This is a genomic window from Salegentibacter salarius, assembly GCF_900168265.1.
Taxonomy (GTDB): Bacteria; Bacteroidota; Bacteroidia; order Flavobacteriales; family Flavobacteriaceae; genus Salegentibacter; species Salegentibacter salarius.
The window spans coordinates 1-57,671 of record NZ_FVZF01000021.1 but is presented as its reverse complement, the minus strand read 5'-3'; the positions used below and the strand labels follow the sequence as shown (position 1 = coordinate 57,671).

At 37.5% G+C, this 57,671-nt stretch carries 47 protein-coding genes and 1 tRNA gene (1 of these 48 running past the window's edge); 17 read left to right on the top strand and 31 right to left on the bottom strand.

Going from position 1 to position 57,671, the window contains the following annotated elements; genetic code table 11:
* Positions 1-2,033 carry the 3' portion of a hypothetical protein gene (locus B5440_RS11770; RefSeq protein WP_070054007.1) on the top strand. 421 nt of this gene lie to the left of the window's left edge, so only the last 2,033 of its 2,454 coding nucleotides appear in the window; the start codon falls outside the window, past its left edge; the stop codon is at positions 2,031-2,033.
* Here the strand turns inward: B5440_RS11770 and lipB are convergent.
* Complete coding sequence (gene lipB, locus B5440_RS11765; RefSeq protein WP_070054006.1) at positions 2,030-2,728, bottom strand: lipoyl(octanoyl) transferase LipB; 699 nt, start codon at positions 2,726-2,728, stop codon at positions 2,030-2,032. The two genes, B5440_RS11770 and lipB, sit on opposite strands and share 4 nt — an antisense overlap.
* The gene (locus B5440_RS11760; RefSeq protein ID WP_075327910.1) at positions 2,725-2,889 is read right to left on the bottom strand and encodes a YqaE/Pmp3 family membrane protein; all 165 of its coding nucleotides are present in this window, start codon (positions 2,887-2,889) and stop codon (positions 2,725-2,727) included. Before B5440_RS11760 ends, lipB begins: the two co-directional genes overlap by 4 nt.
* Before the next feature lie 195 nt (positions 2,890-3,084).
* Between B5440_RS11760 and lysS the strand changes: the two genes are divergently transcribed.
* Both lysS and B5440_RS11750 read left to right on the top strand, forming a co-directional pair.
* Positions 3,085-4,776 carry a lysine--tRNA ligase gene (gene lysS / locus B5440_RS11755; protein WP_070054005.1) on the top strand — a complete coding sequence of 564 codons (1,692 nt, stop codon included), beginning with the start codon at positions 3,085-3,087 and terminating at the stop codon, positions 4,774-4,776.
* Between the two features lie 187 nt (positions 4,777-4,963).
* Positions 4,964-7,453, top strand: a complete 2,490-nt coding sequence (locus B5440_RS11750) for a zinc-dependent metalloprotease (protein WP_070054004.1) — start codon at positions 4,964-4,966, stop codon at positions 7,451-7,453.
* A 296-nt stretch (positions 7,454-7,749) separates the two neighbouring features.
* Here the strand turns inward: B5440_RS11750 and B5440_RS11745 are convergent, their stop codons facing one another.
* From B5440_RS11745 to xrtF, 16 genes are all read right to left on the bottom strand, one after another.
* Positions 7,750-8,970, bottom strand: coding sequence for a permease (locus tag B5440_RS11745; RefSeq protein ID WP_070054003.1), 1,221 nt, complete (start codon positions 8,968-8,970; stop codon positions 7,750-7,752).
* Positions 8,971-8,997: 27 nt separating this feature from the next.
* Positions 8,998-11,694 (bottom strand): heavy metal translocating P-type ATPase, encoded by a 2,697-nt coding sequence (locus tag B5440_RS11740; RefSeq protein ID WP_070054002.1) that lies wholly within the window; start codon positions 11,692-11,694, stop codon positions 8,998-9,000.
* 155 nt (positions 11,695-11,849) lie between these two features.
* The gene (locus B5440_RS11735; RefSeq protein ID WP_037316809.1) at positions 11,850-12,170 is read right to left on the bottom strand and encodes a four-helix bundle copper-binding protein; all 321 of its coding nucleotides are present in this window, start codon (positions 12,168-12,170) and stop codon (positions 11,850-11,852) included.
* Between the two features lie 341 nt (positions 12,171-12,511).
* Positions 12,512-13,078 carry a helix-turn-helix transcriptional regulator gene (locus B5440_RS11730; protein ID WP_232756004.1) on the bottom strand — a complete coding sequence of 189 codons (567 nt, stop codon included), beginning with the start codon at positions 13,076-13,078 and terminating at the stop codon, positions 12,512-12,514.
* A gap of 87 nt (positions 13,079-13,165) precedes the next feature.
* Positions 13,166-13,732, bottom strand: a complete 567-nt coding sequence (locus B5440_RS11725) for a DUF3347 domain-containing protein (protein WP_141728121.1) — start codon at positions 13,730-13,732, stop codon at positions 13,166-13,168.
* 43 nt (positions 13,733-13,775) lie between these two features.
* Complete coding sequence (locus B5440_RS11720; protein ID WP_057482700.1) at positions 13,776-14,321, bottom strand: ion channel; 546 nt, start codon at positions 14,319-14,321, stop codon at positions 13,776-13,778.
* 104 nt (positions 14,322-14,425) lie between these two features.
* Positions 14,426-14,959 carry a hypothetical protein gene (locus tag B5440_RS11715; protein WP_070053999.1) on the bottom strand — a complete coding sequence of 178 codons (534 nt, stop codon included), beginning with the start codon at positions 14,957-14,959 and terminating at the stop codon, positions 14,426-14,428.
* An 80-nt stretch (positions 14,960-15,039) separates the two neighbouring features.
* On the bottom strand, positions 15,040-15,534 hold the full coding sequence (locus B5440_RS11710) for a DUF305 domain-containing protein (RefSeq protein WP_070054016.1): 495 nt from the start codon (positions 15,532-15,534) through the stop codon (positions 15,040-15,042).
* Between the two features lie 29 nt (positions 15,535-15,563).
* A complete protein-coding gene (locus B5440_RS11705) occupies positions 15,564-16,112 on the bottom strand; it encodes a DUF3347 domain-containing protein (protein ID WP_070053998.1) in 549 nt (182 codons plus the stop codon).
* A gap of 77 nt (positions 16,113-16,189) precedes the next feature.
* Positions 16,190-17,902, bottom strand: a complete 1,713-nt coding sequence (locus B5440_RS11700; RefSeq protein ID WP_070053997.1) for an efflux RND transporter periplasmic adaptor subunit — start codon at positions 17,900-17,902, stop codon at positions 16,190-16,192.
* Positions 17,903-17,986: 84 nt separating this feature from the next.
* Complete coding sequence (locus B5440_RS11695) at positions 17,987-19,264, bottom strand: TolC family protein (protein WP_079711134.1); 1,278 nt, start codon at positions 19,262-19,264, stop codon at positions 17,987-17,989.
* A gap of 4 nt (positions 19,265-19,268) precedes the next feature.
* Positions 19,269-19,622 (bottom strand): four helix bundle protein, encoded by a 354-nt coding sequence (locus B5440_RS11690; protein WP_070053996.1) that lies wholly within the window; start codon positions 19,620-19,622, stop codon positions 19,269-19,271.
* A 51-nt stretch (positions 19,623-19,673) separates the two neighbouring features.
* Positions 19,674-23,429, bottom strand: a complete 3,756-nt coding sequence (locus B5440_RS11685) for an efflux RND transporter permease subunit (protein ID WP_070053995.1) — start codon at positions 23,427-23,429, stop codon at positions 19,674-19,676.
* A gap of 104 nt (positions 23,430-23,533) precedes the next feature.
* Positions 23,534-23,926, bottom strand: coding sequence for an HYC_CC_PP family protein (locus tag B5440_RS11680; protein WP_070053994.1), 393 nt, complete (start codon positions 23,924-23,926; stop codon positions 23,534-23,536).
* Between the two features lie 66 nt (positions 23,927-23,992).
* Complete coding sequence (locus tag B5440_RS11675) at positions 23,993-24,436, bottom strand: exosortase F system-associated membrane protein (RefSeq protein WP_070053993.1); 444 nt, start codon at positions 24,434-24,436, stop codon at positions 23,993-23,995.
* Positions 24,433-24,978 carry an exosortase family protein XrtF gene (xrtF, locus tag B5440_RS11670; protein WP_070053992.1) on the bottom strand — a complete coding sequence of 182 codons (546 nt, stop codon included), beginning with the start codon at positions 24,976-24,978 and terminating at the stop codon, positions 24,433-24,435. The genes B5440_RS11675 and xrtF overlap by 4 nt, the downstream gene beginning before the upstream one ends.
* Before the next feature lie 87 nt (positions 24,979-25,065).
* Here xrtF and B5440_RS11665 point away from each other — a divergent pair, with 87 nt between their 5' ends.
* Positions 25,066-25,524, top strand: coding sequence for a GAF domain-containing protein (locus B5440_RS11665; RefSeq protein WP_070053991.1), 459 nt, complete (start codon positions 25,066-25,068; stop codon positions 25,522-25,524).
* A 4-nt stretch (positions 25,525-25,528) separates the two neighbouring features.
* Here the strand turns inward: B5440_RS11665 and B5440_RS11660 are convergent, their stop codons facing one another.
* Entirely contained in the window at positions 25,529-25,891 is a 363-nt protein-coding gene (locus tag B5440_RS11660; RefSeq protein ID WP_070053990.1) for a hypothetical protein, read from the bottom strand.
* Between the two features lie 189 nt (positions 25,892-26,080).
* Complete coding sequence (locus B5440_RS11655) at positions 26,081-27,334, bottom strand: ABC transporter permease (protein WP_070053989.1); 1,254 nt, start codon at positions 27,332-27,334, stop codon at positions 26,081-26,083.
* Between the two features lie 242 nt (positions 27,335-27,576).
* On the opposite strand from B5440_RS11655, the gene purH reads away from it, so the two are divergent.
* The 5 genes from purH to rodA all read left to right on the top strand — a co-directional run bounded on the left by purH (position 27,577) and on the right by rodA (position 34,625).
* Positions 27,577-29,109, top strand: a complete 1,533-nt coding sequence (gene purH / locus B5440_RS11650) for a bifunctional phosphoribosylaminoimidazolecarboxamide formyltransferase/IMP cyclohydrolase (RefSeq protein WP_070053988.1) — start codon at positions 27,577-27,579, stop codon at positions 29,107-29,109.
* A 38-nt stretch (positions 29,110-29,147) separates the two neighbouring features.
* Positions 29,148-30,176 (top strand): rod shape-determining protein, encoded by a 1,029-nt coding sequence (locus B5440_RS11645; RefSeq protein ID WP_057482684.1) that lies wholly within the window; start codon positions 29,148-29,150, stop codon positions 30,174-30,176.
* Positions 30,177-30,188: 12 nt separating this feature from the next.
* Positions 30,189-31,016, top strand: coding sequence for a rod shape-determining protein MreC (gene mreC / locus B5440_RS11640; protein WP_070053987.1), 828 nt, complete (start codon positions 30,189-30,191; stop codon positions 31,014-31,016).
* 492 nt (positions 31,017-31,508) lie between these two features.
* Positions 31,509-33,377 (top strand): penicillin-binding protein 2, encoded by a 1,869-nt coding sequence (mrdA, locus tag B5440_RS11630; protein ID WP_070053986.1) that lies wholly within the window; start codon positions 31,509-31,511, stop codon positions 33,375-33,377.
* Positions 33,378-34,625: a rod shape-determining protein RodA gene (gene rodA / locus B5440_RS11625; RefSeq protein WP_070053985.1), complete on the top strand. Its 1,248-nt coding sequence runs from the start codon at positions 33,378-33,380 to the stop codon at positions 34,623-34,625. It begins immediately after the preceding gene.
* 222 nt (positions 34,626-34,847) lie between these two features.
* Here the strand turns inward: rodA and B5440_RS11620 are convergent, their stop codons facing one another.
* A complete protein-coding gene (locus tag B5440_RS11620; RefSeq protein WP_070054014.1) occupies positions 34,848-36,983 on the bottom strand; it encodes a carboxy terminal-processing peptidase in 2,136 nt (711 codons plus the stop codon).
* 144 nt (positions 36,984-37,127) lie between these two features.
* On the opposite strand from B5440_RS11620, the gene surE reads away from it, so the two are divergent.
* The 5 genes from surE to B5440_RS11595 all read left to right on the top strand — a co-directional run bounded on the left by surE (position 37,128) and on the right by B5440_RS11595 (position 42,028).
* Positions 37,128-37,910 (top strand): 5'/3'-nucleotidase SurE, encoded by a 783-nt coding sequence (gene surE / locus B5440_RS11615; protein WP_070053984.1) that lies wholly within the window; start codon positions 37,128-37,130, stop codon positions 37,908-37,910.
* Positions 37,903-38,184 (top strand): hypothetical protein, encoded by a 282-nt coding sequence (locus B5440_RS11610; RefSeq protein WP_070053983.1) that lies wholly within the window; start codon positions 37,903-37,905, stop codon positions 38,182-38,184. The genes surE and B5440_RS11610 overlap by 8 nt, the downstream gene beginning before the upstream one ends.
* Positions 38,185-38,274: 90 nt before the next feature.
* On the top strand, positions 38,275-39,390 hold the full coding sequence (gene lpxB, locus B5440_RS11605; protein WP_070053982.1) for a lipid-A-disaccharide synthase: 1,116 nt from the start codon (positions 38,275-38,277) through the stop codon (positions 39,388-39,390).
* A 3-nt stretch (positions 39,391-39,393) separates the two neighbouring features.
* Complete coding sequence (locus B5440_RS11600; protein ID WP_070053981.1) at positions 39,394-39,933, top strand: C40 family peptidase; 540 nt, start codon at positions 39,394-39,396, stop codon at positions 39,931-39,933.
* Positions 39,934-39,982: 49 nt separating this feature from the next.
* Positions 39,983-42,028, top strand: coding sequence for a ComEC/Rec2 family competence protein (locus B5440_RS11595; protein ID WP_070053980.1), 2,046 nt, complete (start codon positions 39,983-39,985; stop codon positions 42,026-42,028).
* A gap of 47 nt (positions 42,029-42,075) precedes the next feature.
* Here B5440_RS11595 and B5440_RS11590 read toward each other — a convergent pair whose 3' ends face one another.
* The 3 genes from B5440_RS11590 to B5440_RS11580 form a co-directional block, all read right to left on the bottom strand.
* Positions 42,076-42,615, bottom strand: coding sequence for a thioredoxin family protein (locus B5440_RS11590; protein ID WP_070053979.1), 540 nt, complete (start codon positions 42,613-42,615; stop codon positions 42,076-42,078).
* A 75-nt stretch (positions 42,616-42,690) separates the two neighbouring features.
* Positions 42,691-44,607 (bottom strand): peptide MFS transporter, encoded by a 1,917-nt coding sequence (locus B5440_RS11585; protein WP_070053978.1) that lies wholly within the window; start codon positions 44,605-44,607, stop codon positions 42,691-42,693.
* A 5-nt stretch (positions 44,608-44,612) separates the two neighbouring features.
* Entirely contained in the window at positions 44,613-46,784 is a 2,172-nt protein-coding gene (locus B5440_RS11580) for a S9 family peptidase (RefSeq protein ID WP_070054013.1), read from the bottom strand.
* Positions 46,785-46,965: 181 nt separating this feature from the next.
* Between B5440_RS11580 and B5440_RS11575 the strand changes: the two genes are divergently transcribed.
* Both B5440_RS11575 and B5440_RS11570 read left to right on the top strand, forming a co-directional pair.
* Complete coding sequence (locus tag B5440_RS11575; protein WP_070053977.1) at positions 46,966-48,285, top strand: hydroxymethylglutaryl-CoA reductase, degradative; 1,320 nt, start codon at positions 46,966-46,968, stop codon at positions 48,283-48,285.
* Positions 48,282-49,202, top strand: coding sequence for a GYDIA family GHMP kinase (locus tag B5440_RS11570; RefSeq protein ID WP_070053976.1), 921 nt, complete (start codon positions 48,282-48,284; stop codon positions 49,200-49,202). Before B5440_RS11575 ends, B5440_RS11570 begins: the two co-directional genes overlap by 4 nt.
* 225 nt (positions 49,203-49,427) lie before the next feature.
* Here B5440_RS11570 and B5440_RS11565 read toward each other — a convergent pair whose 3' ends face one another.
* The 6 genes from B5440_RS11565 to B5440_RS11535 all read right to left on the bottom strand — a co-directional run bounded on the left by B5440_RS11565 (position 49,428) and on the right by B5440_RS11535 (position 57,073).
* A complete protein-coding gene (locus tag B5440_RS11565) occupies positions 49,428-51,548 on the bottom strand; it encodes a peptidylprolyl isomerase (protein ID WP_070053975.1) in 2,121 nt (706 codons plus the stop codon).
* 95 nt (positions 51,549-51,643) lie between these two features.
* Positions 51,644-52,933: a hemolysin family protein gene (locus tag B5440_RS11560; RefSeq protein WP_070053974.1), complete on the bottom strand. Its 1,290-nt coding sequence runs from the start codon at positions 52,931-52,933 to the stop codon at positions 51,644-51,646.
* A gap of 189 nt (positions 52,934-53,122) precedes the next feature.
* Entirely contained in the window at positions 53,123-53,695 is a 573-nt protein-coding gene (lptC, locus tag B5440_RS11550) for an LPS export ABC transporter periplasmic protein LptC (protein WP_070053972.1), read from the bottom strand.
* Between the two features lies 1 nt (position 53,696).
* Positions 53,697-55,070 (bottom strand): hypothetical protein, encoded by a 1,374-nt coding sequence (locus tag B5440_RS11545; RefSeq protein WP_070053971.1) that lies wholly within the window; start codon positions 55,068-55,070, stop codon positions 53,697-53,699.
* Positions 55,071-55,091: 21 nt separating this feature from the next.
* Positions 55,092-56,345, bottom strand: a complete 1,254-nt coding sequence (locus B5440_RS11540; protein ID WP_070053970.1) for a BamG family beta-barrel-assembly machinery protein — start codon at positions 56,343-56,345, stop codon at positions 55,092-55,094.
* Positions 56,342-57,073, bottom strand: a complete 732-nt coding sequence (locus B5440_RS11535) for a type III pantothenate kinase (protein WP_070053969.1) — start codon at positions 57,071-57,073, stop codon at positions 56,342-56,344. Before B5440_RS11535 ends, B5440_RS11540 begins: the two co-directional genes overlap by 4 nt.
* Positions 57,074-57,181: 108 nt before the next feature.
* Between B5440_RS11535 and B5440_RS11530 the strand changes: the two genes are divergently transcribed.
* A tRNA-Phe gene (locus B5440_RS11530) sits at positions 57,182-57,254 on the top strand.
* A 101-nt stretch (positions 57,255-57,355) separates the two neighbouring features.
* Here the strand turns inward: B5440_RS11530 and B5440_RS11525 are convergent.
* On the bottom strand, positions 57,356-57,671 hold a 316-nt coding region (locus B5440_RS11525; RefSeq protein ID WP_234996383.1), incomplete at its 5' end, for a transposase.

The window sequence follows — 57,671 nt, the reverse complement described above, 5'->3', positions numbered from 1 at the left end:
AAGAAAATACGCCATTTATCATCTCAAGTTCCGAAACTCAGTTGCGGCAAATCTTGAAAAAAGAGAATCTTCTTAAAAACGAAAGTTTTGAGAAAGCTTACAAAGCGATTGCGCCCAATAAAACTTCACTGATTTTAAATCACAACAAACTTGAGAATTTTCAGCAAAGTGTATTTCCTAATTTAGATTTGGAAAATGTAAAAAATTACGCGGGTTGGAGCGCGGTAGACTTGGATTTCACAAAAAACGGAGTTACCTTTAATGGTCTCACCATCCAGGATAATAAAAAAAATCATCATAAAATTCTTGCAAATACCGGGACAGTCGATATAGAGTTCGCCAAAATTGTTCCGGAAAATTCAGATGGATTTTTTGCTTTGGGCTTTCAAGATCCGGAAACCTTTCTTCAAAATTTAAAAGAATTCAGACAAGATTCCATTGAAAGACCTGAAGATAGAATCATATTAAACACACAAGAGGCCGGAATTATTCTAGCTGAAGAAAATTCCTTATTCGCAATAAAAACACTGATAACTACAGAAGCTACCGACTTAATTGCCGGTTTTGCCAATTTAGAAGAAAACTATCGTGACTATCCTATATATAAGGTATCGCAAACTGATATTTTTAATAAGCTTTTTAATCCTTTCTTTAGTCCAAAGGCTACTGATTTCGCTGCTGCAGTTGATCAATATCTCGTATTTGCCGACAACATACCGCAACTTCGCGATTTAATTGCCGATTATGTAAATAAAAACACCCTGGCAAATGAAGCTTACTATAAAGACAGCGAGAAAAACCTGGCGCAAGAATCTTCTATACTTATTGCCGGAAAAACAGCACAATTAAAAAATAAATTGGCCGAGGCCGTTTCTAAAGAATTTAGTGCTGAAATGAAGAATCTAAATTTAGGCAAACATAAACTGGCAATCCTGCAATTGGTAGAGGAAGACGATTTTGCCCATATCCACGGTAGTTTTGAATCGCAGAACGAGCAAAACACTTCAAATAATAAAACCGAAGAAATGCTTTCGGTAAGCCTGGAAGCCGAATTACTTACAGAACCGGTTTTGGTGAAAAATCACCTGAATAACCAAATGGATATCGCGGTTCAGGATATAAATAACACCCTTTACCTTATCTCTAATAAAGGGACGATTTTCTGGAAGAAAAAGCTTAAAGGTCAAATCTTAGGAAAAATTCAACAGGTAGATCTTTTTAAAAACGGGAAATTTCAGCTTGCTTTTGCCACACCTTACTCCATAGAAGTTTTAGATAGAAATGGGAATACCGTAAAACCCTTTCCTCTTAAATTTAAAGATGAAATCACACAGCCTCTATCGTTATTTGATTACGACAACAACCGGAAATACCGCTTTTTGATCACTCAAAACGACGAAGTTTTTATGTATGATAAAAACGGAAAAAGTGTAAAAGGATTTGATTTCAGGAAAACCAATTCCGAAATTCTACAAGCTCCAAAACATTTGAGAATCCAGAATAAAGATTATATAATTTTTCCTGAAAAATCTGGCAAGCTAAATATTCTAAGTCGGCAGGGAGAGCATCGGATAAAGGTAAAAGAAAGTATAGATTTTTCTAAAAATGAATGGTACGAGTTTGAAAATAATTTTGTTTCAACCAATACTGAAGGAAAACTTGTAAAAGTGACGCAAAATGGATCAGTCAATATAGAAAAGACCGATTTTAGCGAAAATCACAGTATAACTGCAAGACCTAATTTACTGGTTAGTCTTTCAGAAAATATTTTAAAGATAAAAGGAAAAGAATTAAGCCTGGATTACGGACTTTACACCGAACCGGAAATCTTTTATGTAAATGATAAATACTACATCAGTTTAACCGATCTACAAACACAAAAAGTATTTGTATTTGATAGCAATGCAGAACTTCTTCCCGGTTTCCCGGTTTACGGAACTTCAGAAATTAATTTAAACAATGCAGATATAGATCAACGTCCTGAATTTGTCGTAAAAGGAGGTGATAAAGAGGTTTTGATGTATAAGCTCTAATTGAATTCTGCTTCAAACAATTCAGCAAAATGTTTTAAAACCTTCTCCTGAACTTCAGCTAAAGGAATTTCCTTCTTCCCGAGTTCTACGTTTAAGGAAGTAACCGCTTTACCCTCTATTCCGCAGGGAATAATATGGTCAAAATAGCCAAGATCAGAATTTACATTTAAAGCAAAACCATGCATAGTTACCCAGCGACTGGCACGAACGCCCATTGCACAAATCTTTCTGGCAAAAGGTGTTCCCACATCAAGCCAAACACCCGTTTCGCCTTTGCTTCGTTCTGCTTTCAGACCATAATCGGCAAGCGTAAGAATTATAGTTTCTTCAAGAAACCGGAGATATTTATGAATATCGGTAAAAAAATTATCCAGGTCTAGAATTGGATATCCTACCAATTGCCCCGGCCCGTGATAGGTAATATCACCGCCGCGATTAATTTTATAATAGGTTGCCTGCTTTTTCTCTAAATCGGCTTCAGAAATAAGCAAATTCTTTATATCGCCGCTTTTACCCAAAGTATAAACGTGCGGATGTTCTACCATTAAAAGGTAATTGGGAGTGGTTTCACTTAAATCCTGCCTTCTGTTCTTAATCTTAATATCCAGAATTTCTTTAAAAAGATTTTCCTGGTAATCCCAGGTTTCTTTATAATCTTTATATCCTAAATTCTGTAAATCTATCTTCTTGTTCATACACCTTTTCTTGGATTATTCAGAATAATTAGTGCCGCGATCACGCCCGGGATCCATCCCAAAATAGTAAGGATCAAAACGATTAAAATAGAACCACAACCACGATCGTAAACCGCTAGCGGAGGAAATAAAACAGAAAGAATAACACGCCAAACACTCATTTATCTAAAGCTATTACCAATTTATACCGCAAAGATAAGATTATAAATAGAGAAAACTTATTACATAAACAAGTGCATTTTTATATTCCAAATATTATCAAAATTCAGGTTTATATCGCATTGGTTGGTAGCCACATAGTCACTATATTTGCACTCGTTTTGCGAAAGCAAGCATTAATACATCAAATTACGAGTATGCAATTATCTGAACAGGAAATAGTAAGAAGAGAGAAGCTTTCTGCACTGAGAAAAGCAGGTATTAACCCTTATCCGGCAGATTTGTTCCCGGTAAAGGACACCAGCAAGGGAATAAAAGAGAATTTTGAAGATGGAAAAAAAGTGGTGCTGGCTGGTAGGTTAATGTCCCGCCGTATCCAGGGGAAAGCCTCTTTTGCCGAAATACAGGATTCTAAAGGAAAGCTACAGGTTTATTTTAACCGTGATGAAATTTGTACCGGGGAAGAGAAAAGCAAGTACAATGATGTATATAAAAAGTTGCTGGATATTGGCGATTTTATAGGAATTGAAGGCGAACTTTTTAAAACCCAGGTTGGGGAAATGACTGTGATGGTGAAAGATTTCACTTTACTGAGCAAATCCATTCGTCCTTTACCGCTTCCTAAAACCGATAAAGAAGGAAATACCTACGATGGCTTTACCGATCCCGAACATCGTTATCGCCAGCGTTACGCCGATTTGGCTGTAAATCCGAAAGTAAAAGAGATCTTCGTAAAGCGTACAAAATTGTTCAACGCAATGCGAAACTTCTTTAATGAAAGGGAATATTTTGAAGTTGAAACTCCAATTTTACAATCTATTCCCGGTGGTGCTGCTGCAAGACCGTTTGTTACTCATCATAACGCATTAGACATTCCGCTTTATTTAAGAATTGCTAATGAATTATACCTGAAAAGACTGATCGTTGGCGGATTTGATGGTGTTTATGAATTTTCTAAAAACTTCAGAAATGAAGGAATGGACAGAACCCATAATCCTGAATTTACAGCGATGGAAATCTATGTAGCCTACAAAGACTACAACTGGATGATGGATTTCACCGAAAAGTTGCTGGAACATTGTGCTCTGGAGGTAAACAAGACTACCGAAGCTGTTTTTGGAGAAAATAAGATCGACTTTAAAGCGCCTTACAAACGCGTTACAATGACCGATTCTATCAAGGAATTTACCGGGTTTGATATTACCGGAAAATCTGAAGCTGAAATTAGAAAAGCAGCGGAAGATATGGGAATTGAAGTTGACGAAACTATGGGAAAAGGAAAGCTCATCGATGAGATTTTTGGTGAAAAGTGTGAAGGAAATTACATCCAACCAACCTTTATTACCGATTATCCCAAGGAAATGAGTCCGCTTTGTAAAGAACACCGTGAAAACCCCGAACTAACCGAGCGTTTTGAACTGATGGTTTGCGGAAAAGAAATCGCTAATGCATATTCAGAATTAAATGATCCTATAGACCAGCGTGAGCGTTTTGAAGAACAATTAAAACTGGCTAAAAAAGGAGATGATGAAGCAACCGAATTTATAGACCAGGATTTCTTAAGAGCCCTGGAATATGGAATGCCTCCAACATCTGGACTGGGAATAGGAATGGATCGATTAATTATGTTCTTAACCAACAATCAATCCATCCAGGAAGTTTTATTCTTCCCGCAAATGAAGCCGGAAAGAAAAGCTGTTGAACTTAGCGAAGATGAAAAAGCGGTATTTCAGCTATTAAAAAGTGATGAAATTCAGGAACTGGATACGATAAAAACCAAGTCTGGTTTAAGTAATAAAAAGTGGGACAAAACCCTGAAATCACTGAGAAAACATAAAATGATAGATGTTTTTAAAGATGACGAAACTATGAAGATAAAAGCGGTTTAAAATTCAGAAAAGTTTTTACAGATCAGATAAACAATAGTTAAAATAAGACTTTTTAACTTTACTTTTTAAACCTTTTTAAGATAAATCAGTCAAAAGATCACCAAATGGTGGTCTTTTTTCGTTTTTTAGCTTTCGCTAAAGAAAATTTATCACTTCAAATTAATCACACAAACCAAAATTTAACTTTATGACCAAACGATTTACGAATAAGCTATTTTTAATAGCCTTATCGGTTTCGGTTTCCAGTTGTGCGGTTTTTCAGCCTAATAAATCTTCGGCTGATGCCTCCAAAAAAGAAGCCTCAAAAAAGAATGGTGACCTGGAACCTTACACCAAAGTAATTACTAAAGATGCTAAAAGCGACGAAGGTTTATTCACCGTTCACCGCGTAGACGATAAATATTTTTACGAGATCCCAGATAGTCTGTTTAACCGTGAAATGCTTACCGTAACAAGAATTGCAAAAACCGCCACTGGAATTGGTTTTGGCGGTGGAAAACAAAACACGCAGGTACACCGCTGGCAGAAAAAAGACGGTCACGTTCTTTTAAGAGTTGTTTCTCACGAAATATATGCGGCTGATTCCCTACCTGTTCACGAAGCAGTAGTTAATTCTAACTTTGAACCAGTTTTACAACGTTTTCCGGTCAAAACAATAGGAAAAGATACCGTTAACAAAACAACTGTAATCGAGGTAACAGATCTTTACACAAAAGATGTAAAGGCATTAGGACTAAGAGAAGGTTCAAGAAAACAATATAAAGTTTCGCGTTTAGACGATAGCCGTTCTTACATAGATACTATTCGCAGCTATCCTGAAAATATTGAGGTGAGGCACGTAAAAACTTATAGTGCAGGCGCCCCTCCTTCTAATGAGAGCACCGGGTCTATTTCTTTAGAATTTAGTAATTCTATGATCCTGCTTCCTAAAGAACCCATGAAACGTCGTTATTTCGATCAGCGTGTAGGTTGGTTTGCCCGAGGACAAACAGATTATGGGCTTGATGCTCAAAAAAGTAAAGAAGTAAAATATCTTGACCGTTGGAGACTTGAGGTAAAAGAAGAAGACAAAGAGAAGTTTAAAAACGGGGAATTAGTTGAGCCGAAAGAACAAATTGTTTATTACGTAGATCGCGCCACTCCTAAACAATGGGTTCCTTATATTAAACAGGGAATTGAAGATTGGCAGGTTGCTTTTGAAGCTGCCGGATTCAAAAATGCGATTATCGCTAAAGATCCACCAACAAAAGAAGAAGACCCAGATTGGAGCCCCGAAGATGTTCGCTACTCTGTAGTGCGTTACCTGGCTTCCCCAATTCCAAACGCCAATGGCCCTCACGTTAGTGATCCGCGTTCTGGAGAAATATTAGAATCAGATATCAACTGGTATCACAATGTAATGACCTTGCTTAGAAACTGGTTCTTTGTTCAAACTGCGGCAATTAACGAAGACGCTCGTAGTGTTGAATTTGAAGATGAAGTAATGGGACGTTTAATTCGTTTTGTTTCTTCTCACGAAGTTGGGCATACTTTAGGTCTTCCGCATAATATGGGAAGTAGTGTTGCTTATGCGGTTGAAGATCTACGTGATCCTGAATTCACTGCTGAATATGGTACTGCACCATCCATTATGGATTATGCGCGTTTTAATTATATCGCACAGCCAGAAGATGGTGATGTTGCACTAATGCCAGATATTGGACCTTACGATAAGTATGCAATAAAATGGGGTTATCGCCCAATTCTTGATAAATCTGCTGAAGAGGAAAAAGAAATTCTTGATGAATGGATTCTTGAGAAAGCTGGAGATCCTTTATATCGCTTCGGAAGCCAGCAAAGTGGTGGAGTTATAGACCCTAGTTCTCAAACCGAAGATCTTGGAGACGATGCTGTTTTAGCCAGTGAATACGGAATTAAAAACCTTAAGCGCATTATGCCGAAATTGATCGAGTGGACTGCTGAAGACGGCAAAAACTACGAGGATCTTGACGATATGTACGGCCAGGTTTTAAGTCAGTTTAATCGATATATGGGACACGTAACCGCAAATATTGGGGGTATTTATGAACATTATAAAACTTACGACCAGGAAGGTGCGGTTTATACTCACGTTTCAAAAGAAAAGCAGAAGGAAGCGATGAACTTTTTACAGGAACAGCTTTTTGAAACCCCGGAATGGATGATAGACCAGGAAATTTTCAATAAGATCCAGTTTGATGGTCAGGTAGAGCGTATTAGAAATATGCAGGAACGCACGCTTAACAACCTACTTGATTTTGGTAGAATGGCTCGTTTAATGGAGAACGAAGAAGTAAACGGTGATGAAGCTTATGGTTTAATTGATATGATGAGCGATGTGAGAACCGGAATTTGGAGTGAAGTTTATTCAGGACAAAATATTGATCGTTACCGCAGAAATCTTCAGCGTGCTTACATAGAGCGTATGGAGCATTTAATGACGGAAGAGCAAAGCGAAATTCCATCTCGCTACAGAAGCTGGATAACCCGAAGTGACATAGATGTTGCGCAAAGTGATATTCGCCCTGTGGTAAGAGGAGAGCTTAAAACACTTCAAAATCAAATTAGAAGAGCTTCTAATCGTGGAGATCGTTTAACGAGATACCACCTTCAGGATGCTTTAGAAAGAATAGATTTAATTTTAAACCCCATCAAATAATCCTAACATTTTTTTGATTTGTTAGTTTTGGAACCACCGTCCCTACGCGGTGGTTTTTTTATATTTTATTTTAAACCTTTTTAAAAATTTAAAGTCTTACTATAAAAGCCCCACTTTAATTGCTATGAAAAAGATTTTTTAGTAGTTAGGAAATGCTAAAAATCAAAGAGGGACTTTTTAGGTTGATTAGTTGAGTTTGTTTGAATTTTAAAATGAGAGCAGTATTAGGAGAACCGAAAATCTAAATTTTATATCTGAGCCTAATAAAATTTATCTTCTTCCCTGCTCTCTTTTTATTACAGAAAAAACTTCGCCACTAAACCTCCGGCAAGCCACAGGTAACATACAAAAGCTATATATTTTAAGCTAGTTTCCAACAACTGGCTTTTAGGTGCCATTTCCTTCATATGCATTACATCTTTCCGCTTATAAAATCCAAGATAAATTAGTACTCCAGAAATTGCTAGAAAAGCCATATTCAGCCAAAAAGTATAATCTATTTTAAAATGATCGGTATTAGTGATTTTTACTGAATTTGGGTCTGGCAGTAAATTAAACAGGTTAAAACCGTAATGCAACAGTAGAGATGTACCAATAAGGGCGGTAAAGAGAAGGAAAAGTATAAATAAAGACATTTTCCAGCCGTAATATTTCGCGTTGATCCGTAACACCGGAAACACTACCAGATCACTAAAAATAAAGGCCATAACCCCCGCAAAGCTCACTCCTTTCCCAAATAGAAGTGCTGCTAACGGAATATTCCCCATAGAACCTATAAACGTTAAAAATGCAGCAATTGGCCCTACTATGATATGTTCAAGAATTGTAAAAAAGCTAAAATCTGTATTTCCACCTCCTGTATTTATAAATAAAGTTTGAAAAAAGGAATCTGGAACAAAAGCAGCTACAACCCCGGCAATAGTAAAACCTAAAGTCACATCTTTCCAAACCATTTTCCACTCCATCGCATATTGTTTAGATACTTTAGCCCAGCTGGTTTCCGACTTCATTTTTTTCTTCCAGGATTTTTCTGAATCCTCATCGTCATCATCGTTTTCATCAAGGCGCTTTCTGGCCTTTTTGATCATTTCTTTAGGATTAATAATTCTAATGAGTAACCAACTTATTAGAATTAGCAATATTCCTCCTACGTATTCTCCCACAACAAATTGCCAACCTAAGAAGATGGCAATCAAAATTCCTAATTCTATAACGAGATTAGTTGAAGCAAGTAAAAAAGCGATAGAGGAAGCAAAACTGGCGCCTTTTTTAAACAAACTTTTGGTAGAAGCCAGGGCTGAAAAACTACAGGAACTACTAATAAATCCGAAAAAAGTTCCCAATAAAAGGCTCTTAGATTCGTCTTTACCCATAGTGCGCTGCATCCTTTTTTCGGTTACAAATATTTGTATTCCACTACTTATAATATATCCTAAGATAAAAGCCCACAAAGCCATCCAGAAAAAGCCGGCGCTGGTGTAGGCTGCTTCTCCCCATTTGCTTAAAAAATCCTGCATTTCCTTAAATTTTTGAGTGATTTAAAGTTAATCCAATTTTGTATTTCTTAATCTCAGTGCATTCGCAATCACAGAAACCGAACTAAAACTCATAGCTAAAGCTGCGATCATGGGTGAAAGTAAAAGTCCGAAAACCGGGTATAAAACTCCAGCGGCAACAGGTACTCCAAGAGTATTGTATATCAAAGCAAAGAACAAATTCTGCTTAATATTACGCATCACTTTTTTACTCAAAGTCTTTGCTTTTCTAACTGCCTTTAGATCGCCTTTCACCAAAGTGATCTCGGCACTTTCTATAGCTACATCGGTTCCTGTTCCCATAGCAATTCCAATATTAGCCTGGGCCAGAGCAGGAGCGTCGTTAATTCCATCACCTGCCATTGCCACTTTTTTTCCTTCCTGCTGAAGTTTTTTCACTTCACTCTGTTTATCTTCGGGAAGCATTCCTGCTTTGAAGCCAGTTAAGCCCAGTTCTTCTGCGACAGATCTTGCGGTTTTCTCATTATCACCGGTAAACATATAAACCTCAACCCCATCATCCATTAGAGATTTCAAGGCTTCCCTACTGGTTTTCTTAATAGGATCTGTAATTGTAAAATAACCTATTACTTTTCCATTCCGTGATATATAGGAAACGGTTTTACCTTTTTCCTGCTCTGCGGTTACTTTCTTATTTATTTCTGAAGGAATCTCAACATTTTCAGCCTGCATTAGCTTCTCATTCCCAATAGCTATTTTTTGATCGTCTACCATTCCGGTCACCCCTTTTCCGGTAACGGAATTAAAATCTGAAGCTTCTTTATATTTCAGCTCTTTTTCCTTTGCAAAATCAACCGTGGCTTTTGCCAGAGGATGCTCACTCTGGGAATTTACCGCAGCGATAAGTTTTATAATTTCTTCCTCATTTTCTTCTGAAATCACCTCAACTTTTTCCACTTTAGGTTTACCCTCGGTGATGGTTCCGGTTTTATCAATAATCAACGTATCAATATCATCCATCTCCTCCAGGGCACGGGCATTTTTGATCAAAACTCCGTTTTGGGCTCCTTTTCCTACGCCCACCATTACCGACATTGGTGTGGCCAGGCCAAGTGCACACGGACAGGCAATAATCAATACCGCAATGGCATTTACCAGAGCATATACATATTGAGGCTGGGGACCAAAAATAGCCCAGATCACAAACGTAAGGACTGAAATACCAACCACGATAGGCACGAAATAAGCCGAAATCCTATCGGCCAGTTTTTGAATAGGCGCCTGAGACCTGCTGGCGTCATTGACCATTTTAATGATTTGAGAAAGCAGGGTTTCATCTCCCACTTTTTCGGCTTTCATCGTAAAACTTCGGTTTCCATTAATGGTTCCCGAACTCACCTTATCTCCCTCTACTTTATCTACCGGAATAGGTTCTCCCGTAATCATAGACTCGTCTATACTGGAGTTTCCCTTTTCAATAACTCCGTCTACAGGAATTTTATCACCGGGTTTTACTCTTAGAATATCGCCCATATGAATTTCTTCTATAGAAACTTCTTTTTCTTCGCCATCAACTACTTTAATCGCTTTATTTGGAGCTAGTTTCAGTAATTCTTTTATTGCAGAATTTGTTTTGCTATGGGCGCGGGCTTCCAGAACCTGCCCAAGTAAAACAAGCGTTAGAATAACCGTGGCGGCTTCAAAATAAACGTGCACCGTTCCACTTTCAGTTTTAAACTGCGGCGGGAAAAAATCTGGAAATATCAATCCAAAAACGCTAAAGATCCAGGCCACTCCTGCTCCAATCCCTATAAGCGTAAACATATTTAGATTCCAGGTTTTTACAGAACGCCATGCACGTTCAAAAAACATCCAGGTAGCGTAAAAAACAACTGGCAGGGAAAGCCCAAACTGAATCCAGTTCCAATATTTTTGAGCTAAAATTTCATAAAGTGGATTGCCCGAAATCATTTCAGACATCGCGATAATAAAAATAGGCAGCGTAAACGCCACGGCTATTTTAAACTTCTTAAGCAGTTTTTTGTAAGATTTACTTTCTGAAGATTCTTCAGGTTCTTTAGGTACCAGGTCCATTCCACATTTGGGGCAGGAACCGGGACCGTCCTGCTCTACTTCTGGATGCATTGGGCAGGTATAGGTAGTAGCTTGTGGTTTTAGGCTGGCTTCTTCTACCAAATCCATTCCGCAAACAGGGCAATCACCGGGCTTATCGTAAGTTTTATCGCCTTCACAATGCATAGGGCAATAGAAAACGCCCGTGCCTTCGCCTTTAGGTTTTTTCTTTTTTGGTTTTACTTCTTCTCCGGGTTCGTGAATTTGATAATGCCCACCATCATCCTGTAAGGCCTGCTGTAGTTTCTTTAAAGGAATATTCTCTTTAGAAAAAACTTTAACTTCAGCCTTTTCCAGATCTACTTTTGCTCTTTTTACTCCTTCAACTTTATTTAATGTCGCTTCCACGTGAGCGCTACATCCTTTGCAGGTCATTCCACTTACCGAATAAGTTTGAGGAACCTCATCTGCTAAATAAATTTCGTAATTGCTATCTTCAAGTGCAGCCTGGAACTTTTCAAGTTCAATATGCTTTTCCATCTCGATCTCAGCACTAGCTTTTTCGAGATCTACCTTAGCATTGGTAACGCCTTCCACGTTCTTTAAGGAATTTTCAACGTGGGCTCTGCATCCCATGCAGGTCATCCCGGAAATTTGATAGTTATGTTTCATAAATATTATTGAAGAAAAAAGACTGTTTGAATTTTTAGTTTTAATTACGTCATGCTGAACTTGTTTCAGTATCTAGGTGGCAAGAAATTAGAACCTGAAACAAGTTCAGGTTGACGTCTAATAGGAAAAATTCAAACAGTCTTAAAAATTAAGTTCTATGCTAAATAAGCTTCGCAAGCCTTCACGCATTCACGACAAGCTTTTGCGCATTCCTGGCAATGATCATGCTCGTGTTGTCCACATTCATCTGCACATGCATTACAAACTTCGATACAATATTTTACGAGTCCGTCTACGTTTTTATAGTCGGTAGCCAAAACCTGGTTAAGGGTGCTACAAACCTCTGCACAAACCTTATCGGTTCTAATGCAATCTTTCATCATTTTCACATTGTCTTCATCCAGACAGGCATCTGCACAATAATTACAATGGTTAATGCAATTCCCCAATGCTTTCAGCATTTTTTCATTTCTCATAATATTGGTTTTTATTGGTTTACTACGAAATTAACTACTAAAAACCGAAATGAGTTTTAAAATTATGGTAAGAAATTATAAGAAAATGGGAAAAAATGTTGATAATAAATTGTGAACTTCGGAGAAGCTCAAAAAGCATTATTATTTGAAAATCCAATTTGATTTCGAGCCAAGCCCCTGAGCATTTAATCTCGATTATCGAGTAAAAGGCCACTAATTCACGAATTAATTAGAAATCCTGATGAAAAAATGATTAACCGCCCATAAAAAAAGTTTTTTCATTATGAATGAATCAAACTTAATTTTTAGAAAACATTCGTGTATTCGTGGCAAAAATCCTCCTATAGTTTATCCAGTGACTTACGGTCCTGATGTTGTGATTTAAATTGAGAAGGATTCATCCCTGTTTCTTTCTTAAAGAAGGTGGAAAGATAAGCGGCACTGCCAAAGCCCATTTTATCGGCAATTTCTGAAATATTCAACTCCCCGTATTCCAAAAGCTCTTTAATGCGTTCTGCTTTTATTTTATTCTGAAAACTTTGAATACTGTGTCCCTCTGCTTTGGAGAAAATGTTGGTGAGATGACTGTAATCGTAATGCACTTCTTCACTTAGAACTTCAGAAAGCTTTTTGTTCCCCGAATCTTTATGTTCGTAAACCAATTCTATAATCAAAGATTTTATATCGGTTACAATTTTGTTATTTCTTTCGGCTACAATTTCAAAACCGTTCGCATTGAGTTCCTCTTCCAGACTTTGGAATTGAGCTTCAGAAAGTTCGTTTTTAAATTCAATCCTGCCCAAACTGATATTAATATAATTAAGGTTTTGCTGTTGCAAAGTCTTCTCAACACTCATGAGGCAACGGTCACAAACCATATTCTTTATATGCAGGATGTTTTCTTTCAAAATAGTTATGATTAATAAGAAATAAGGTCGGCTAAATTTTCGGATTGGAGAATCAAAAATGTTTAACCGACCTTAAAAATGATTTAATTATTCAATGGTTGCTTCTACCCTACCGCATTTCAGCATTTTATTTCCGTAGTAAGGATTAAAAATATCTTTTGAATTTGAATACCAATAGTCTCCTTTTCCTTCAAAAGCCATTGGGCAATATTGCTTATAAATTGCTCCAGATTCCAAAGCATTCATTAACACAGGCTCCATTGCTTCTGTAAGTTTAGAAAAAGCCTCACGTTGTTTATTCACATCGTCGCTTTCTGCAATGGTATTCGCAATAGCCGCTATACCTTCGTTCTCGCCTGCTTTTTCTGCGAGTTTTGCAGCTTTTTCACCGGCTGCTTCGGCATCGGTATTTACAAAGGCATCCTTGATCTCTACATACAAGGTATAGATTTCTGCGGTGTTTTCATCTTTAAATTCGGCTTGCATTTTTTCGCCTTTATAAGTTTCTGCTTTAGCCTGCTCATCTGGCTGGTGCATCTCATTCTGCATAGGCTCTGGTGCATCCACTTTATTTTCCTCATTCTTACAGGAAAATATTACCATACTTCCAGCGATAAGGCTAAGCATTGTAAGGCTTCTAAGATTTTTTTTCATTTTTTTGATTTTTAATATATAATTTAATTTGAGGTTTAAAAGTTTAATCCTTAATGTTAATTCGGTTAATATTTGCCGTCCCAAAGACCAGCACAAAGAAATAGAGAATTGTTTCCAAAATTACTAAGAATTTGGCCGATAACGACAAAGGCACAAAATCACCATAACCAACAGTAGAAAACGAGATTAGGGAGTAATAGAAAAACTCAAAGAATAAGAATATTGAGGGTTCTCCAAAAATCAAATTCGTTTTAAAGTTGGCTGCTTCGTTTAGATAAAGCGCATAATAATCTGAAGCAAAAGAAAGCACAATAAGGCTTATTATTAGCGTAAAAAGGCTTAAAACGTGCTCTAAATAGTGACTATCTCCTAATATCTTACTTAACTGTGTGAAAGTAATTCTTACTATTAAAAATGCCTTGGTAATCGCAATAGCAATGATGAGCCATTTCCAGGCTTCATTATCTAATGATTTTGGCAGAAATAATACATAAAGAAAAGCAAGAACTACTACAATTCCCAGGGTCCAACCTGCTTTAGAAAACAGTTGACCATAAAACTTCTTATCAGCTTCTTTTTTATCACTCATTTATCTCTTATTTCTATTTTTTTCTAAAAACTCAATGAGTTCTTCATTTTGCTTAATTTTTCTTTTTGTGCTTTTAAATTTCTCCATTATTGAAACCCCAACTTTTACATTTTATCCTGGTGGGCTTTCATTTTCGCTTTCATCTTTTCCATAAGTTCAGGATTTTCGTGAAGGAACTGGATCATTTGATCCATCATTTTATCTGCCATCTGAGGATTAGATTTCATTTTTTGATGCATTTCCTGCATCATTGCCATTCTCATTTCAGGATTATTCATCATTTTATTTTTCATTTTTTTCTGCATCTTCTGTTGCATTTTGGGAGCCTTCTCCATTTTTTCCTGCTTCATTTTCTGCATTTGCTCCTTCATTTCAGGATTATTCTTCATTATTTCCTGAATTTTTCCATTCTCCATCATTTGCATATGGTCTTTTAGCAACCACATATCTGCCGGCGGATTCGCATGAGCTACTTCCATAAACTCCATGAACTTAGACTGGTCGTTCACAATTTCCCTGTAAACGTTATTTCTAAAATCATTTTCTGTCAGCGCCTCTGCTGCAGTTTTGTTGGTTCCACAACTACTTAATAATAATCCAAAAATGGACACAAACGTAATTCTCAATACAGTATTCATAATTTCTAATTTTTGATTTCTTAATTATTTAAAAACACTCTCAAAGCGGTTAAAAGCTCTGAAAATCTGACTTATGCTATCTACTCCTTTTCATTCTCCAATCGGTATATTATCTTTTTCATTTGCGCAATCTCCCTTTTCTGAGCTTCTATGATCTCTTCAGCTAACTTTTTAGTTTCGGGGTCTTTTAAATCTGCACGTTTACTGGTTAAAATCGCGATGGAGTGGTGAGGGATCATCGCTTTCATATATAAAATATCTCCAATGATTGGTCGTTGTGCTCTTACCAATCCTAAGGCCGAAACGAACAAGACAAGACTTCCCAGGTAAATGGCAATATTCTTTTTCTTGTTTTTATACATTTTAAGCATAAGCGAAAGCATAATTACTGCCATTGCCGAAATTCCCAGGCAAGTCATATAAAATCGTGTTAGGCTAAAATAAACGTGATCAAACTCGTAAGTATTAAAATACATGGTGATATACATCGCCAAAAAGGAGAGACCGAGCATTAGAAAAAATCTACTATAATTACTGCCACTTTTTTTGTGTTGTTTTTTATCTTCTTGATTCATCATATTTTAGTTTTTGGTTAGTTTAGTTTTTACTTTTTAATTGTCTTTTTTACGGCACCACAATTGGGCATTTTATCACCGAAATATGGATTGTTTATTTCCTCGATATCAGCATACCAATAAGCCCCTTTATTGTCAAAAGCCATAGGGCAGAACTTTTTATAAATAGTCCCTCCGGAAAGTGCATCTTCAAACATAGGCCCCGCCTTATCTGTAAATGCTGAGAATAATTCCCTTTGTTTTTCCAGCTCGCCGGTTTCAGATAACTGTTTCGCAATAGCTTTTAGCTCTGCTTGTTCTTCTGAAAAAGAGGCTACCATACTTTGAGCCACATCCTGTACCTGGTCTGCATCAGCATTGGTCAATGCCATTTTTATCTCCAGGTAATTATGCCATATTTTTCCCGTCATCCCATCTATAAAATCCTGATCGGCGATATCTGCGGTTTCTTTTTCCGCTTTTTTAACCTCTTCTGGGGTGTTTATTTCAACCGATTGTTTCCCTTTGTTATCTACACAGGAAAATAGGCCGATAGCCAGTAAGAGTACAACTCCAAAATTTAAAATTCTACTTTTCATTTTCGATTAGGTTTATAGTTAATATCTAATTTACAGGTATATAGCACAAATTCTTAATATAAAATCTAAAAGTATTCTTATAATTTTCTTTGAGTATCTCCGCAGTTCATCATCACCTCTCCGAAATAGGGATTTCTAATTTCTTCTGAAAGACTTAACCAATCGGCTCCTTCATTGTTGTTTACCATAGGGCAATGTTGAATATAAAGCGGTTTTTCCAGCGTTTCCATATTGGAAGCAAAAGCAATTATGTTTTCTGAAAGCACGATAAAGTGATCTCGTTGGTTTTCTATATCGTCATTTTCTGAGATCGCCTGAAGCATGCTTCTAATCTTTTTTAGATGCTCAGTTTCCATTGCTCCAAGATTAGTTTCTTTGAGGCTATTGACCTTCTGAAGCATTTTGGTTGCAGCAGCTTTAGTCTCTTCAACTTTTGTGTTTACAAAGGCATCTTTTAAATCAAAATAAGCTGATAACACAGGCTTAAAATCTTTTTGAAAGCCATCGGGTAAATTCATTTGCATTTCCCTAGAATCCTCTTTCTCTTTACCCTGGTTCATCATAGACTTTTTGCCTTGCAATTGCGCCGCGGCATCTACAGTAAATGTCCCGTGAGCTACGATCTCTTCGCCAGCTTCAAGACCAGATAAAACTTCGTAGGTATCACCTAAAGTGGCGCCTAGTTCTATTTCCCGCATTTCAAAAACAGGCTTATCACGGCTGGTCTTCACATACACCAGCGAACGTTCTCCGGTCCATAAAACCGCAGTTTTTGGGATGCTTAAAGTAGACTCCTGTTCCTGCCCTGCACTTCTTTGTAGCTTTGCTTTAACAAACATTCCGGGTTTTAAATTTTCATTCTTATTATCTAAAACTGCCCTAAGTCTAAGCGTTCTACTAGCCGTATTCAATATTGGATCTATAAAAGAAATGGTAGCTTCCAGTTCCTTATCGGGATAGGCATTGGTGGTTACCATGATCTTTTGACCTTCCTCTAAACCGGAAATCTGATTCTCATACGCATCAAAAACCGCCCAAACCGAATTCAAATTGGCCAACTCAAACATAGGCTGTCCCTGTTTAACATAATCTCCCTCCTGTACCAATTTTTCAGTCACCGTTCCCGATACTGTTGCGAAAACCGGAAAATTCTCCTTTACCCGGCCGGCTTCTTCAATAGAATTTATTTGCGCGTCTGATAATTTCCATAATTTCAGTTTGTTTCTTACAGCATTATAAAGCGCGGGTTGACTTTCCTTCATTTTTGCGGCTGTAAGCAATTCCTGCTGTGCGGCAACAAGTTCTGGGGAATAAATAGTTGCCAAAAGCTGGCCTCTATTAACACTTTCGCCGGTGAAACTAACATTGAGACTTTCTATTCTTCCAGCGAAATAGGCTACCTGCACCGCATTAGCTTCTTCATTTACCTGGATCTTACCTGATAGAGTAAGAGTATTTTCAACTTCTCCCCCTCCACCAACAATAATGGTTTGGATATTGGCCAGAGCCATAGCATTGTTGGTCATTTGAAACTCATCTGCCCCAAGGCCATCGGCATTAGCATCTGCAGGAATAAGTTCCATCCCACAAATAGGGCAGTCACCGGGTTCGGGTTGCATAATCTGTGGATGCATAGAACAGGTCCACATTTGAGTTTCTCCTTCATGCTCGTGCTCGTCTGTCACTTCAGTTTCTTCCTTTCCGTTTTTCACGTCTCCCGTTCCAAAGAAAAGATACCCCAGCACCAGGCCACTGATAAGGATTAGGATATAAATGATATATTTTTTCATTTTTTAAATATTACTTGTTCTGTTAATTCTGATATTTTTTGTCTAGCTGAACCTTGTCGTGGCTTGACAAAAATTATTTCTAACCTATTTACTTAGGTAATTGATTACCGCAGCTTGCATATAATAGTTCTTCACTGCCTCGATAAGTCCGGTTTGAAATTTTAGTTGTAATTCCTGTATTTCCAACACATCATTAAAATCAATTGTCCCGGTTTCATAGCTTCTTACCAGGATCTCTTCTGCATCTTTCGCCTGTTCTAAATTTTCAATAAAAGTGTTCGCAGTCACCCTTGCCGAGTTTCTTATGCTCACGGCTTCTTCTAACCTGGTTTGTAAAAGATTTAAGCGTTGGTCTTTTTGCGCCTGTAATTCCTTTTGTCGAAGTTCATTTTGCTTTGTAACCGACTTATATTTACTGTTGAAAATGGGAATAGAAACCGAAACCATAGGCATAAGAATATCCTTCCCGTTATCGGCTACAGCCATATCGGCACGGTCTGCAACGCTTACATAATCTACCCCAAACCCCAGTTTTGGTGCCGCATCTTTAAGATTTAATTTTTCAGCTTCTACTACCGATTCATAGAGTTTGTCGAATTTCAATAATTCCGGGTGTACCTCAGCTACTCTTTCCTCCTTATCAGTTTGAGCCTCCGGAATAAAAAGCGAATCAACTACCTCTACTGAAAGATCTTCTTCCCGGTTCAGCAGATTATTGAAGAGCACTTCTTCCGCATTAAATTCCTGTTCCAGGCTTTCTTTTTGCTGGGCCAGGTCATTTTGGCGCATTTGAAGCCTCAACACATCTACAGCTGAAGCACTGCCCACTTCAAGGGAATTAAGCGCCAGCTCGTGAAAGGTTTCCAATAATTCTATATTTTCCTTTAAGATTTTTTGTTTAGTCTCGTTCGCATATAATCTGTAGTAAGCCTGTGCTACCGCAAGTGCCAATTGGCGCTTGGCGACAGCTATCTCCACATATTCTGCATCTGCCATAGAACCCGCGTAATTTTCCCTTGCGGTAATAGTCCCAAACCAGGGAAGCATCTGCCTAACGGAAAGCCTTAATTTTTGCGGACCGGTTCTGGTTTCTGGTTCACTTACAAAATACCCTATCCCAAACTCGGTATCAGGGTATGCGTTTACCTCATTGATCTTTTCCTCTGCAATCTCATATTTCAAATTAAAAGATTGGATCTGCGGATTATTCTCTTCAGCCACCTGGATATAAGACTCTAATTGCTGGGCACTGGAGTTATAAGTTAAAAACGAAAAGTGAAGAGTGAAAAGTACGAGAAGGCTTTTAAAGCTTAACTTTAGTCCTTCGATATGCCCAATGAATTTTATTTGAAAATTTCTCATCTTACTAAATTTTAGATTTGGCGGTTTTAATGGTACTCACCAACATAGCTAGTAATTCTTTGCATTTAGACTGAAGTTGCTCATAAATTGAAAGCTCTATAAACTCTGAATCTTTTAATAAATCCAACCAATAAATAGTTTCATTTGCTTCTTTTAAAGCAATGCTCATTTTATGAATAAAGTCTTTTTTACTTTCTGCAAATTCTGCTTCACGAATAAGCGCACCGATTGCTGTTCCACTTCTTAGAATTTGTTTACTTATCACAAACTCCTTTTTCTCATTAACAATTATTTTATGTCTCTGAATAACCAAAAGAGCAAACGAATAGCTTTTATCTCTTAAAATACTTTTAGCCATAATTGTAAATTTTTAGTTGACCACTTTTAGTTTTTCATTCTTAGTTTTTCACTATTCACTTTTAACTTTTAACTGACTTTCCTTCCTCCAACTAAAAAGTATCGGCACCACGAAAAGCGTTATCAATGCGATGAGCATTCCTCCAAAGGCAGGAATTGCCATTGGGATCATGATATCACTACCTCTCCCGGTTGAAGTTAGAATTGGCAGTAAAGCAAGGATCGTTGTTGCCGTGGTCATCAAACAAGGTCTTATCCGCTTTTCACCTGCTTCTATTACAGATGCTCTTACCTGGTCTTTAGTTTCAGTTAGATTTTTATCGAAGGTTTGGGTAAGGTAAGTGGCCATCACCACTCCATCATCGGTCGCAATCCCAAAAAGGGCAATAAAACCAACCCAAACCGCCACACTTAGATTTATGGTATGCATCTGGAATAAGTCCCGCAGGTTCTCTCCAAAAAAGTTAAAATTCATAAACCAATCCTGACCATAAAACCAGATCATGAGGAAACCGCCGGCAAAAGCAACTGCAATTCCTGTAAACACCATTAGGGAAGTCGAAACAGATTTAAACTGAAAATAAAGGATCAGAAATATGATGAGCAAGGATAAAGGCACTACGACAGAAAGGGTTTTTTCTGCCCTTAATTGATTCTCATAAGTACCCGTAAAACGGTAGTTGATACCTTGTGGAACTACCAATTCTCCCGAATCTATCTTCTCCTGAATAGTTGCCTGGGCATTTTCTACAACGTCTACTTCCGCATATCCATCTAGCTTATCGAACAACACGTATCCAATTAAAAAGGTATCCTCACTTTTAATCACCTGCGGCCCCTTTTCATATCTTATATTGACTAATTCGCTTAAAGGTATAGGGCTTCCACCTTCTACAGGAACATAAATATCTTTAATATCTTCGGGATTAGCTCTTAATTCTCGTGGATAACGTACTCTAACTCCATATCGTTCCCGACCTTCTACAGTCTGCGTTATTTGCATTCCGCCCACCGCAACTTCCAGAATCTGCTGAACATCTTCAATAGACACTCCGTATCTTGCAAGGCGATCGCGCTTAATATCAATCAACAAATAAGGTTTCCCAACAATTCTATCGGCAAAAACAGCTTCATCCTTTACGCCTTCAGCTTCTTTAAGGATTTTCTCCAATTTCATACCGAAAGCTTCAATTTGTTGCAGGTTATCTCCTTTTACTTTTATTCCCATTGGTGCGCGCATCCCGGTTTGGAGCATAACCAGTCTGGTTTCTATAGGCTGAAGTTTTGGTGCCGAAGTAACTCCTGGTAACTTGGTAACCTGTACGATTTCGTTCCAGATATCGTCGGGTGATTCTATTGCGGGACGCCAGTTTCGGAAATATTCCCCATCTTCATCAGGCAGTAGTTGCTCGTGTTTTAGGTTCAATGGATCAGAGACCAGTTTAGCTTCTTTATAATTCGCATCTTCGTCAATATCAGAATTAGGATTTAGTGCCAGCTTGCCATTTTTCAATACAAATAAACCATCTTCATTTACCTTATATCTTTGGCGCTCACCATCCGCATTACGCATATATTCAGATTTATACTGAATAATATTTTCGTACATAGAAAGTGGCGCTGGATCCAGTGCCGATTCTGTTCGGCCAGCTTTTCCCACCACGGTTTCAATTTCAGGAATACTAGCTACAGCCATATCAAGTTGCTGCAATACTCGCTTGTTTTCTTCCACGCCGGCATGAGGCATAGAAGTGGGCATCAATAAAAAGGAGCCTTCGTTTAGAGAAGGCATAAATTCCTTGCCTGTATTTTGCATAATTAAGAAACCGAAAATCACGATTACCGTTGGCACTGATAGAAAAAGAATTTTATTGGCCAGCGCCCAGGTCAAAATTCGGGTATAATTTCTTCTAAAAATCGTGAAAATGCCAAGTAGCCCGAAGGCGATAAGACCAACGAAAATAAGGTTCATAAAAATGCTCCTATCAAAACCAAGCGGCCTCCAATATTCCGCCAGTAAAAAGACAATAGCAAAAGCGGAAATGATGATATTGATAAGATTTGCCATTTTTGGCGTGATCTTTTTCTGAAGTATCAGAATACCAGTCACGCCAAAAGCTACTAAAATAATCCCGGTAAAATAACCAAAGATCATCGCAGTGAGTCCCGCTATAACAAGGATCGCATTGAGTACATATCCAACGCTGGCTTTTATGGTTCTTTTCTTAAAGAAAGTTGCTGCAAAAGGTGGAATTATAAATAAAGCGACGATTAGCGAAGCCACTAGCGCCATGGTTTTAGTAAATGCCAGGGGTCTAAATAATTTTCCTTCGGCTCCTATCATAGTAAAGACAGGGATAAAACTAATAATAGTGGTTAGCACTGCAGTTAAGATCGCTCCGGAAACTTCTGAAGTGGCATTATAAACAACATTATTAATAGAAAGTTTATTTCCATGTTCATCGGTGCTGCGTGCATCCAAATGCCGGAGAATATTTTCAGATAAAATAACGCCAACATCTACCATAGTCCCAATAGCAATAGCGATACCAGATAGAGCCACAATATTGGCCGGCACATTAAACAGTTTCATAGAGATGAAAACCATTAGAACCGCCACCGGCAACAAGCCCGAAATAAGCACCGAAGCCCGTAAATTGAATACCATCACAATAATTACTAAGATCGTGATAAGGATTTCCATGGTTAACGCCTCACTTAAGGTGTCCAGGGTTTCCTTTATCAGTTCAGTACGATCATAAAAGGGCACGATGGTAACCTGGGAAACGGTTCCATCCCTAAGGGTTTTAGAAGGTAAACCCCGGCTAATCTCATCGATTTGCTCTTTAACATTGTTGATCACTTCCAACGGATTAGCTCCATAACGGGCCACGACAACTCCGCCAACAACCTCAGCCCCTTCCTTATCCAGAATCCCTCTTCTTTGTGCAGGACCTAAGGAAACCTTAGCAATATCTTTGATGCTTACTGAAGTATAATCTTCAGAAGTAACCACCGCATTTTCGATATCTTCAACAGATTTCACGTAACCTAAACCACGAACCAGATATTCGGCATTATTGATCTCCAGGGTTTGTGCGCCTATATCTCGATTACTTTCTTTCACCGCTACAACCACTTCCTGAAGTCCAATATCGTACTGGCGCATAAGTTCCGGATTAACATCTATTTGATATTCCTGAACATAGCCACCAATAGAAGCCACTTCAGAAACCCCGCTCGCCCCAGAAAGAGCATATTTCACGTAATAATCCTGTATACTTCTTAGCTCCTGTAAATCCCAGCCACCGGTAACATTTCCGTCTTTATCGCGGCCTTCAAGTGTGTACCAAAAGATCTGACCAAGGCCGGTAGCATCTGGCCCCAGGGCAGGGCTTACGCCATCGGGTAACAAATTAGAGGGAAGTGAATTGAGCTTTTCCAGAATTCTACTTCGGCTCCAGTAAAATTCTACATCTTCTTCAAAAATGATATAGATACTGGAGAAGCCGAACATAGAAGAACTACGAATGGTTTTTACCCCGGGAATTCCCAGCAGGGAAGTCGTAAGCGGATAGGTGATCTGATCTTCAATATCCTGAGGTGATCGCCCCGGCCATTTTGTAAAAACTATTTGTTGGTTTTCACCAATATCGGGAATCGCATCTACCGCCACGGGTTCAGAAGGCAAAAAGCCGGTGTCCCAGTTAAATGGCGCATTCACGATACCCCATCCCACAAAAAGGACGAGTAAAATAACCGCTACGAGTTTATTTTCTATTAAGAATTTAATGCCTTTGTTCAGCATAATATTTCAATTATCAAATTTTAGAATAATTTAAAAAGCCAGTTATAAAAACGAGGCTATTACCGTATTCAAAGATGAACCGGTAAGTATCTAAAATTCATTAATCAAATAAGAAAGACCTGATCTTCCAGCTGTATATCGCTGACGAGCAAGGGAGGAGAATAATCTTTAAAGGGAGTAATTTCCTTTGAATAATCTTCAAAAACGAAAATATAGGAATAAGCAAAACCGGCAAGAAACACCTGTTGATTCAGGTCTAGAGAATCAAATTGATGTTTTAACTCATCCTGACCTTCTATTGCTAATTTTTCATTAGTACAGCAGGAATCTTCAGTTGAAGTTTCCATTTCCATACCGCAGGTTTTGGCTTCAGAAAAAATAGCTTTATCTACTAAAAAGCTTCCGCAGAAATGTTTATCAACCGTAAAAGAAAAGGTTGAAAACAGCACCAAAAATGCCATTGCTACAGAAATGCTATGTTGAAAAGCTTTTTTCATCAGCTACAAAAATAGGTAAAATTTTGAAATAAAGCATTTTCAGGTTTTTTAGAAAAACTTTCAATATCATGGATTTGCTCTTTTTTTCAAGCGATAATAGTAAAAAGCAGGTAGTAGAATGAGAATAAACAACGGATGAATTAGAAATCTTCTCACATAAAATAAGCCCATTACATTTTGTACATTTAGATTAAAATAAAGCACGCTAAACGTGGCCAGGCTAATTCCAAAAAGTAAAGCAAATAATAAGGCGGCGAATTTCACGATATTCTTATCGCGAAAAGCAACAAAAAGAATGACCAGGGAAATTATGGTGTTTAGCCAGTAGCGCAAACTTATATTCAGCAATAGTTTAGGGAATATAATTTGAGGCACATCCATCGCTAGATGCCCACCGTAACGGTAAAAATCAATTAAAGGGTCGTAAAACAGCTGATGTTCAAAAAGCCTTACCAAAACCAGCAAAACTACTAAAATCCCAATTCCAGAAAGTCTTAATAGCTGTTTCATACGTTATGTTTACGGCTATAAATACGCACCCAAATAAGCCAAAGTATAAAAACGGTGCCGTAAATTATTAACGGGAAAATAATGCTATGAAGAAAGTCGGTATACTCAGGGTATTCATAAATTCCAATGGCAAGAATAGCGATCCTGATTATATTCATCGCGTATACTATTACAGCACCCGCCAGTAAATAAAGTAAGGTTAATTTTAATTTTCCGAAGAAAGAAAGCACAAAAGAAGCAAATAGAATTATAATACTAATTGCGTTGCAACCCTCTACAATTCTCGCTAAATAAGCGTCATTCACGATCAACTTCATAGAAAGTTCTGACTGGTGAGGTAAAATTTGTGCATTATAGCCAAAACTACTTATTAAGGCTTCACTTTGTTTTGCTACGAGATGGGTGAAATAATCGGGATAATAAACCGGAGATCTAAAAAACTCCAGGTAAAGATTATAGATGAGTGTAAAAACCAGATAACTCCCCAAAAACATAAAGATGAAACGGAGTACCGATTTGTATTTAACGAATAACTTTAGCAAGTTTCGAGTTGGTTTTTAACAAATTTATATAAATATGTGCCTGCGCTTACTATTATTTTTAAATACTTTTGCACCAAAATATCAACTATGTCTTTTCAGAAATTAAAACCGGAAGTTAAAGCGATTCTTGAAAACGAAAATCTATCGGTAGACCACAGGTTATCGCAGGTTTGTGAAGTTTTAAAAGAAAATATTCCTTATTACGATTGGGTAGGTTTTTATTTTAAGAACGGCGATAAAGAAGAATTGAAATTACGCTCTTTTGCCGGCGAACCAACAGATCACACAATTATTCCTTTCGGAAAAGGGATTTGCGGGCAGGTAGCGGTTTCTAATGAAAACTTTGTTGTACCAGATGTAAAAGCACAAACTAATTATATAGCCTGTAGCATTAACGTGAAAGCTGAAATCGTAGTTCCTCTTTTCTTGAACGGCGAAAATATTGGCCAGATAGACATTGATTCTCATACCCCAGATCCATTTTCTAAGGAAGATGAAGAATTTTTACAATGGGTAAATGAGAAAGTTGCAGAAGTTTTAAGTTAAAAACTTAAAGCAGTAATTGTTTTACACGCTCAAAAGTTTTTTCCTCTTTTAATTTGATTAATATCACCCCACTTTCGCCGCGAACTCCATACAGAACGTTCTCGGGCTGATCGTAAAATATTTCCAGGGAAGAAACCTCCTGGGTTGTAAGAAATTCTTGCAGGTCTACTGCTGTATTATCTTTTATACCACTAAGGGAAATTACTTCTTCATTATTGACGAATTGATATATGGGACGGTGGCGAGAATGCAAATCTTCGCCTGGTTTTTCAGCTTTTCTTTTAGCTTCTATCTCCTTTCGCTTTTCGGGAGAAAGGCCTGTGAAGCATATAAAGCGTGAGGAAAAGTTTACGGCTGTATCTGCCACTATTCGCTTTTTCAACAAATTTAATTGCTGGCTCAGTTCTTCTTCAGCTTTAAGGTTTTCTATCCATTCCTTATTTTCTTAAGCAGTAAGGATTAATGAATCGTCCTGGGCATAAACTCCCAGTGCAGTGAATCCACAAAACAGGAAAACAATAAATTGATATTTCAAGTTGATTTTTTTTTCATAAAATTACATTCCGGTTCTAATGGCTTCTACCGGATCTAATTTCGAAGCTGAAATTGCCGGAATTATTCCTGAAATCAATCCGATTATTGCTGATACGGCTGTTCCAATAAACATATTCCAGGAAGAAAGCACAAATTGGAAATCGCCGGTAAATTGCGAAGCGGCGATGGAAACCAACCAAACAAGTCCGAGACCTACAAGACCACCAATTATTGCAAGGATTATTGCTTCAAATAAAAACTGAAACAGGATAAATTTATTCTTTGCACCTAGAGATTTCTGAATACCAATAAGGTTTGTTCGCTCTTTGACGCTAACAAACATAATATTCGCAATCCCGAAGCCCCCAACTAACAAAGAAAATCCACTAATAATAAGCCCTATAAAATTAAGCTGGCCGGTAATATTATCTATAAAATCGGCAAATCCCTGAAGTTGATTTACAAAAAAGTTATTGATGTCACCGGGTTTAATTCCGCGGTAATTACGCAATTGTTGCTCAAGCACAGCAATATATTCAGCATTATCCACGCCATCTTCAGGTTTTAAGATCAACTGTGGGAAAACGCCTTTGTTATTATCTCCATAAACCCTTCTTGCAACATTTGCGGGAAGAAAAACCTGGCCATCCCGGGAGCCGCCAAATAGACTGGCACCCTGTTTAGACAATACGCCAATAACTGTAAGTTTACGGCCATACATACGCACTTCTTTCCCAAGCGGATCAAAGTTCCCAAAAAGATTATTGGCAATTTCGTGACCTAAAACAATTACCGGCGAACCACTAACCGATTCAGATTCGTTAAAAAACCGCCCCTCTTCTAAATCGAAGGCCTCGATATCATAATATTCGTGGGTAACTGCTCCAACCCCAACGCCAGTGCTGGTAACATCTTCGTGCTTTATAGATTCATCTGGCACCCCTATGCTAAAGGCTATCGATTCTGTATTAGGAAGATTTCTTTTTAAATATTGATATTCATCGTAAGAAACATCTGGAAATTGCTGGCGTTTCCATTGTGGAACTTCGGTAGGACCAAAAGAAAAACGCATTACTATAATGGTGCTATTATCTAAAGCGCTTAAGCTCCCTTTAATTTCACGCTCCAAAGAATCTACCGCGGCAAGCACTCCAATAATGGAAAAAATACCGATAGTAACGCCAAGCAAAGACAAAAAAGTTCTTAGCTTATTATTTTTTAATGCGTTGATCGCAAAATTAAAACTCTCTTTAAGTACGCGTAAATATATCAGCATAATAAATAAAGCTCGGGACAGACCCACGAGTTATTGGGTTGAAAAATTAAAAACACTTTAACGCCAGTTTCGGCACATTTTAAACCTCACTTAATGAGTAAATAAAGTTCAGATTTTTTTGTGCTTAGTGGTATGACGCCCGGGTTTAAAATTCGTTACAAAATTTCTGGATAAATAAAAGAAATGCCTTTTATGTTTTTGGCTTAAATACTTACTTTTGCCACTTTAACAAACACAACACAATGAGCGACTTAAAAAAAGCAAAATCTGCTTTAATTTCTGTATTTAGCAAAGACGGCCTGGAACCCATCGTAAAAAAACTCAACGACCTGGGAATCACCATTTACTCTACCGGAGGTACCGAAAAATTCATCAAAGATCTGGGAATTAACGTAGTTCCTGTAGAAGATGTGACTTCATATCCTTCAATTTTAGGCGGGCGTGTTAAAACACTTCACCCAAAAGTTTTCGGCGGAATTTTAAATCGCCAGGATAATGAAGGTGACGTAAAGGAGCTTGCTGAATACGAAATTCCGCAGATAGACATTGTGATTGTAGACCTTTATCCGTTTGAGAAAACCGTAGCTTCGGGGGCTTCAGAACAGGATATTATTGAAAAAATTGATATTGGCGGAATTTCGCTTATTCGCGCTGCGGCAAAGAACTTTAAAGATGTGCTTTGTGTGTCTTCGGTTGAAGATTATAAAAGTTTTGAAAATTTACTGGACGAAAAAAGTGGAGAAACCAGCCTTGCTGATCGTAAACTTTTCGCAGGAAAAGCTTTTAATATTTCTTCGCATTACGACACTGCAATTTTCAACTATTTTAATGCTGAAGGAGAAGTTGAAGTTTACAAAGATAGTATCCAAAACGGAAAAACGCTTAGGTACGGGGAAAATCCGCATCAAAAAGGTGAGTTTTATGGCGATTTTGAGGCCATGTTTGATAAAATTCACGGAAAAGAACTTTCTTACAATAATCTTCTTGACGTTGATGCAGCGGTAAACCTCATCAACGAATTTAATGGTGAAGCACCAACTTTTGCAATCTTAAAGCATAATAACGCTTGTGGTTTAGCACAACGCGATACCATTCACCAGGCTTATGTAGATGCTCTGGCGGGAGATCCTGTTTCAGCTTTTGGTGGTGTTTTGATCAGTAATGTTGAAATTGATAAAATCACGGCTGAAGAAATTCATAAATTATTCTGTGAAGTGGTAATTGCTCCTTCATATTCGAGTGAAGCCGAAGAAATCCTAAAAGGAAAAAAGAACAGGATTTTATTGATCCAGAAAGAAACCGAGCTTCCGCAGAAACAAGTTCGAACTTGTTTAAACGGGGTTTTAGTTCAGGAGAAAGATCATAAAACAGATGCTCTTGAAGATTTAAAACAGGCGACAAACAATAATCCAACAGATGATGAGTTATCTGACCTGTTATTCGCTTCAAAAATCTGTAAGCACACAAAATCCAACACTATCGTATTGGCAAAAAACAAGCAATTATGTGCCAGCGGTACCGGGCAAACTTCTCGTGTAGATGCTTTAAAACAAAGTATTGAGAAGGCAAAATCTTTTAATTTCAGTTTAAAAGGAGCGGTAATGGCGAGTGATGCATTTTTCCCATTTCCTGATTGTGTGGAGATTGCCGGAAACGAAGGAATTTCAGCAGTAATTCAGCCAGGCGGATCAATAAAAGATCAACTTAGCATCGATTATTGCAACGAAAATAATATAGCGATGGTGATGACTGGAACACGCCATTTTAAACATTAATTTTAGTACATTTACCAAACCTCAATACCAAACAAACTATGGGATTTTTTGACTTTCTCATTGAAGAAATAGCAATAGATTTAGGAACTGCAAACACCCTTATAATTCATAATGATAAGGTGGTGGTAGACAGTCCCTCTATCGTTGCGCGAGACCGTACTACGGGAAAAATAACCGCAGTAGGGAAAGAAGCTGCGATGATGCAGGGAAAAACCCATGAGAATATAAAAACCATTCGCCCATTGAAAGATGGGGTAATTGCCGATTTTGATGCCAGTGAGAAAATGCTCACCATGTTCATTAAAGAAATTCCGGCACTTAAAAAGAAGATGTTCACGCCGGCGCTTAGAATGGTAATTTGTATTCCATCTGGAATTACCGAAGTAGAAATGCGCGCGGTAAAAGAAAGTGCAGAGCGTGTGAATGGGAAAGAGGTTTACCTTATTCACGAGCCTATGGCGGCTGCAATTGGTATTGGCGTAGATATTATGCAGCCTAAAGGAAATATGATCGTAGATATAGGTGGTGGTACTACCGAAATCGCGGTAATTGCACTTGGTGGAATTGTTTGCGACAAATCGGTTAAAATTGCCGGTGATGTATTTACTAATGATATTGTTTATTATATGCGTACGCAGCACAACTTATATGTTGGAGAGCGTACTGCTGAAAAAATAAAAATTCAGATTGGTGCAGCGACTGAAGATTTAGAAGTTCCGCCAGAAGAAATGAGTGTTCAGGGACGTGACCTTTTAACAGGAAAACCCAAGCAGGTAAACATTTCTTATCGTGAAATTGCCAAAGCCCTGGATAAATCTATTTTAAGGATTGAAGACGCGGTAATGGAAACCTTATCGCAAACCCCGCCAGAACTTGCAGCCGATATTTACAATACAGGTATTTACCTTGCCGGTGGTGGATCTATGCTTAGAGGTTTGGATAAAAGATTATCTCAAAAAACCGATCTTCCGGTTTATATTGCCGAAGATCCATTAAGAGCAGTAGTAAGAGGAACCGGAATATGCTTAAAAACCCTAAATCGCTATAAGGGAATTTTGATAAAGTAGGAGAAGTAGTTTATGCAGCAAATTTTCAATTTTCTTATTCGGAATAAGAATAATATTCTTTTCTTATTTCTGCTTGCATTAGCTGTATTTTTCACTATTCAAACCCATTCTTATCACAAGAGTAGTTTTATAAGCTCGGCCAACAGCCTTACCGGCGGCATCTATTCCTGGGCCAACGATTTTGATAAGTACATGCATTTAGATGAGTACAACAAGCGCCTCATGGAGGAGAATAAGCAGTTGCGCAACGTACTCACCAATTTAAATGACACAATTTCAGTAGAAAATTACACTGATACTTCCAGTTTTGATGGCACTTATTATTTTAGAACCGCAAGAGTGATAAATAATAATTATGCAAAGCGAAATAACTTCCTGACCCTGAACCAGGGAAAAGAAGCCGGCATAAAATCTGAATTTGGAGTTATTACCAGCAAAGGAGTAATTGGGATTATAGACAGGGTTAACAACAGGTTCTCCCGGGTAATTTCCATATTGAATTCAGAATCCCGGATTAATGCCCAATTAAGCAAAACCAATCATTTTGGAAGTTTAATTTGGAATGGCAAAAACCCCAATATCGTTCAGTTAATTGATGTTCCCAGGCAGGCCCCTGTTAAAGAAGGTGACACCATTGTAACCGGGGGTAAATCTTTGATTTTCCCCGAAGGAATTCCTATTGGTAGCATTGAAGATTTTAAATTAGACCAAAGCGAGAGTTACTACACGATTAATGTTAAGCTCTTTAATGATATGACCAATATTGGTTATGTGTATGTTATTGAAAACCTGGAACGGGAAGAAATACTGGAATTAGAGCGGGAGGAAGATGAACAATAGTATTCTAAAAAATATCATCAGGTTTGTTGGCTTAGTATTTATACAAGTACTAATCCTCAACAATATTAATTTTCTGGGTTACATAAACCCATATCTGTATGTCCTGTTTATCTTGCTTTACCCGTTTAACGGAAATCAAAGTATTTTTTTAGTCCTAGCTTTTTTATTAGGCTTCAGTATCGATCTTTTTGAAGATAGTGGCGGGATTCATGCGGCTGCCTGTACAGTGATCGCTTTTATTAGGCCTAACCTACTTAGATTTTCATTTGGAATAAGTTATGATCATCAAAATTTAAGACTTTCTACCACGCCAATTGGGGCGAGATTAAGCTATATTTTTATCAGTATTTTAATTCATCATTTTATATTATTTTTCTTGGAAATGTTTAGCTTAAGTCATATAATAATAGTTCTCAAGAAAACGTTATTTTCAGGGATCTTCAGTGTTATTATGATCATGCTTAGTTTAGCAGTTTTCAGCAAAAAATATAGATGAGAAAATTACTTCTTTACATTATTATCTTTACCACGGGCCTTATTTTTCTTGCCCGGCTTTTCTATTTGCAAATAATAGACGATTCCCTTGCGGTAAGATCGCAGGATAATGCTATAGAAGTTGTTTACGATTACCCGCAACGTGGTTATATTTCTGACAGAAATGGGAAATTGATGGTTTCCAACCAACCTTCTTACGATGTGATGGCGATTCCAAGAAACCTGAAACCTTTTGACACTACTGAATTTTGTAAGATTCTAAGCATAGAGCCTGAAGAACTGGGCCGCCGCCTCGATAAAGCAAAGATCTACTCGCCTATTCTTCCTTCGGTAATTATTCCGCAGCTCACCAAAGCTGAATATGCCTATTTACAGGAGAAAATGCGTAAATATGAAGGTTTCTATATTCAAAAGCGTTCATTAAGAGATTACCAGGTAGACCACAGCGCAAATGTGCTTGGTTATATTGCACAGGTAAATCAGAAAAAAGTTAACGAAGACCCGTATTATATTTCGGGTGACCTTATTGGCCGAAGCGGTGTAGAAAAAGTTTACGAAGAATTACTACGTGGCGAAAAAGGGGTGAAATACATCCAAAAAGATAGGTTTAACCGGGATATTGGGCCGTACAAAGACGGTATTTACGATACACTGCCAACCAAAGGAAAAGATATCAGCATTACCATAGATGCCGAGCTTCAGGCCTATGGAGAAAAATTAATGAAAAACAAACGCGGCGGAATTGTTGCCATAGAGCCCGAAAGCGGTGAAATTCTATCTTTGGTAACTGCTCCTACATACGATCCGGCATTATTGGTAGGTCGCAAGAGATCTCCTAACTACACCAGGCTTTATTACGACTCTATTGCCCAACCACTTTACGATCGTGGTCTTTTAGCCGAATACCCTCCCGGATCTCCTTTTAAAACCCTAACCGGCTTAATTGCGCTTCAGGAAGGCGTTATAGATACCGATGACAGATTCTCCTGTAATAATGGTTACCACTATGGTGCAAGACGTCCTTTAGGATGCCATTCGCATCCCAGCCCCCTTAATTTGGTGCCGGGGATTGCACACTCCTGTAATTCTTACTTTGCTCAGGTGTATCGAAAAACGATAGAAAAATATCCGACCCCGCAGGAAGGAATGGACACCTGGAACAAACACTTGCAAAGTTTTGGTCTTGGTCAGTTTATGGGGAATGATCTGAGCACCGGTAGACCGGGAAAAATACCCGATGCCGATTATTATAACCGAATTTATAATTACCCAACCTATAAGTGGTACTCTACGGCCACGATTTCTAATGCAATTGGCCAGGGAGAGATTTTAATGACTCCTATTCAATTAGCGAATATGACGGCAACTATCGCGAATCGTGGTTGGTATTACACTCCGCACATCTTAAAAAAAGTTGATGGCGATCCCATAAAAGAGGAAAAATTTACGGTGAAGAATAAAACCACAATAGATAGAGAGCATTTTGATCCGGTGGTTGAAGGAATGCACGAGGTTTATAAAAGCGGTACGGCAAGAAGCCTTCAAATTCCTGGTATTGAAATCGCCGGGAAGACAGGTACAGCAGAAAATTTCACAAAAATAGATGGTAAGCGAACCCAACTTACAGATCATTCCATCTTCGTGGCTTTTGCACCGGTAGACAATCCCAAAATAGCAATTGCCGTATTTGTTGAAAACGGATATTGGGGAAGCCGTTATGCAGGACGAATTGCGAGTTTAATAGTTGAAAAATATATTAAAAAAGAAATAACCCGAACAGATATGGAAGACTGGATCTTAAACCACAGTCTTGAAGAAGAGTATGCAAAACCATTAAGCGGGGAACCTTTTATAATTAATCGATAAATGGGGAAAAGCGTAGCGGGATTCGATTGGCTTACTATTTTAATTTATCTCTTACTAGTTGGATTTGGCTGGGCAAATATTTACTCAGCTTCCTTAGCTGAAAGTCACACTAGTTTTTTTGAATTCAATCAAATATATAGCAAACAGGGACTTTGGATTATCTTAAGCTTTCTTTTAATAATCATATTATTATCTATTGAAGCTAAATTTTACCAAAGATTTTCCAGTGTTATTTATGCCATAAGCCTGCTAAGCTTAGCAGGTTTGTTTGTTTTTGGTAGCACAATTGCCGGTCAAACCGCCTGGTACCAAATAGGCCCCATTAGTATTCAACCGGCAGAATTTGCAAAGGCTGCAACTGCCCTTGCCGTTGCTAAATATTTAAGCGGTATACAGACCAATATCAAAGACTTTAAGCATCAATTAAGGGTTTTCCTTATCATTGCCCTTCCAATGATTTTAGTGCTGTTACAGCCAGATGCTGGGAGTGCTATGGTTTATTTTTCATTTGCTTTTGCACTTTACCGGGAAGGCCTTCATTTCGCATATTTATTATTAGGATTTTTCGCAGCCACGCTTTTTGTGGCCACTCTTGCTTTTGGCCCGGCTTGGGTAATTGGCGGTGTAATATTAATCGCCATATTGGTTTACCTTAAAAACTTAAAGCGAAGACCCAATCTTTTTAAATACCTGTTTTTTGCAGCGGTAGCCATAGGATTTTCCCTTTCGGTAAACTATGTTTTTGAAAATGTTTTTAAGCAACACCACAGAGATCGTTTCAATATAGTGCTAGGCAAAGAAGTGGATTCCCGCGGAATTGGCTATAATACCAATCAAAGTGAAATTGCTATTGGTAGTGGCGGCTTATTTGGAAAAGGCTGGACCGAAGGAACTCAAACCAAAGGGCATTTTGTGCCGGAACAACATACAGACTATATTTTTAGCACGGTAGGAGAAGAATGGGGCTTTTTAGGCAGTACATTTATCCTTGTTCTTTTTGTTATGCTTATGTTACGGCTACTCTACCTTGCAGAACGGCAACGATCTACTTTTACCCGGGTTTATGGTTATGGGGTAATAGGAATTATTTTTATGCACTTCCTGGTAAATATCGGGATGGTTATTGGCATTTTCCCTACCGTAGGTATTCCTTTACCATTCCTGAGTTATGGAGGCTCAGGGCTCTGGGCATTTACTATCCTACTCTTTATTTTTATAAAGCTGGATTCAGATAGGATGTCATTTTAGTTACAGCGTTCTACCGTAATTAAAATCGCAGCAACAATTAAGATAACTAACGGATAAATATATTTTCGTTTCAGCATAATGCAAATTTAAGTTTTTCGGAAGAAAATTACCTGGCTAAATTAAACTGAATTAAGTCAATTCGATTTGAAGATAATCTAAGACTCTAAAGCATAAAAAAAGCGCCTCATTTCTGAAGCGCTTTAATCTTTTCTAAAAGAAAAACTAGTCCTGAACTTTGGCCAATTTATCCTGTCTTATGTTATTCTTTTTCATATCAGTCAGCACGTGGATTGCTTCTTCAACATACACGTCCTTGCTTAAATTATCATGCCAACGATCTCTTTTCTCTTCTAAGATAGTATCGTTTTGAAACATCTCTTCTTCATAAGGTAAAGAATTAAAAGTAAGATTAGTCTTATAGTTCTTTATAGAATCAAACCTCTTTGCCATTTCCTGGTTCCTCTCAGCCGTTGAAGCATATTCTTCGAAATTCAGGGAATGAAAACTATCTTCACTCTGGTCTTTAATCCATTTAGCGTGTTCCTCTATAAGCTTTAATTGCTCATTAGAGTTCATTCTTTCTTTACTTTCTGCAATGGTTTTTTCAAAATTCACATAACCATTCCAAGCGCTGTAATTGGCAGGATCTATTTTATCCCAGGGTAGAGGATTGTCCTGATCTTTCTCTCCTATATCTACAAAGCTATAACGGTCTGGAACTACTACGTCACTCTTCACACCTTCTAATTGGGTAGAACCACCATTTACCCTGTAAAACTTCTGGGTAGTTAATTTAAGTGCTCCTACATCTCCAAATTCATTACTTCTTAACCAACGATTAAGGTCTACCACATTTTGAACAGTTCCTTTTCCATAGGTTTGTTTACTACCAATAATGATTGCTCTTTTATAATCCTGCATTGCAGCGGCCAGAATTTCTGAAGCTGAAGCTGAAAGTTCGTTTACCAAAATCACAAGCGGACCATCCCAAAGTACAGAGGGATCTTCATCTGAAAGCACATCTTTTCTTTGTCCGTTAGATTTCACTTGAACAATTGGTCCTTCTTCAATAAAAAGACCTGCAATATCAACCACCGTTTTTAAAGATCCTCCCCCATTATTTCTAAGGTCAAGCACCAGGCCGTCCATATTTTGTTCTTTCAATCTAATAATATCCTTTTTGATATCTGAAGCAGCATTACGCTCTTCGTAATCTTCCATATTAAAGTAGAATTTAGGCAAATTGATTATCCCAAAATTCTTACCTTCTTTTTGAACCATAGCTGTCTTAGCATAAGTTTCTTCAATTTCAACAATATCACGGGTAAGTGTGATTTCCTCAATATTACCCATTAATTTTTTACGAACCGTTAAAGTAACTTTAGAGTCTTTTGGGCCTTTAATTAAATCTACGGCATCTTCTAAACGCATCCCTACGATACTTACCGGTTCGCTTTCATCCTCCTGTTGCACTTTTAATATTTCGTCACCTTCAGAAAGTTCTTCACTTCTCCAGGCGGGTCCACCAGAAATCAGGTCAGTTATCATAATATTATCACTTTTTTTCTGAAGTCTGGCGCCTATTCCTTCTAATTTACCAGACATCGCGATATCAAAACGATCTTTATCCTGGGGTGCGAAATAAAAAGTATGGGGGTCAAAGGCTTCAACAATAGCATTCAAATACACAGAGAAATAGTCTTTACGCTCAAGATCATCAGTAAGATCATAATATTCTTCTAAAGAACTTAAAGTCACCTCGCGGGCTTCTTTTTCAAGCTCTTCTTTAGCCTTCATTTCATAATCTGGATCTTCTTCTTTTTTCTGCTCTTCTTCTTCAATTTTATCGAAATAAGTGATAAGCGTAGAAAATTTAAGCTGCTTTCTCCAACGTTCTTTCATTTCTTTTTTAGAAGAAACATATTCGGCTTCAGAAAAGTCTGTATTGATATCTTCTGTTTCAGAAAAATCAAAAGGTTTTTCAAGGATCTCTTTATAGATATCCCTTGCTTCTTCAGATCGTTTTAAAAGTCGGTTGTAAGTAAGATCAAAAAAGTCAATTTGCTTTTCCTTGATCTGGTCGTCTATTTTATCCCGGTAAGCATTGAATTCTTCAATGTCACTTTCGTAAAAGAAACGTTTAGACCCATCTAAACCTTCAAGATATTTATCGTAAACACCTTCAGAAAATTCGTCATTAATATCCCGGGCATCATAGTGACCTTCGTTAAGGACGTAAGTAATAAGGTCTATAAGAAGTTTATCTTTATTAGGGTCGTCAAATTTTTTAGTAGTAAAACTACAGGAGGTGGCAGCCATTAGTAGCACTACCACTAAGATTTTTAAATTCCTTTTCATAAATCGCATAAATTTCATCATTAACAGCTCTCCAAAATACATTAAAAATTGTGCCAATAAAGCTAACAGGTAATAATAATTTGTTAAACTACTAAGATAAGGTTTCTTGCTGAAATTACTATTTTAGCCTATATAAAATAAGCTATGACGAAGAAGAAACCTTTAATTCTAGTAACCAACGACGATGGTATAACTGCCCCCGGGATAAGAACTCTAATAGAAGTGATGAAAGAGCTGGGCGATGTAGTGGTTGTGGCACCCGACAGCCCGCAAAGCGGAATGGGTCATGCCATCACTATTAGCGACACCTTATTTTGTGAACAGGTAACCATTAAAGAAAATTATAAGCATAAAGAATACAGTTGCTCGGGCACTCCGGCAGATTGTGTAAAGATCGCCACACAGGAAATCCTGCATCGCAAACCCGATCTTTGCGTTAGCGGAATTAACCACGGTTCTAATTCTTCTATAAACGTGATCTATTCAGGAACAATGAGCGCTGCAGTAGAAGCTGGTGTAGAAGGAATTCCCGCTATTGGATTTTCGCTACTGGATTATTCTTTAAATGCAGATTTTGAGCCTGCAAGAAAGTATGTAAAGGCCATTACCAGGAATGTCATTAAAAATGGTTTACCAACCGGGGTTGTGTTAAATGTAAATATTCCAAAACTATCTGGCTCAGAAATTAAGGGAATGAAAGTTTGTAGGCAGGCGAACGCACATTGGGAAGAAGAATTTGATAAAAGAACCAATCCACAGGGACGCGATTATTACTGGCTAACCGGCACATTTGTAAATAAAGATAAAGGTGAAGATACCGATGAATGGGCTTTACAAAACGGTTACGTTTCAGTGGTACCGGTACAATTTGATTTAACTGCCCATCATTTTTTAGACGATTTAAACAATTGGGAGCTTAATGATTAAGCAAAACATATTTATAGGATTTCTGACAGGACTTTCTGCCAATATTGGCGGTATTTTCCTTTATATCCTTCTTTTCTCTGAAATGGGAATAGATGAAACCTTAGACGATGCCATTGCCCAGGGTTATATTGGAAAACTAATTGCTCTTGGTGCTATTTTAAACTTTCTCCCTTTTTTCGTTTTTATTAGAAAAAAGCAAAACTATCACGCAAGAGGCGTATTATTAGCAACCATAATAGCTGCAATAAGCATTTTTATCTCTAAAATTATTTAAATTATAATAGCTGGAAGTAAAAAAGGATAGCGAGCAGGCATAAGAATATAACCTGTCACAAATTCCCGAAGCGGAAAAATTTATAAACTGATGAAATACTACATTATTGCCGGCGAAGCTTCTGGAGATCTTCACGCATCTAACCTGATGCGCGCTTTAAAAGAAAAGGATTCCCAGGCTGAATTCAGGTTCTGGGGTGGCGATCTTATGCAGGAACAGGGCGGGCAGCTGGTAAAACATTATCGGGAATTGGCTTTTATGGGTTTTGTAGAAGTGCTTTTCAATCTAAAAACCATTCTTAAAAATATTTCCTTTTGCAAGGAAGATATCACCGCTATTAATCCCGATGCCATCATTTTTGTAGATTATCCCGGCTTTAATTTAAGGATCGCCAAATGGGCTAAAGAACAAGGCTACCAGACGCATTATTATATTTCTCCACAAATCTGGGCCTGGAAAGAAAACAGGATCAATGCGATAAAACGGGATATAGATCATATGTACGTGATCCTTCCGTTTGAAAAGGAGTTTTATGAAGAAAAACATAATTTCCCGGTTCATTTTGTTGGTCACCCGCTTATTGATGCCATTGGCCAAAAGAAGCTCCCAAACGTACCTGCGCTAAATAAAGAATATGACCTGGACGAAAGACCTATAATTGCTGTTTTACCCGGAAGCCGTAAACAGGAAATTTCAAAAATGCTGGAGGTAATGTTAAGCATCACTCCAGATTTTCCTGAATACCAATTTGTAATTGCAGGCGCACCCAGCCAGGATGCAGAGTTCTACGCTCCCTTTATTAAGCAAAAGAACATCAAACTAATAATGAACAAAACCTATGATGTACTAAGCCTTGCCCACGCAGCTATGGTAACTTCGGGTACCGCGACTTTAGAAACCGCTTTATTTAAAATCCCCGAAGTGGTTTGCTATAAAGGCAGCTATGTTTCCTACCAAATTGCGCGTAGAATTGTAAACTTAGATTATATCTCACTGGTAAATCTCATTATGAATCGAGAGGTGGTAAAGGAGTTAATTCAGAACGATTTCAATACTAAAACATTGAAAAAAGAGTTTAAGAAAATATTGGAGGACGAGCACCGCACCAAAATCTTTAAAGATTATTTTGAATTAGAACAAAAATTAGGCGGAAAAGGCGCCAGCGAAAAAACAGCTAAACTCATCGTAAAAGCAATTAAAAATTGATCTATGCAGAATATTTTTAAATCACTTTTCTTAGGCTTTTTTCTTATAAGTCTTATTTCCTGCGGAAGCTCCCGCTCTAAAGTTATCACCACCAAAAGTGAAGAAAACCGTTCTGAGAGATATTCCCGCCCTGGAAATTCTGAAATTGAACCTGCCAATGAAAAGGTTTATAATATTATTTCTAACGCAAAAAGTTTTGAAGGCACGCGCTATAAATACGGCGGAACTACAAAGCGAGGTATGGACTGCTCCGGACTTATTTACACCGCATTTTTAGAAGAGGATATCGCAATTCCCAGAACCTCTCGTGCAATGTCTCTGGAAGGTGAACGCCTGTATATAAAAGAGGTAAATCCCGGGGACCTTCTTTTTTTTGAAACCAACAAGAATCGCAAAGTTATTAATCACGTAGGCTTGGTGGTAGAGATAGAACGTGACGATATCTACTTTATTCACGCCTCTACCTCCCGGGGTGTAATTGTCTCCTCTCTTTCTGAGCCTTATTGGAACGGTAATTTTGTTATGGCCCGTCGTATTTTATAATTTTTAGTATCTTCCGTAGATAATTGCCGCCCTACAAAAAACAACAGGGATGCAATTTTTGAATTTTACTATCATAAAACTTTCCATATTCCTGATCCTGGGAATCATTGCCGGATTTTCTATTGATCTGCCTTCAATACCGCTTTTTATATTTTTAGGTTCATCATTTCTTATTTTCTGTTTGAGCTTTTTTAGAGCGCGCAAAAAACTATTTGACGATGCGTTCTTCGGAATATGTACCTGGAGTTTGATCTTTAGCTTAGGATTTGCAACGGCGCATCTTCATCAACCTAAAAATCAGCCGCAACATTATATCAATTTTCATACTGCTGAAGCAGATATAATGCAAATTCGTGTCATTGAAGCCCTGAAATCCAATCTTTACAGCCAGCCGTATATCGCTGAAGCCGAAAGGATCTTTTCAGATAAAAATTCAACTCCAATAAAAGGAAAGATCTTACTCAATATTTCGAAGGATTCTATTTCCGGTAATATAAAGCCCGGAATGAAATTGCTTGTCCCAAATAAGCCTACAAATATTGCTGAACCTTTAAATCCCTATCGGTTTAATTACCGAAAGTTTATGCAAAAGCAAAGGGTTGAAAAGCAATTGCAACTGAGAAAAACCGAGATCCGAATTTTACCAAATAAAGAAAATACGCTTTTTACTCATATTTCTAATTTCAGGGAGCAATTAATTCAAAACCTATCTGAAGCGAAATTCAATAAAGATGAATTAGCTATCATGCAGGCTTTATTATTAGGGCAGAGGCAGGATATCTCAAAAGAGATTTACGATGAATATGCTGCAGCAGGCGCCATTCATATTCTAGCCGTTTCCGGTCTCCACGTTGGGATTATTTTGCTCATTTTAAATTGGCTCTTCACTCCTCTCAATTATCTAAAAAACGGACTTATTCTTAAAACCTTCATTCTAATTTCTTTAATGTGGAGTTTTGCTATGCTAGCAGGACTTTCGCCATCGGTAGTTCGGGCGGTGACGATGTTTTCTTTTATCGCTATTGGGATGCAAATGCGACGAAAAACCAGTGTTTTGAACAGTTTGTTTATTTCGCTGTTTATTTTACTGCTTGTAAATCCTTATTTCATATTTCAGGTAGGTTTTCAGCTGAGTTATCTTGCGGTTTTTGCAATTGTCACCATTCAACCTAAACTTTTTAAACTTTGGCAACCAAAGTTTAAAATCACAAAGTACTTCTGGGGTTTATTTACGGTGAGCATCGTTGCACAAATTGGGGTTTTACCTTTAAGTTTATTTTATTTTCATCAGTTTCCAGGTTTATTCTTTCTTTCTAACCTAGTAGTTTTACCGGTTCTGGGACTAATTCTCGGCCTGGGAATTCTCGTTATTCTCCTAGCTTTATTGAAAATCCTGCCAGACATTCTAGCTGAAACCTACGGGAAACTTATTGGCTTAATGAATCAATTTATTGGTTGGGTGGCAGGGAAAGAAAATTTTGTATTTACCGATATCCATTTTAATATCTGGCAAAACCTCAGTGCCTATCTACTAATTTTCTTTTTCATTCTTTTAATCTATCAAAAAAGCTTCAGAAATCTTGTTTTCTTTCTCTGCGGAATTCTAATATTTCAAAGCAGTATGCTCTATAGCAAAATACAGAATTCAACTTTAGAAAATATCGTTTTTCATAAACCCAGAAAAACTATGATAGGTATTGATGAGCCAAAACAGTTTACGCTTTACCATAATTTGGAAGATAAGCTGCAAGATGAAATTCGGCTAAAAGATTACAAAACGGGAAGAAATATTAACAAAATTGAAGAAAAGATAATTCCTGATATTTTAAATACTTCTAAGGCATCAATTTTAATTGTTGACAGCAGCGCAGTTTACAAGTTGAATCATTTTAATCCAGATGTAGTCTTACTTCGGAATTCACCTAAAATCAACTTAGAACGACTAATTAGAGGTTTAAATCCAAAGATAATTGTTGCCGACGGGAGTAATTATCATAGTTATGTATCCCGTTGGGCAGAAACCGCCAAAAAACAAAAAACCCGTTTTCACCATACAGGTAAAAACGGAGCTTTTCGCATCTCTACTGAACCATAAGGCCCACTATCAACTAACACTTAAATTTTACTTGAAATTGAAATATTTTACTCAAAAGAACCCTCAAAATTCTCCTGGTATTCCGCAAAAGCTTCTTTAGAAGTCATTTTTTTATATTCATCTTCCGCAAAGAGTTTTAAATAAAGCTCCAGCTGTTGTGGGGTTCTATACCCTGGAATAGGAGCAATTAAATTCGCTTCTTCATCAAAGAAAACAAGGCTTGGATAGCCGGTAATTTTTAAAGCCCTTGCCAATTGGTGGGGCGAATTTCTTCTTTGCTTCTTTTCAGGATCGTATTGCGGATTTTTAAATAGCTGCCCTTTAAAATCAATTTCCTCAGGACCTTCAGCATTAAACTTTACCGGATAATAATTTTCATTTACAAACTCGATTACATCGTTGTTGGTAAAAGTATTCTTATCTAACATTTTACAGGGGCCGCACCAAACGGTATAGGCATCCATAAATATCTTTTTAGGTTCTTTTTCCTGTGCTGCCAGAGCTTCATTCATACTCATCCAGTTAATCTCCTGGGCCTGGCTATTAATTCCTATAAACAGAAAAAATATGGTAATTACTCTAATCATGTATCGCTTTTAGAATGTTTGTAAAACAAAAAACGTTCCTAAAATTAAAGAACGTCTTTTGTTTCAAATACTATTTTAAGAATTTTTCTTATCCCTTTCTGTATCTGCAATTTCATATTGCTCCTGCTCCAGCATTTCCCGCTCGTTGTCTTCAGCACCGTGCGTTAATCGCTTTAAAGGTTTCAACATAAAAATCACAATTAGTCCAAATACGGTTGTGAATATAGTAATCCCAATAAAAGTTCTGAATTCCAACTGGGTTTGTACTTCTTCGATCACAAAATCTCCGTAATATCCAACTTTATCTTCTTCCTGTCTAAAATTAAGCATTACGTGATAGGGATCCTGTGCGGTTACCCCCTCTTCTTTGAGGTTTGCTATGATCTCTGACTTTTGATCTTTATTCTCAAAATCCATAAGTCCCATTACCGGTGCTTCAGTTTCCATATTAGTCACTGCAAGCTCATTATTGTCCAGGTAAACAAAACCATTAAACGTAAAGTCGTTTTTATTCTGAAGTATGGTATCGTTTAATTGCAATCTATTAGCTACATCACTGCCTTCTGTGCTTAACTGAACAGTAGCCGGTTCTCCCTGGGAGAATTCACCAATAAGTCCCGCCATTTTATTTCCAAGTCCAGTAGCAGCAAAATAAACACCCATCATAAGAGAAGCATATTTTACCGGCGCCAGCTTGGTAATAAAAGAAAGTGCTACCGGTGAAGAACATAATTCTCCAATGGTATGCAGTAAGTAAGCAAGAACTAACCAATACATGGCCGATTTACTTTCAAATGCAGTATATTCTTTTGCGGCTATGGCCATAAATAGAAAGCCAAGCCCCATAATAATTACCCCTGTAGCCATTTTAAAGATTGAAGAAGCTTCTTTGTTCTTCAACTTTCTTTTAGCCCAGAAATTTGCAACTATTACTCCAAAAATAATAATAAACATGGCATTTAAGGACTGAAACCAGGTTGCAGGCACCTCATTACCAATTAGTGGTAAACTAAAAGATAAAGTACGATCTGTCTTATCGGCCGCATAAATATTCATTAATCCTCCAGCTTGCTCAAAAGCTCCCCAGAAAACAACTACAAGTAAAAATGATAAAATCATTACTACATACCTGTCTTTCATAACTTGCGTAGTAAGATCTTTGTACACCATAAGCATCAAAGCGATTACAAGAGTTAAGAAGATATACAGCAGTCCAAATGGAACGGACACCATGATAAGAACATATATAGAACCTATCATTAAAATTGAAGTAATAGCAAGTTGAAGTGGAGACTTTAATAGTTCACTAAACATATTGCTTAGAGAGGCTCCTTCACTACGTTCAACCTTAGATAATAGGTTTCCAACATTCACTAGGTACTTTTGCCCCCATAAGTAAACTATTAGTCCAAATGCCATAGCAATACCGGCGAGACCAAAACCATAGTGCCAGCCAATATTTTCACCAACATAACCAACGATTAAACTGGATAGAAAAGCTCCAAGGTTAATTCCTATATAAAAGATGGTAAAACCTTTATCTCTTCTTATATCACCGGGCTTATATAAACCTCCAACCATTGTTGAGATATTTGGTTTAAGCATTCCAACTCCAATAATAATTAAGGCTAGTCCGCTATAAAATGCCCACATTTCTTCTACAGCCAAAATACCGTGACCAGCTACCAGGATTATTCCTCCCCAGAGAACTGTTTTCTTTTGGCCCAGCAGTTTATCTGCTATAATTCCGCCGGGAATGGAGGCTACATAAACAAGCATGGTATACCAACCATAAAGGGCAATGGCTTCTCCACCTGTCCATCCAAGACCTGCGTTTCCGCCGGTTGTGGCACTTACTAGATATAAAACCAGGATAGCACGCATTCCATAATAGGAAAAACGTTCCCACATTTCGGTGAAAAATAAAATATAAAGTCCTACCGGATGCCCAAAAAGTTCTTTTTGAGGTGCTCTGTTTGTTGCTGTTGCCATTTAGATTATAGTTTTTCTTTGATAAAATCGGTCATCATTGTATACAGGTGTAACCTAGTATTCCCACCATAGATACCGTGATTTCTGTCTGGGTAAATAGCCCAGTCAAATTGTTTATTAGCCTGTACTAAAGCTTCAACCATTCTCATAGTGTTTTGGAGGTGTACATTATCGTCTCCGCCACCGTGAATTAAAAGGTAATCTCCTTTTAATTTCTCTACGTGGTTTATAGGTGAATTCTCATCATAACCTGAAGGATTTTCTTGAGGCGTAGTCATATATCTTTCGGTATAGATGGTATCGTAAAATCTCCAGCTAATTACCGGGGCTACGGCTATAGCCATAGAGAAAGTGTCGTTTCCTTTAAGAATAGCGTTAGAAGACATAAAACCTCCGTAGCTCCATCCCCAAATTCCAATTCGGTTTTCATCTATATATTCCATTTCACCAAACTTTTTTGCCGCAGCAATTTGGTCTTCAACTTCATACTTACCAAGTTCATTCTGGGTTACTTTTTTAAAGTCTGCTCCTTTAAATCCGGTACCACGACCATCTACAGTTGCTATAATGTAACCTTCGTTAGCGAGTAGCTGATACCAGTAATCGTTAGTGCCGAAGTAAGAATTAGAAACCGACTGCGAACCTGGACCCGAATATTGAAACATTAATAATGGATATTCTTTATTTTCGTCAAAATCGTTAGGCTTGATCATCCACATATTAAGCTCGTTACCATTCACTTCTATAGTACTCAATTCTTTTGGAGCGAAGTTATAGGCTGCTTCGGTTTCCAGTAAATCTGAATTATCTTTAATCTTTCTTACCAGCTTACCGTTTTTCGCATTATGTAAGGTGAATTCATAAGGAGTTTCGGTGCTTGTGTAAGAATTGATAAAATAGGTATAGTCTGCGCTAAAATCGGCGCTGTTCATTCCTTCTTTTTCAGTTAAACGGGTTTTGTTTTTACCGTTAATTTTTATAGAATATACATCTCGGTTTACACTTCCATTTTCTGTACTTTGATAAAAGATCTTCTTAGAATCTTTATCGTAACCATAATAGTCAGTTACCTCCCAGTTTCCTTTGGTAACCTGATTTTCTAGCTCGCCATCTTCATCATAAAGATAAATATGGTTCCAACCATCTTTTTCGCTAGTCCAAATAAAACTGTTGTCTTCAAGAAAAGTAAGGTTGTTTGTGATATCTATATAAGCTTCATCGGTCTCATTCATTACAACTTCAGCTTCATTATCTTCAGCATCAACGAAAATAAGATCAAGTTCGTTTTGGTGCCTGTTTAAAACCTGTACACTTAAAATCTCAGGATCCTGTGTCCACTTAATTCTTGGAATATAAAAATCTTCATAATCTCCAAGTTCAACTTTTTCACTTTCTTCAGCAGCTAATTCATAAGTATAAAGGGAAACTTCAGAATTTGTTTCTCCGGCTTTAGGATATTTAAAAACCTGCTGACTTGGGTATAGATCCTGCCCAAACATATCCATTGAAAATTCCGGAACTTCGGTTTCGTCAAATTTAAGGTAAGCTAAATGAGTTCCGGTTTTATTCCAATCGAAGGCTCTTACAAAAGCAAATTCTTCTTCATAAACCCAATCGGTAACCCCGTTAATTATTTTGTTCTTCTCTCCATCTGTGGTTACCTGTGTTTCTTCACCCGAAGCGATATCGTAAGTGTAAATATTATTTTCAATAACGTAAGCTACTTTAGAAGCATCTGGAGAGAAAGTTGGCTCCTGAACTTTATTATCGCTTAATTTGGTAAGCGTTTTATCTTCTACATCATAGATATAATAAATTCCGCGGGAAGAGCGACGGTAAATTTGCTCCATATTGGTAGAAAGCAAAATCTTATCTTCATTTTCACTAAGCTCAAATCCCTGGAATCCGGAAATTTCACTAAGATCTTCACTATTTAAAAGACTTCTAACTTTATCGCCACTTTTATAAGAATATACATCTATGCTACTGGTGTTAGCATTGCGATCGCGATTTAAAACCACGTATTCCTTGCCATTTTCTAAAGATTGTAGGGATTGTAAACGTTCCTGTCTAAAGGTGCCGTCATAGATTTCTTCGAGGCTAATTTCTTTATCCTGCGCGTAAATTGTTGAGGTTGCCGCAATTAACAACCCAACCAATATTTTTGAGAACTTCATAAAATTTATAGAATGAATTTTGATTGCCAAGTTTACTAAAATTTCAGCAAAAAGAGTAGTATTTGAGTGTTAAATACTAAGGATTTGTTAAAGATAAATCGCTTAAACTTTCTCAAAACCGAAAGCACAATTCCCTTAAATAACAATTGTATCTTTGTGAATTCTAAATTAGCTTCAAAAAATGATAAAACCTATCACCGGCTTTTCCAGACTTACCAAGAAGGAGAAAATAGACTGGCTAGCTGAAACCTATCTTAAAAACCGTCCCGAGGATGTGGCAGTTCTTAGACAATACTGGAACGAAGATTCCAGATTGCAACAGTTACACGACGAATTTACCGAAAATACTTTATCTAATTTCTACCTGCCTTTTGGCCTGGCACCAAATTTCCTAATCAATGGAGATTTACTCGCTATTCCTATGGCGATTGAAGAAAGCTCGGTGATCGCAGCGGCGAGTAAAGCCGCTAAATTCTGGAGAACCAGAGGCGGATTTAAAGCGGAGGTAATTGAAACAAAAAAAATAGGTCAGGTGCATTTTAATTTCTTCGGAAATAAGCAAAAGCTGGAGCAGTTTTTTAAAGCTACCAAACCTAAACTTTTGGAAGCGGTAAAACCTATTACCCGTAATATGGAAAAACGCGGTGGTGGAGTTTTAGATATAAAACTGAAAGATAAAACTGCTGAAATTGCTAATTACTACCAGCTGCATTGCGAGTTTGAAACTAAAGATTCTATGGGTGCGAATTTTATAAATTCCTGCCTGGAGAAATTCGCAGAGGTGTTTCAAAATGAAGCCCGAAATTATCCCGATTTCTCTTCGGAAGAAAAGGATATAGAAATTATTATGAGTATTCTTTCTAATTATGTGCCGGAATGTTTAGTGAGAGCTGAAGTTTCGTGCCCGGTAGAAGAACTCAATGAAAACAAAGATTTAAACGGCGAAGATTTCGCAAAGAAATTTATACAAGCCGTAAATATTGCCGAAGTAGAACCTTATCGTGCTGTAACCCACAACAAAGGGATCATGAACGGTATTGATGCCGTGGTTCTGGCTACCGGAAACGATTTTAGAGCGGTAGAAGCCGGCATCCATGCTTATGCTGCCAGGAACGGGAAATACTCGAGCTTAACCCACGCCAGCCTTGAGAATGGTATTTTTAAATTCTGGATAGAAATTCCTTTGGCTCTGGGTACAGTTGGCGGATTAACCAGCTTACACCCTTTAGTTAAACTTGCTCTGGATATCTTACAGCAACCCAGCGCTAAAGAATTGATGAAAATTGTAGCCGTTGCCGGCCTCGCGCAAAACTTTGCTGCCATTAATTCTTTAACTACAACGGGGATTCAGCAAGGGCACATGAAAATGCATTTAATGAATATTTTAAATCAATATAATGCCACTGAAGCCGAAAAGAAAACCCTCACCCAACATTTTACCAAACATACCGTAACCCATAGCAGCGCTGTTGAAGAGTTGAAAAAATTAAGAAATTCATGAGGAAAGAGTTTTACAGTAATGGCAAACTTTTAATTACCGGAGAATATGCTGTTTTAGATGGCGCAAAGGCTCTGGCGGTTCCTACAAAATTTGGCCAATCCCTGGAAATAGAAACTTCTAAAGGCGAAAATGTTGAATGGAATAGTTTTGATGAACATGGTAATTTATGGTTTCAGGGAGAATTTGAGTTTAAAAATGGGGAATTTCATCATATAAAAGGAGAAAAAGAAGTTTCAGAACGACTAGTAGAGATCCTAAATGAAGCACATAAATTAAACCGGGAAATATTTTCGACTGGAAAAACCGGAATTAGAGTTAATACCCGTTTAAATTTCAATAGAAATTGGGGCCTGGGAACCTCTTCGACCTTAATCAACAACATTGCTAAATGGGTTGAAGTAGATGCCTTTAAATTGCTTAAAAACACCTTTGGAGGCAGTGGTTATGACATTGCTGCGGCACAAAACAAGCAGGCGATCACTTACCAGCTTACCGAAAATGGCCCTTCGGTTTTAAAAAGCAATTTTCACCCTGATTTCTCTGATAATATATTTTTTGTTTACCTAAATGAGAAAAAGAATAGTCGGGATGCGATTGAACATTACAAGGCTTTACCTGAAGCAAACAAAACCGGTTTATCAGAAAAAATCTCTTCACTTACCGAGCAATTTGTGAAATGTGCTACGCTAACTGAATTTCAGCTTCTCATCAATATTCACGAGACTTTATTATCCAGGGCACTACAAACACCAAAAGTAAAACAAGAACGCTTTCCTGATTTTCCGGGAGCTGTTAAAAGCCTTGGCGGCTGGGGCGGCGACTTTGTAATGGTAACCGGAGACAAAGTGGAGGTTTTTGAGTATTTCAACAACAAAGGCTTTAAAGCGATTTTTGCTTTTGAAGATATTGTTCTTTAAAAACCGACTTTAAAAGATATTAGACCCCCGAAAATTTTCGGGACAGGCTCTGAAATGAATTCAGGGTGACGTAGGGGTTTAAACCAAATATCGCCACGTCATGCTGAACTTGTTTCAGACTTTATTCCGACTTTTCTTCGGAAATCTAATTTGCTTTAGAAAACGACATAAAAAAGCCCCGGTAAAAATTACCGGGGCTTTTTTATATCTAAATACTTAATTCTACTAGTAGAATCTTGCACGATTATCTTCAATCTCTGCTTTTTCACGAAGTGCTTCAAAAAGTCTTTGAGAAGCATTCTGTCTTCTTTGTGCAGTTTCCTGTTCTACAATTCCCTGGTAAGAATTCATTGCCGGAGCTTCATTCTTACTTTCAAGTTCCACAACGTAAACTCCGTTGTTTCCTGCAATAGGATTACTTACACTACCCGGCTCTAAAGCAAATACAGATCCTACAACTTCTGGCTCTCTACCTGCGCCCGGTAATGTTGGGCTACCAAGGTTAACCGCATTTGCAGATTGCACCATTGTATTATTATTGGAAGCGATTTCCTGAAGGTTTTTACTATTAATTCTTTCTTTAAGAATTTCAGCCTTCTTTTCTTTTGTAAGAATTGGAAGCACTTTAGAGGAAGCATTTTCAGCAGTCATCAATCCTTCTTTATTCTTAGCTGTTAATTGTGCAACAACATATCCCGATGGAATATCAAAACGTTTAATATCGCCAACATTAGCTTCGTCTTCAAATGCCCATTGTACAATTCTTCTCTGCTGTCCAACTCCAGGGATATTTTCATCTAAAGCCTTTACGTTATTAACGGTTCTAATATTATAATTACCTTCTTTAGCAACTTCTGTGAAATCTCCTTCTCCTGCAGCGATCTCAAACTTAGTAGTTTCGTTGAACAGGTTGTTTCTGGAACGTTCTGAAGCTTCTAATTCTCTTGCGATAGTAGCAATTTTTACTGCTTTTTCTCTGTCGGTTTGTTCTTCAATATGGATTACGTGGTAACCAAAATCAGTTTCCACAACACTAACATCTCCAGGGTTATTCTCTAAAACGTAGCTATCAAATTCTGAAACCATATCTCCAGGTCCAAAATAACCAAGATCTCCACCATCCTGGTTGTTAGAACGGTCTGATGAAAATTCAGCCGCTAATTCAGCGAATTTTTCTTTATCTCCTTTAATTACATTTGCAAGGCTATCGGCCAATGCTTCAGCTTCTTCTTTGCTTCTGGTTACATCTGGCGCAAATTGTTGCCCCTGGTAAGCCACAAGAATATGGCTAGCTTTAGTTGAATCTGGAATTTCTTTGGTCTCTACCAATTTAGAAAGCTTGAAATAGCCATCGTGCTTGTAAGGTCCAAAAATTTCACCTTCATTTAAATTGAAAAGATCATCAGCAAATTCTGAAGGCAGTTCGTTTTTAAACTTAAACCTATCATCGTAAGGAAGGTCTGAATTTGCTTCTACAAAATCCTCATAGTCATCTGTAGTATTAAATCCTGGTAAAGTATCGTTACTGCTAGTTACCGAATTATATTCTACCCGGTTTTCTCGCATTGAACTTAACGCCTCTTCAGTTTCTTTTACATCGTCATCTGAAGCCTTTTCTTCAAAATAAACATACCTGATATTTCTTGAAGCTTCGGTTTGAAACTGCGAAGGATTTTCTTTGATATATGCTCTAATTTCATCTTTAGTCACCTCTACTTCATCATCTGAAACAGATGAATATGGCAACTGCACAAAACGAAGATCTACGCTATTATTCTGAAAACGGTAGGCTTGCTCAGCTTCGGTAATCGTTGCACCAATCCCGGCGGTTACCATAGAAAAATACATATTTTGGCGAGCAATATCGCCCATGTTTTCTTCCATTTGAAGCCATTGCTCGTAAGCCTCAGGCTGTGTAGATCTTAAGCTTGCGATATATTCACGCACGCGGTTCTCATCAAACATACCGGCTTCATTTCTAAAGGCAGGATTATTCCCCATTTGGGTACGCATCACCTCTCTTATTTGAGCTTTTCCAGCTCTAATCCCTAGCTTTTCTAATTCTTCTTTAAGAATAGTTTCGCGAAGAGTTTGTTCCCAAACCTGGTTTACAGCCTGACTGGTGCTTGCATTTGCACCCATTTGACGCTGATAACCTTCTACCTGCCGGGCAAAATCTTCCCTGCTCACCTCTTCACCGTTTATGGTTGCGATAGTGTTTTGGTCTTTTTGCGAAGAAAAGCCTCCGTTACGAATTACATCGGCAAGCACAAAAGAGAAAAGTGCCAATGCAATGATGATGATCAAGAAAACAGAACGTTGTCTGATTTTATTTAATACTGCCATTTGTAGTTGTTATTTATCGAAATATAGTGGGCGAAAATAATGTTTTTAACCTAATTATAAAACTTATAATTAGCAAAATATTAACTAATCGCTATTTAATCTGCGGACTTTATTTTTAATTCTACCAATTCTATTTTGGTATTGGAAACTTCTAATATTTTAAATGAAAAATTATCTATCTGCAATTCTTCATTTTGCCGGGGAATTTCTTCGGTATGGTTCACAATATAACCGCCAAGGGTTTCATAATTCTCGCCTTCGGGAACATTTAATTTATAGTTCTCGTTTAGATAATCTACTTCTAACCTTGCCGAAAATTTATAATGTGTTTCGCCCAACTCCTCTTCGGTAAGAACAACAGGATCGTGTTCATCCTGGATTTCTCCAAAAAGTTCTTCTACAATATCCTCTACGGTAATCATTCCACTGGTCCCGCCGTATTCATCTATAACCACGGCGATGCTTTTACGCTTTTTAGTAAGGTTATTTAAAACATCTTTCACCCACATCGTTTCCGGCACAAAAACTACCGGCAGAAGTATAGATTTTATAGATTCCGGCTTTTTAAATAACTCGAAAGAATGCACATAACCAATTACATCGTCTATTGTTTCATTATAAATCAAAAGTTTTGAAAGACCGGTTTCAGTAAAAGTATTTACAAGGTCTTTCGGCGCCTGGTGTTGATCTACCGCAATAATCTCGGTTCTTGGCACCATTACTTCTCTTGCTTTTATATCTGAAAACTGCAGGGCATTTTGAAAAATTTGAATTTCAGAATCTACTTCTTCATCATCTTCTACGGTTTCCATCTGCTCATTGATGAAATTCCCTAATTCAACTTTACTAAAAGCGAGTTGCACTTCGTCCCCTTCGGTTTTAAAGAATCTTTTCAGAATAAAATCTGAAACCCATATCACAAAAGACGACACGAAGCTAAACAGCATATAAAACATATAAGCCGGCACCGCGAAGAATTTAAGCATGGAATTCGCATAAATTTGGAAAAATACCTTGGGGAGAAATTCAGCCGTAAGCAAAATAACCAGGGTAGAAATTACCGTTTGAGTAAATAAGCTTAGATCTACCACTATATATTTTAAAAAAGCACTGTTTAATGGCTGAAGCCCTAGAAGCCAGTTCATAAGCAAATCGCCCATGAAAAATCCATAAACTACCAGGGCAATATTATTACCCACCAACATAGTAGCTATAAACTTTGAAGGTTTTTTGGTTAATCTCTTTAGAATAGTGGCCAGAAAGTCGTTCTGGCGTTTTTCAATTTCAATATAGATCTTATTGGAAGAAATATAGGCGATCTCCATCCCAGAAAAGAAAGCTGATAAAATTAAGGAAAGGACAATTATAAGTATTTCAACCTCCATTACTCTTTCTTGTTACGCTCTTCAATCTTACGCCTAAACCGTCTTTTAAAAAAGAACATAAGTATAGATATAAAGACAAAAAAGATAAATAAATAGGCCCTGCTGCGCTCGGTATTCCAAATTCTGAAACTTTCAAAAAGAAAAAATGCAGCTATAAATAAATAAGCGTATTCAAAATATTTAAAATATTTACTCATCGGGTTTATCGTCTTTAATTATTTGAACCCCAACATTGGTTCGTGACCGAAAATTACCGAAATTTTGATTAGCATCAAAACCTTCACCTTCGTTAAGCGCACCATTTGGAAATTTTATAGTGTTAGGTTTATCGGTAAAAATCCAGTTAATATTCTGATCCCAGTATAATTGCGAAGCTTCCAGGCGCATACTATCGGCTGTAAAGATCACCACGTTTCCCTGTAAATCTATAAGATTAGTACCATCGTAAATAATTCCGTAATCTGAAGTTACCGTACTTTTCTCGTTATTTTCGTCATAGATCTCCAATTCCAATCCTTCAGGAAACTCACGGTAAGGAAATTCTTTGTTGGTAAAATCTTTCATTTTAGGGCTTTTTAAGTTCGCTACCATTCTTCCGGAATCTGTATACTTAAGATTAATCCCTTCGGCAATAGCTTGTGGCGCATCACCTTCAATATCCAAAGCTCTTATTTCGTTTAGATTACCCTGACATGAAAAAAGCATTGTCACGCCGATAAGCGTGACAATGCCAGTTATTATTTCCTTATATGTTAATCTCATATTACATTTGTGGGATACGAACGGTTTCCCCTATCCAACATCCAATACTTATAGCTTCACCGGCACTTCTACCTTGTTGAAACACATCAGATTTTTGTGGTGCTCTACCTCTATAAGCAGTAGCTGTTTGGTTTGCATTAGATGCGATAGAAGGATCTACCCTTGCAGCTCTGGCAGCATAATCTGCAGCTAACCAATACACGGCTCTTTTATCAAAAGTAGTTTCTCCACAGTTGTTTGCACTTTGTGCAACCATATTAGAAATCTGCAAGTATGCTCTACCTAAAGATGGTTTAGCGCTAATCGCTTTTCTATAGAAGTTTCTTGCTTGAGAAAAACTACCTCTTTCTTTATAGTTAGTAGCTATTCTATAGTAAATTCTAGCCTGATCACTAGGATCTTCTTCTAGCTCGGCAGCTTCAGTATAATAATCTAAAGCTTTTGCTCTGTCGCCATCGGCTTCAGCTAACTGTCCTAAAGAGTAAGCAGAGTTTGCAGAAGGCTCTAATTGGTGTAAGGCTTCAGAAACCTGGAAGAATAATGGATCTTCAGTACAATCTTTAGCAGACAATCTTGCGTTAGCATTCTGTAACCAATCTACATCAGATTTCTTCTCATTAAAATCTTTCTTATAAAGTGGGATAAGGTTATCACAATCTGCTCTGGCACCAAGTTTGGCGTTTAAAGCATTTTTTACATTACTATAATTATTAAGATTGATCTCTGCATATTCAATTTGTTTTTTCTCCTTTGAAGTAAGTTCTTCACCTTCTTCTTGCTTTTTTAATAATGGCTCTAATCTTTCAGCAGCTTTATTTTCTTCTTCTTCAATTTTTGCCATTACTTTATCGTAATTATCAAAAACGTCCTGAAGCTCTCTATTACCCGCATCCTGCATTTCTACCATAAGATCGAAATAAGCATATAAGCTTTTAGCACCTGTAAAGTTTTCTCGATCTTCAGTATAAGCTTTATCAAAAGCATTATAAAGTTCTTCCTTAGAACCAAGTTTATGGTCATATCTTAACTGAGCGATATCAGCATAAATCTTACCTTTTGAAGTTTTAGCTGGAAATAATTCCAAACGCTCTTCCCAAAGACCAATAAGCTCTTTTATATATTGCTCTTTTTCTGCACCTTCGGCATTCTCAATTTTATAGTTAAGAGCACGCTCCCCATATTGGAAAGTAGCCAAACTATATTTTGGACATTCTTCTCTAACTTTCATCAACGGCTCGTAAGCTGCATCATAATTTTTAGCCTTGGCATCATCATAAGCCAAAGCAGCCATTGTTGCACAATCGTTAGACTGGGCGCTTAGAACACTTGAACCTAAAACGGCTCCTGTAATTAATGCTATAAATCTCGCTTTCATTTCCTTGTTTTATTATCGTGGTTAATTAAATTTTCTTCTTTCGAACCATCTTCTGGCTTCGGTTAGGGAAAGCCCTACTGAAAACCTAAAGTAATCTTCCTGAATTAATCCTGAATCTGTTGTACCGCGCTGACCATACTCAAATCCAAGGTTTATATTAGAAAATCCCGGTCCTACAGGTAGTCCAACTCCAAAAGTAATGCCAAACTCATTAATGTCCTGGCTATTGATACTTAAACCGGTCTCCTCATACCTAAATCCAGCTCTATAAACAATGCGGTTAAAGTAATTAGTAATAGAATTATATTGTGGAATAAAATACCCACCAAATTTATACTGTGCAGCATTTGCAAAACTTGCGCTTCCTCCTCCTGCACCATTCACACTTAAGAATGAATTATCGTCTGTACTCACATATTCCCCTCCAAAAAACCATTTATTAGATCGTCCTAATCCAAGACCAATGGTATACTTTGCAGGAAGCGTTAATTCAGAGTCCGGAACATTTAAATCTCGTTCTTCAACTACTCTTTCCCCTCCACTACCAGAAAAAGCTATTGTTGCCAGTTGCCTGGAATTCTCTGCATCTATATTTGTAGTAGGCGAATAAGTTGCTGCCGCGTGTAAGTTAAGTCCGTTTTTGAGTTTTTCCTGAAAATCAACCCCAAAATTATAACTAAATCCTAAAAGATCTGTTCTACTTACATCACGAGAACCCAATTGCACTTCATCACGCACAAGGGTTCTTTGATTTTGCAGGTTTCCGAAGTTATAATTAGCATCAACCCCAATACTCAAAGATGGAATTACCTGGTAACCTGCCGAAAGAAATACTTTATTCATTCCGCCACGACCTTCCAGCCTGCTGGCAACAGACTCTCTAATGTCTAAAATTTGATATCCAACCGAAGTATATGGTAATACCCCGATACCAAATCCAAGATTTCCTCCAATAGGCACTCCTATTGCCAAATAATCTAAGGAAGATACTTTTGCGTTATCCTCTCCAGCATCTGAATTTAGGCTGAGTCTCTCGTGAGATCCCCCAACCGCATAAGTGGTTCTTCTTAACCTACCGTAACCGGCAGGATTTCTAAGGTTCAGGTGAATACTATCAGAAAACATACTTAAGCCACCCATAGACCTGTTTTCTACAGTTCCTTTAAAAGTGTTAAGTCCAATCCCGTAGTAAGAATAGGGCGATGATACATTCTCCTGAGCTGTAGCAACCACTGTAAAAAAAACAGCTACGATTACTATAAATCGTTTAATCATTGAGTCTTGTTAAATTCTAAAATGTAGTTTAAACCCTCTAAAAGAAAATTCGGGTTGGCAAATATGCTATTTTTTACCCGCTTTGACAAAATTTGCGTATCCCCTCCTGTTAAAATAACTGTTAAATATTTATAATCAGTCTTATAGCGATCAATAATTCCATCAAGCTCTGCACTTACCCCGTTTAGCACCCCAGATAAAACACTATTTCGAGTAGAATCGCCTATTAGTGGGACGTTTTCATCTAAATCTACCAGGGGAAGTTTAGCCGTAAAATGGTTAAGAGCTTTTAACCTCATTTGTAAACCGGGAGAAATAGCTCCTCCTAAATATTCGTTTGCCTCATTCTTAAAATCGAAGGTTATACAGGTTCCGGCATCTATAATCAGTAAATTTTTATTCTGAAACTTCAAAGAACCAGCTGCAACTAACGCCAGCCGGTCTTTTCCTAAAGTTTGAGGTGAAGAATAATTATTTGTAAACGGAAGTTTAGTGTTTTCGTTTAAAAAATAGAGCTTAGTTTCCTTTTCCAGAATTTTCTCCAGCTCTGAAGTGTCTTTTATTACTGATGAAAGAATGGAAAAAGCGATCTGCGGATAATCTTTCTTTATTTCCTGAAATTTTTCAAAAAAATTTTCGATTGAAGATGTGTAAGATTTCAAAAGTTTAGAGTCTTGAAAAACAGCAAGTTTTACGGAAGAATTACCTACGTCGACGATTAAATTCATAGTAATTTGATTGTGTTGGCTAAATTACAAAAGCATTTTTTTAAAATTTCCTTTGTGAGATTATAAAAATGAATATATATTTGCACCCGCTTACAACAATAAGCAACTGGTGCCTTAGCTCAGTTGGTAGAGCAAAGGACTGAAAATCCTTGTGTCCCTGGTTCGATTCCTGGAGGCACCACCTTAAAAGCCCGATACACATAGTGTTTTCGGGCTTTTTTAATTTTGAGGCGTGATATAGGGCGCAACAAAGGAATTACGGATCAAGCCCAATTGTTGTGTTTAAGCAAAAATTGTGGTTAATCTATATAAGAAGAATTCAACATTTTTCACTCCTCTAAACTGAGCCCTAAACGCTTTTATTTTTGCATTAAAGGATTCTGCTGAAGCGTTGGTACTTCTGTTGATAAAGTAATTGAGAATAGATCTGTAATTAAGGGTAATGGTGTTGGCTATGGTATTAAAAGCCTTAAACCCCGTCTCCTCCACATCCTTGTACCAGTGAGCTAGTTTTGTATAAGCCCCTTCTTTTGATTTAGCATTGTTAAATATATTTCTAAGTCTTTGTGTAAGCTTAAATGCCAACTTTATATCCGGA

Coding starts and splice junctions, on each gene's coding strand:
- B5440_RS11695 (WP_079711134.1), bottom strand. CDS start 19,264: ATGAGAAATTTTCAAATAAAATTCATTGGGCATATCGAAGGACTAAAG.
- lipB (WP_070054006.1), bottom strand. CDS start 2,728: ATGAACAAGAAGATAGATTTACAGAATTTAGGATATAAAGATTATAAA.
- B5440_RS11700 (WP_070053997.1), bottom strand. CDS start 17,902: ATGAAAAAATATATCATTTATATCCTAATCCTTATCAGTGGCCTGGTG.
- lptC (WP_070053972.1), bottom strand. CDS start 53,695: ATGAGATTAACATATAAGGAAATAATAACTGGCATTGTCACGCTTATC.
- B5440_RS11560 (WP_070053974.1), bottom strand. CDS start 52,933: ATGGAGGTTGAAATACTTATAATTGTCCTTTCCTTAATTTTATCAGCT.
- B5440_RS11645 (WP_057482684.1), top strand. CDS start 29,148: ATGGGATTTTTTGACTTTCTCATTGAAGAAATAGCAATAGATTTAGGA.
- B5440_RS11685 (WP_070053995.1), bottom strand. CDS start 23,429: ATGCTGAACAAAGGCATTAAATTCTTAATAGAAAATAAACTCGTAGCG.
- B5440_RS11575 (WP_070053977.1), top strand. CDS start 46,966: ATGATAAAACCTATCACCGGCTTTTCCAGACTTACCAAGAAGGAGAAA.
- B5440_RS11665 (WP_070053991.1), top strand. CDS start 25,066: ATGTCTTTTCAGAAATTAAAACCGGAAGTTAAAGCGATTCTTGAAAAC.
- B5440_RS11545 (WP_070053971.1), bottom strand. CDS start 55,070: ATGAAAGCGAGATTTATAGCATTAATTACAGGAGCCGTTTTAGGTTCA.
- B5440_RS11675 (WP_070053993.1), bottom strand. CDS start 24,436: ATGAAACAGCTATTAAGACTTTCTGGAATTGGGATTTTAGTAGTTTTG.
- B5440_RS11760 (WP_075327910.1), bottom strand. CDS start 2,889: ATGAGTGTTTGGCGTGTTATTCTTTCTGTTTTATTTCCTCCGCTAGCG.
- B5440_RS11710 (WP_070054016.1), bottom strand. CDS start 15,534: ATGAATCAAGAAGATAAAAAACAACACAAAAAAAGTGGCAGTAATTAT.
- B5440_RS11570 (WP_070053976.1), top strand. CDS start 48,282: ATGAGGAAAGAGTTTTACAGTAATGGCAAACTTTTAATTACCGGAGAA.
- B5440_RS11690 (WP_070053996.1), bottom strand. CDS start 19,622: ATGGCTAAAAGTATTTTAAGAGATAAAAGCTATTCGTTTGCTCTTTTG.
- B5440_RS11745 (WP_070054003.1), bottom strand. CDS start 8,970: ATGCAGGATTTTTTAAGCAAATGGGGAGAAGCAGCCTACACCAGCGCC.
- purH (WP_070053988.1), top strand. CDS start 27,577: ATGAGCGACTTAAAAAAAGCAAAATCTGCTTTAATTTCTGTATTTAGC.
- B5440_RS11610 (WP_070053983.1), top strand. CDS start 37,903: ATGATTAAGCAAAACATATTTATAGGATTTCTGACAGGACTTTCTGCC.
- B5440_RS11750 (WP_070054004.1), top strand. CDS start 4,964: ATGACCAAACGATTTACGAATAAGCTATTTTTAATAGCCTTATCGGTT.
- B5440_RS11655 (WP_070053989.1), bottom strand. CDS start 27,334: ATGCTGATATATTTACGCGTACTTAAAGAGAGTTTTAATTTTGCGATC.
- B5440_RS11565 (WP_070053975.1), bottom strand. CDS start 51,548: ATGGCAGTATTAAATAAAATCAGACAACGTTCTGTTTTCTTGATCATC.
- B5440_RS11600 (WP_070053981.1), top strand. CDS start 39,394: ATGCAGAATATTTTTAAATCACTTTTCTTAGGCTTTTTTCTTATAAGT.
- B5440_RS11585 (WP_070053978.1), bottom strand. CDS start 44,607: ATGGCAACAGCAACAAACAGAGCACCTCAAAAAGAACTTTTTGGGCAT.
- B5440_RS11735 (WP_037316809.1), bottom strand. CDS start 12,170: ATGAGAAATGAAAAAATGCTGAAAGCATTGGGGAATTGCATTAACCAT.
- lysS (WP_070054005.1), top strand. CDS start 3,085: ATGCAATTATCTGAACAGGAAATAGTAAGAAGAGAGAAGCTTTCTGCA.
- B5440_RS11620 (WP_070054014.1), bottom strand. CDS start 36,983: ATGAAAAGGAATTTAAAAATCTTAGTGGTAGTGCTACTAATGGCTGCC.
- mrdA (WP_070053986.1), top strand. CDS start 31,509: ATGAGAAAATTACTTCTTTACATTATTATCTTTACCACGGGCCTTATT.
- B5440_RS11540 (WP_070053970.1), bottom strand. CDS start 56,345: ATGATTAAACGATTTATAGTAATCGTAGCTGTTTTTTTTACAGTGGTT.
- B5440_RS11705 (WP_070053998.1), bottom strand. CDS start 16,112: ATGAAAAGTAGAATTTTAAATTTTGGAGTTGTACTCTTACTGGCTATC.
- B5440_RS11595 (WP_070053980.1), top strand. CDS start 39,983: ATGCAATTTTTGAATTTTACTATCATAAAACTTTCCATATTCCTGATC.
- surE (WP_070053984.1), top strand. CDS start 37,128: ATGACGAAGAAGAAACCTTTAATTCTAGTAACCAACGACGATGGTATA.
- B5440_RS11720 (WP_057482700.1), bottom strand. CDS start 14,321: ATGAGTGATAAAAAAGAAGCTGATAAGAAGTTTTATGGTCAACTGTTT.
- B5440_RS11535 (WP_070053969.1), bottom strand. CDS start 57,073: ATGAATTTAATCGTCGACGTAGGTAATTCTTCCGTAAAACTTGCTGTT.
- lpxB (WP_070053982.1), top strand. CDS start 38,275: ATGAAATACTACATTATTGCCGGCGAAGCTTCTGGAGATCTTCACGCA.
- B5440_RS11680 (WP_070053994.1), bottom strand. CDS start 23,926: ATGAAAAAAGCTTTTCAACATAGCATTTCTGTAGCAATGGCATTTTTG.
- mreC (WP_070053987.1), top strand. CDS start 30,189: ATGCAGCAAATTTTCAATTTTCTTATTCGGAATAAGAATAATATTCTT.
- B5440_RS11725 (WP_141728121.1), bottom strand. CDS start 13,732: ATGAAAAAAAATCTTAGAAGCCTTACAATGCTTAGCCTTATCGCTGGA.
- B5440_RS11580 (WP_070054013.1), bottom strand. CDS start 46,784: ATGAAGTTCTCAAAAATATTGGTTGGGTTGTTAATTGCGGCAACCTCA.
- rodA (WP_070053985.1), top strand. CDS start 33,378: ATGGGGAAAAGCGTAGCGGGATTCGATTGGCTTACTATTTTAATTTAT.
- B5440_RS11715 (WP_070053999.1), bottom strand. CDS start 14,959: ATGAATACTGTATTGAGAATTACGTTTGTGTCCATTTTTGGATTATTA.
- B5440_RS11740 (WP_070054002.1), bottom strand. CDS start 11,694: ATGAAACATAACTATCAAATTTCCGGGATGACCTGCATGGGATGCAGA.
- B5440_RS11590 (WP_070053979.1), bottom strand. CDS start 42,615: ATGATTAGAGTAATTACCATATTTTTTCTGTTTATAGGAATTAATAGC.